Source organism: Alcanivorax sp. VBW004 (assembly GCF_009718865.1).
Lineage (GTDB): Bacteria > Pseudomonadota > Gammaproteobacteria > Pseudomonadales > Alcanivoracaceae > Alcanivorax.
In genome coordinates this window covers 844643-902313 of record NZ_WNHC01000001.1, presented here as the reverse complement: position 1 = coordinate 902313, position 57671 = coordinate 844643, and the positions used below count along the sequence as shown (strand labels likewise).

The 57671-nt window shown below is 59.2% G+C and carries 55 protein-coding genes and 1 tRNA gene (1 of these 56 cut by a window edge); 21 read left to right on the top strand and 35 right to left on the bottom strand.

Annotation, left to right across the window (positions count from 1 at the left end):
- Window positions 1–117: 117 nt before the first annotated feature.
- Complete coding sequence (locus F1529_RS04120) at window positions 118–768, top strand: response regulator transcription factor (protein ID WP_155132329.1); 651 nt, start codon at window positions 118–120, stop codon at window positions 766–768.
- 242 nt (window positions 769–1010) lie between these two features.
- Here the strand turns inward: F1529_RS04120 and F1529_RS04115 are convergent, their stop codons facing one another.
- The 6 genes from F1529_RS04115 to F1529_RS04090 all read right to left on the bottom strand — a co-directional run bounded on the left by F1529_RS04115 (window position 1011) and on the right by F1529_RS04090 (window position 9730).
- Entirely contained in the window at window positions 1011–4478 is a 3468-nt protein-coding gene (locus F1529_RS04115) for a PAS-domain containing protein (RefSeq protein ID WP_370456949.1), read from the bottom strand.
- Between the two features lie 94 nt (window positions 4479–4572).
- Window positions 4573–4788 carry a hypothetical protein gene (locus F1529_RS04110; protein ID WP_155132325.1) on the bottom strand — a complete coding sequence of 72 codons (216 nt, stop codon included), beginning with the start codon at window positions 4786–4788 and terminating at the stop codon, window positions 4573–4575.
- A gap of 291 nt (window positions 4789–5079) precedes the next feature.
- Window positions 5080–5739, bottom strand: a complete 660-nt coding sequence (locus F1529_RS04105; protein WP_155132323.1) for a 3'-5' exonuclease — start codon at window positions 5737–5739, stop codon at window positions 5080–5082.
- Window positions 5740–5741: 2 nt separating this feature from the next.
- On the bottom strand, window positions 5742–7553 hold the full coding sequence (locus F1529_RS04100; RefSeq protein ID WP_155132321.1) for a DUF294 nucleotidyltransferase-like domain-containing protein: 1812 nt from the start codon (window positions 7551–7553) through the stop codon (window positions 5742–5744).
- A gap of 94 nt (window positions 7554–7647) precedes the next feature.
- Window positions 7648–9444 carry a sodium:solute symporter family protein gene (locus tag F1529_RS04095; protein ID WP_007148907.1) on the bottom strand — a complete coding sequence of 599 codons (1797 nt, stop codon included), beginning with the start codon at window positions 9442–9444 and terminating at the stop codon, window positions 7648–7650.
- A gap of 28 nt (window positions 9445–9472) precedes the next feature.
- A complete protein-coding gene (locus tag F1529_RS04090; protein ID WP_007150358.1) occupies window positions 9473–9730 on the bottom strand; it encodes a DUF4212 domain-containing protein in 258 nt (85 codons plus the stop codon).
- A gap of 292 nt (window positions 9731–10022) precedes the next feature.
- Here F1529_RS04090 and F1529_RS04085 point away from each other — a divergent pair, with 292 nt between their 5' ends.
- Window positions 10023–11021 carry an MBL fold metallo-hydrolase gene (locus F1529_RS04085; RefSeq protein ID WP_155132319.1) on the top strand — a complete coding sequence of 333 codons (999 nt, stop codon included), beginning with the start codon at window positions 10023–10025 and terminating at the stop codon, window positions 11019–11021.
- Here the strand turns inward: F1529_RS04085 and F1529_RS04080 are convergent.
- Window positions 10981–11928 carry a tRNA-dihydrouridine synthase gene (locus tag F1529_RS04080; protein ID WP_230457702.1) on the bottom strand — a complete coding sequence of 316 codons (948 nt, stop codon included), beginning with the start codon at window positions 11926–11928 and terminating at the stop codon, window positions 10981–10983. The genes F1529_RS04085 and F1529_RS04080 overlap by 41 nt on opposite strands.
- A gap of 575 nt (window positions 11929–12503) precedes the next feature.
- Between F1529_RS04080 and F1529_RS04075 the strand changes: the two genes are divergently transcribed.
- The 4 genes from F1529_RS04075 to dxs all read left to right on the top strand — a co-directional run bounded on the left by F1529_RS04075 (window position 12504) and on the right by dxs (window position 17326).
- Complete coding sequence (locus F1529_RS04075; RefSeq protein ID WP_155132315.1) at window positions 12504–13565, top strand: porin; 1062 nt, start codon at window positions 12504–12506, stop codon at window positions 13563–13565.
- Between the two features lie 547 nt (window positions 13566–14112).
- On the top strand, window positions 14113–14355 hold the full coding sequence (locus tag F1529_RS04070) for an exodeoxyribonuclease VII small subunit (RefSeq protein ID WP_155132313.1): 243 nt from the start codon (window positions 14113–14115) through the stop codon (window positions 14353–14355).
- Window positions 14345–15268: a polyprenyl synthetase family protein gene (locus F1529_RS04065; protein ID WP_155132311.1), complete on the top strand. Its 924-nt coding sequence runs from the start codon at window positions 14345–14347 to the stop codon at window positions 15266–15268. The genes F1529_RS04070 and F1529_RS04065 overlap by 11 nt, the downstream gene beginning before the upstream one ends.
- A 135-nt stretch (window positions 15269–15403) precedes the next feature.
- A complete protein-coding gene (gene dxs, locus F1529_RS04060; RefSeq protein WP_155132309.1) occupies window positions 15404–17326 on the top strand; it encodes a 1-deoxy-D-xylulose-5-phosphate synthase in 1923 nt (640 codons plus the stop codon).
- A 32-nt stretch (window positions 17327–17358) separates the two neighbouring features.
- Here dxs and F1529_RS04055 read toward each other — a convergent pair whose 3' ends face one another.
- From F1529_RS04055 to glyA, 11 genes are all read right to left on the bottom strand, one after another.
- Window positions 17359–18597: a diguanylate cyclase gene (locus F1529_RS04055; protein WP_155132306.1), complete on the bottom strand. Its 1239-nt coding sequence runs from the start codon at window positions 18595–18597 to the stop codon at window positions 17359–17361.
- Window positions 18598–18690: 93 nt separating this feature from the next.
- Complete coding sequence (locus tag F1529_RS04050) at window positions 18691–19176, bottom strand: phosphatidylglycerophosphatase A (RefSeq protein WP_007148510.1); 486 nt, start codon at window positions 19174–19176, stop codon at window positions 18691–18693.
- A 93-nt stretch (window positions 19177–19269) separates the two neighbouring features.
- The gene (thiL, locus tag F1529_RS04045) at window positions 19270–20235 is read right to left on the bottom strand and encodes a thiamine-phosphate kinase (RefSeq protein ID WP_155132304.1); all 966 of its coding nucleotides are present in this window, start codon (window positions 20233–20235) and stop codon (window positions 19270–19272) included.
- A 61-nt stretch (window positions 20236–20296) separates the two neighbouring features.
- Window positions 20297–20746 carry a transcription antitermination factor NusB gene (gene nusB / locus F1529_RS04040; RefSeq protein WP_007148791.1) on the bottom strand — a complete coding sequence of 150 codons (450 nt, stop codon included), beginning with the start codon at window positions 20744–20746 and terminating at the stop codon, window positions 20297–20299.
- Between the two features lie 162 nt (window positions 20747–20908).
- Complete coding sequence (gene ribE, locus F1529_RS04035; RefSeq protein ID WP_007150362.1) at window positions 20909–21379, bottom strand: 6,7-dimethyl-8-ribityllumazine synthase; 471 nt, start codon at window positions 21377–21379, stop codon at window positions 20909–20911.
- 139 nt (window positions 21380–21518) lie between these two features.
- Window positions 21519–22628, bottom strand: a complete 1110-nt coding sequence (gene ribBA, locus F1529_RS04030) for a bifunctional 3,4-dihydroxy-2-butanone-4-phosphate synthase/GTP cyclohydrolase II (protein ID WP_155132302.1) — start codon at window positions 22626–22628, stop codon at window positions 21519–21521.
- Between the two features lie 72 nt (window positions 22629–22700).
- On the bottom strand, window positions 22701–23360 hold the full coding sequence (locus tag F1529_RS04025; RefSeq protein ID WP_007150097.1) for a riboflavin synthase: 660 nt from the start codon (window positions 23358–23360) through the stop codon (window positions 22701–22703).
- A 38-nt stretch (window positions 23361–23398) separates the two neighbouring features.
- Window positions 23399–24547, bottom strand: a complete 1149-nt coding sequence (gene ribD, locus F1529_RS04020) for a bifunctional diaminohydroxyphosphoribosylaminopyrimidine deaminase/5-amino-6-(5-phosphoribosylamino)uracil reductase RibD (protein ID WP_155132300.1) — start codon at window positions 24545–24547, stop codon at window positions 23399–23401.
- The gene (gene nrdR / locus F1529_RS04015; RefSeq protein ID WP_155132298.1) at window positions 24544–25038 is read right to left on the bottom strand and encodes a transcriptional regulator NrdR; all 495 of its coding nucleotides are present in this window, start codon (window positions 25036–25038) and stop codon (window positions 24544–24546) included. The genes ribD and nrdR overlap by 4 nt, the downstream gene beginning before the upstream one ends.
- 49 nt (window positions 25039–25087) lie before the next feature.
- Window positions 25088–25444 carry a four helix bundle protein gene (locus tag F1529_RS04010; RefSeq protein ID WP_155132296.1) on the bottom strand — a complete coding sequence of 119 codons (357 nt, stop codon included), beginning with the start codon at window positions 25442–25444 and terminating at the stop codon, window positions 25088–25090.
- A gap of 42 nt (window positions 25445–25486) precedes the next feature.
- Window positions 25487–26743, bottom strand: coding sequence for a serine hydroxymethyltransferase (gene glyA, locus F1529_RS04005; protein WP_155132294.1), 1257 nt, complete (start codon window positions 26741–26743; stop codon window positions 25487–25489).
- A 287-nt stretch (window positions 26744–27030) separates the two neighbouring features.
- On the opposite strand from glyA, the gene ettA reads away from it, so the two are divergent.
- The 5 genes from ettA (at window position 27031) to F1529_RS03980 (ending at window position 30436) form a co-directional block, all read left to right on the top strand.
- A complete protein-coding gene (gene ettA, locus F1529_RS04000) occupies window positions 27031–28698 on the top strand; it encodes an energy-dependent translational throttle protein EttA (protein ID WP_007150582.1) in 1668 nt (555 codons plus the stop codon).
- A 65-nt stretch (window positions 28699–28763) separates the two neighbouring features.
- Window positions 28764–29123, top strand: a complete 360-nt coding sequence (locus F1529_RS03995) for a PilZ domain-containing protein (protein ID WP_039926391.1) — start codon at window positions 28764–28766, stop codon at window positions 29121–29123.
- 4 nt (window positions 29124–29127) lie between these two features.
- Entirely contained in the window at window positions 29128–29736 is a 609-nt protein-coding gene (locus tag F1529_RS03990; protein ID WP_155132292.1) for an RNA polymerase sigma factor, read from the top strand.
- Complete coding sequence (locus F1529_RS03985; protein ID WP_155132290.1) at window positions 29730–29963, top strand: zf-HC2 domain-containing protein; 234 nt, start codon at window positions 29730–29732, stop codon at window positions 29961–29963. The genes F1529_RS03990 and F1529_RS03985 overlap by 7 nt, the downstream gene beginning before the upstream one ends.
- A gap of 65 nt (window positions 29964–30028) precedes the next feature.
- Window positions 30029–30436, top strand: a complete 408-nt coding sequence (locus F1529_RS03980) for a hypothetical protein (RefSeq protein WP_039926394.1) — start codon at window positions 30029–30031, stop codon at window positions 30434–30436.
- Window positions 30437–30516: 80 nt separating this feature from the next.
- On the opposite strand, the gene F1529_RS03975 is transcribed toward F1529_RS03980, so the two are convergent.
- Genes F1529_RS03975 through F1529_RS03960 form a run of 4 tightly spaced genes read right to left on the bottom strand, consistent with a single transcriptional unit; the run spans window position 30517 to window position 33729 of the window.
- Window positions 30517–31299 (bottom strand): phosphate ABC transporter ATP-binding protein, encoded by a 783-nt coding sequence (locus F1529_RS03975; protein WP_155132288.1) that lies wholly within the window; start codon window positions 31297–31299, stop codon window positions 30517–30519.
- 10 nt (window positions 31300–31309) lie between these two features.
- Window positions 31310–32137: a phosphate ABC transporter permease PstA gene (pstA, locus tag F1529_RS03970; RefSeq protein WP_155132286.1), complete on the bottom strand. Its 828-nt coding sequence runs from the start codon at window positions 32135–32137 to the stop codon at window positions 31310–31312.
- Window positions 32130–32984 (bottom strand): phosphate ABC transporter permease subunit PstC, encoded by an 855-nt coding sequence (gene pstC, locus F1529_RS03965; protein WP_155132284.1) that lies wholly within the window; start codon window positions 32982–32984, stop codon window positions 32130–32132. Before pstC ends, pstA begins: the two co-directional genes overlap by 8 nt.
- On the bottom strand, window positions 32953–33729 hold the full coding sequence (locus F1529_RS03960) for a phosphate ABC transporter substrate-binding protein (protein WP_370456948.1): 777 nt from the start codon (window positions 33727–33729) through the stop codon (window positions 32953–32955). Before F1529_RS03960 ends, pstC begins: the two co-directional genes overlap by 32 nt.
- Window positions 33730–34181: 452 nt before the next feature.
- Here F1529_RS03960 and F1529_RS03955 point away from each other — a divergent pair, with 452 nt between their 5' ends.
- From F1529_RS03955 to F1529_RS03930, 6 genes are all read left to right on the top strand, one after another.
- The gene (locus F1529_RS03955; RefSeq protein ID WP_155132280.1) at window positions 34182–35222 is read left to right on the top strand and encodes a methyltransferase domain-containing protein; all 1041 of its coding nucleotides are present in this window, start codon (window positions 34182–34184) and stop codon (window positions 35220–35222) included.
- Window positions 35223–35404: 182 nt separating this feature from the next.
- Complete coding sequence (locus F1529_RS03950; protein ID WP_155132278.1) at window positions 35405–37549, top strand: FAD-dependent oxidoreductase; 2145 nt, start codon at window positions 35405–35407, stop codon at window positions 37547–37549.
- An 81-nt stretch (window positions 37550–37630) separates the two neighbouring features.
- A complete protein-coding gene (locus tag F1529_RS03945) occupies window positions 37631–39748 on the top strand; it encodes a TonB-dependent receptor (protein ID WP_370456947.1) in 2118 nt (705 codons plus the stop codon).
- Window positions 39749–39813: 65 nt separating this feature from the next.
- Window positions 39814–40944 carry a PepSY domain-containing protein gene (locus F1529_RS03940; protein ID WP_155132276.1) on the top strand — a complete coding sequence of 377 codons (1131 nt, stop codon included), beginning with the start codon at window positions 39814–39816 and terminating at the stop codon, window positions 40942–40944.
- Window positions 40945–41002: 58 nt separating this feature from the next.
- Window positions 41003–41788, top strand: coding sequence for a DUF547 domain-containing protein (locus tag F1529_RS03935; protein WP_155132274.1), 786 nt, complete (start codon window positions 41003–41005; stop codon window positions 41786–41788).
- A gap of 27 nt (window positions 41789–41815) precedes the next feature.
- Complete coding sequence (locus tag F1529_RS03930; RefSeq protein WP_155132272.1) at window positions 41816–42262, top strand: hypothetical protein; 447 nt, start codon at window positions 41816–41818, stop codon at window positions 42260–42262.
- Between the two features lie 139 nt (window positions 42263–42401).
- On the opposite strand, the gene radA is transcribed toward F1529_RS03930, so the two are convergent.
- The 7 genes from radA to rpsF all read right to left on the bottom strand — a co-directional run bounded on the left by radA (window position 42402) and on the right by rpsF (window position 48313).
- Complete coding sequence (radA, locus tag F1529_RS03925; RefSeq protein WP_039926396.1) at window positions 42402–43769, bottom strand: DNA repair protein RadA; 1368 nt, start codon at window positions 43767–43769, stop codon at window positions 42402–42404.
- Between the two features lie 273 nt (window positions 43770–44042).
- The gene (gene alr / locus F1529_RS03920) at window positions 44043–45104 is read right to left on the bottom strand and encodes an alanine racemase (RefSeq protein WP_155132270.1); all 1062 of its coding nucleotides are present in this window, start codon (window positions 45102–45104) and stop codon (window positions 44043–44045) included.
- A gap of 149 nt (window positions 45105–45253) precedes the next feature.
- Entirely contained in the window at window positions 45254–46648 is a 1395-nt protein-coding gene (dnaB, locus tag F1529_RS03915) for a replicative DNA helicase (protein WP_007150454.1), read from the bottom strand.
- Window positions 46649–46939: 291 nt separating this feature from the next.
- On the bottom strand, window positions 46940–47392 hold the full coding sequence (rplI, locus tag F1529_RS03910) for a 50S ribosomal protein L9 (RefSeq protein ID WP_007148535.1): 453 nt from the start codon (window positions 47390–47392) through the stop codon (window positions 46940–46942).
- 15 nt (window positions 47393–47407) lie between these two features.
- Window positions 47408–47638 carry a 30S ribosomal protein S18 gene (gene rpsR / locus F1529_RS03905; RefSeq protein WP_007148676.1) on the bottom strand — a complete coding sequence of 77 codons (231 nt, stop codon included), beginning with the start codon at window positions 47636–47638 and terminating at the stop codon, window positions 47408–47410.
- Between the two features lie 22 nt (window positions 47639–47660).
- On the bottom strand, window positions 47661–47969 hold the full coding sequence (gene priB / locus F1529_RS03900) for a primosomal replication protein N (protein WP_039926398.1): 309 nt from the start codon (window positions 47967–47969) through the stop codon (window positions 47661–47663).
- Between the two features lie 2 nt (window positions 47970–47971).
- Window positions 47972–48313, bottom strand: a complete 342-nt coding sequence (gene rpsF / locus F1529_RS03895) for a 30S ribosomal protein S6 (RefSeq protein ID WP_007151551.1) — start codon at window positions 48311–48313, stop codon at window positions 47972–47974.
- Between the two features lie 296 nt (window positions 48314–48609).
- On the opposite strand from rpsF, the gene F1529_RS03890 reads away from it, so the two are divergent.
- Together F1529_RS03890 and F1529_RS03885 are read left to right on the top strand one after the other, a co-directional pair.
- Window positions 48610–49314 carry a hypothetical protein gene (locus tag F1529_RS03890; protein ID WP_007149655.1) on the top strand — a complete coding sequence of 235 codons (705 nt, stop codon included), beginning with the start codon at window positions 48610–48612 and terminating at the stop codon, window positions 49312–49314.
- A 2-nt stretch (window positions 49315–49316) separates the two neighbouring features.
- Window positions 49317–49913 (top strand): hypothetical protein, encoded by a 597-nt coding sequence (locus F1529_RS03885; RefSeq protein WP_155132268.1) that lies wholly within the window; start codon window positions 49317–49319, stop codon window positions 49911–49913.
- Here the strand turns inward: F1529_RS03885 and rlmB are convergent.
- Window positions 49901–50650, bottom strand: a complete 750-nt coding sequence (rlmB, locus tag F1529_RS03880) for a 23S rRNA (guanosine(2251)-2'-O)-methyltransferase RlmB (protein ID WP_155132266.1) — start codon at window positions 50648–50650, stop codon at window positions 49901–49903. The genes F1529_RS03885 and rlmB overlap by 13 nt on opposite strands.
- 140 nt (window positions 50651–50790) lie before the next feature.
- The gene (rnr, locus tag F1529_RS03875) at window positions 50791–53244 is read right to left on the bottom strand and encodes a ribonuclease R (protein ID WP_007148487.1); all 2454 of its coding nucleotides are present in this window, start codon (window positions 53242–53244) and stop codon (window positions 50791–50793) included.
- 102 nt (window positions 53245–53346) lie between these two features.
- Here rnr and F1529_RS03870 point away from each other — a divergent pair.
- A tRNA-Leu gene (locus tag F1529_RS03870) sits at window positions 53347–53433 on the top strand.
- A gap of 83 nt (window positions 53434–53516) precedes the next feature.
- Entirely contained in the window at window positions 53517–53759 is a 243-nt protein-coding gene (locus F1529_RS03865; RefSeq protein ID WP_155132262.1) for a hypothetical protein, read from the top strand.
- A gap of 581 nt (window positions 53760–54340) precedes the next feature.
- Here F1529_RS03865 and tatC read toward each other — a convergent pair.
- The 4 genes from tatC to F1529_RS03845 form a co-directional block, all read right to left on the bottom strand.
- The gene (gene tatC, locus F1529_RS03860) at window positions 54341–55075 is read right to left on the bottom strand and encodes a twin-arginine translocase subunit TatC (RefSeq protein ID WP_155132260.1); all 735 of its coding nucleotides are present in this window, start codon (window positions 55073–55075) and stop codon (window positions 54341–54343) included.
- Window positions 55072–55359: a Sec-independent protein translocase protein TatB gene (gene tatB / locus F1529_RS03855; protein WP_155132258.1), complete on the bottom strand. Its 288-nt coding sequence runs from the start codon at window positions 55357–55359 to the stop codon at window positions 55072–55074. The genes tatC and tatB overlap by 4 nt, the downstream gene beginning before the upstream one ends.
- A gap of 5 nt (window positions 55360–55364) precedes the next feature.
- Complete coding sequence (locus F1529_RS03850; RefSeq protein ID WP_155132256.1) at window positions 55365–55592, bottom strand: Sec-independent protein translocase subunit TatA; 228 nt, start codon at window positions 55590–55592, stop codon at window positions 55365–55367.
- 176 nt (window positions 55593–55768) lie between these two features.
- On the bottom strand, window positions 55769–57671 hold the 3' portion of the coding sequence (locus tag F1529_RS03845) for a PhoX family phosphatase (RefSeq protein WP_155132254.1). 254 nt of this gene lie beyond the right edge of the window; only the last 1903 of its 2157 coding nucleotides appear in the window; its start codon lies off the right edge, out of view; it ends in the stop codon at window positions 55769–55771.

Below are 57671 nucleotides of genomic sequence, written 5' to 3'. Positions count from 1 at the left end.
TGAAACATGGATGTTTTCTGTGTTTCCTTTCCCCATGCTGCCCTCCCCGGGCAGCATCTTTTTTTCATTCCCATCTTTTTTTGGGCTCTTCGCACGCAACATGCTTAAATCAGAGCCATGACAACCATACTGATTGCCGATGATCACCCCCTGTTCCGTGCGGCCCTGATACAGGCCGTAGAGGCCAGCTTTGCCGGTGCCACCATCCATGAAGCCGACTCGCTCGCCACTCTGGAAGTGCTGGGCCAGCAAGCAATCCCCTTCGATGTCATTCTTCTGGATTTACACATGCCCGGCACCCACGGCTTTTCCGGCCTGGTGTACCTGCGTGAGCAATACCGCAAGGTGCCGGTGGTGGTAATTTCAGCCACCGAGGACGTGGACGTGATCCAGCGCGCCATTCACTTTGGTGCCGACGGCTTTATTCCCAAATCCGCTTCCGTGGACACCATGACTGATGCCATGCGCAAGATCATGGACGGCGAACGCTGGCTACCGGAAAAAGCCCGCCGAGCCATGCCCCCAACGCTGCCAGACCACTCCGCCATGAGCGAGCGAATCACCAGCCTGACCCCGCAGCAGTTTCGGGTCATGGGCATGCTCATGGAAGGCATGCAGAACAAGGTGATTGCCTACGAGCTGGACGTATCGGAAGCCACCGTGAAAGCCCATATGACCGCCATTTTTCGCAAGCTGGGTGTGCGCAATCGCACCCAGGCGGTACTGGCCCTCAAAGACCTGGCCATCGAGCCTCCCGGCCTGGACTAAGCGCTAAAGGTTGAGTCGCGGTAGGAGCGTCGCTGGCGGCGCGATTGAGGCCAGCTTCAAAAGCCTTTCACCACAGAGGTCACTGAGAAAGCCCCCCTTCTTTTCCTCCGTGAACCCTGTGTTCTCTGTGGCAAACCTGTCTTTTCATACCTGGGTTATCGCGCCGCCAGCGACGCTCCTACAACCACGGCGTAGATACCAGGGGCCGGAATTTTCCCATTCCATCAAGCGCTGCACGCAGCTTACAAAAGCCCTTCCAGCGTTCGTTGCAATATGGCTTCGGAAATCGGTTTTTGCAGGAAGCCTACCCCTTGCTCTTCTGCTCTGGCGCGGACTTCCGGGCGCCGGTCTGCGGTCATTAGCACCGCTGGGATGACGTCCTCCCAGCAATGATCCAGCGCTTCGATCACGTCAAACCCGTCTTCATGATCCAACTGGAAATCCACCAACAATACATCCGGCACCCAGCTTTGCGCTGCCTTCTCCTGTGCTTCCTTCAGGCCGCTGGCCGCGACCACCTCGCAACCCAGGGTTTGCAGGGCCGCCACCAGGCTCGCCAGCAGCGCGGAATCATTATCCACACAGAAAACACGTACGCCCTGGATATCCCGGCGCCCGAGCAACGGTTCATCCTGCAGCAATGGCGGCACATCCCCTGTCGACAGCGGCAGCGTTACGCTAAAAACGGTGCCTTTATCCGGCCAGGAACGGACGGTTAAAGCATGGCCCAGCAAACGACAAATCCGGTCGGCGATGGCCAGCCCCAACCCCAGACCTTTTACCTCACGATTATGCAGCTGAGGCAGACGATGAAACTCCCGGAAGATTTGTTCATGCTGATCACCGGGAATCCCCGGCCCGGTATCCCACACATCAATGCGCACGGCATTGTGCAGCCGGCGCGCACCGAACAGGATGCGCCCGGAATCCGTATACCGAACCGCATTGGACAACAGGTTCTGCAATACCCGTCGCAACAATACTTCATCGCTGTCCACCACCGCACTGCATGACACCGCTCGCAACGTCAGCCCTTGCGCGCTGGCCAGCGCAGCAAACTCCTGACCCAGCGGCGTCATCAATGACGACAAACGCAAGGGATGGATGTGCGTCGCCATGGTGCCGGTATCCAGTTTGCTGATTTCCAGCAACGCAGAAATAATCTGTTCCGCCGCTTGCAGGGAACTGTCGATATGCCCGAGTACCTGCACCTCATGGTCGAACTGGCCCTTTTCCTGGTTACGCAACTGCTGACGCAACGATGAAGCAAACAACTGCGCGGCATTCAAAGGCTGCATCAGGTCATGGCCAGCGGCCGCCAGGAAGCGGGTTTTCCCTTCATTGGCCTGTGCCAGTTTGGCATTCAGCTCCGACAGTTTGCGGGTGCGCTCCGATACCATCTGCTCCAGATTCTCATTGATCTGGCGCAGTGCTTTTTCATCGTGTTTGCGTTCGGTGATGTCCATATAGGTGCTGACAAAACCACCGCCCACCATGGGTGTACCGCGTACTTCCACTACGATGCCGTTGGGCAGCTCCCGTTCGAACTGATGGGCATACCCTTCGCGTAATAATTGCACCCGCCGCGTCACGTTTTCTTCCATATTTTCGCCGTCGTAATAACCCCGTTCAGCGTTATAGCGATACACATCGGCGATGGAGCGCCCTAACCGAATCAACCCGTCCGGATAATCAAACAGCTTTACGTAGGCCTGATTCCAGGCCACCACCTGCATATCCCGGTCCACCACGCAGATGCCCTGGCTAATGGTTTCAATGGTGGTGCGCAGCAGCTGATGGTTGAACTGGATCAGCTCGGAGGCTTCGTCCATCATCCGCACCACATCATCGTGGCGGCCATTCTGTTTACGCAGCAACGAGCTCATCACAATGCGTGCGGTGGAGGCCCCCATGGTGCCCGCCAGCAACCGTTCCACATATCGCACCAGATGCAGTGGCGCCGGCAATTCCAATTCTTCCGACACCCCACGCCGGCGCATGTAATCGAAGAACAAAGGTTCCGCCCGTGGATGCCCCAACCCGCGCTTGCAGACTTCCAGCAATTCGATGGTGGTAATGGAGGGGTGCCCCATACCTTCGCGCCACCAGTCCGTGGGCATATCCACAAACCGGGCCGCCTGGGCTTCATCCAGGGCATCATGGTTGGCTCGGCGGGAATAGTAGATAAACGCGGCCAGATTCACGGACACCGACCAGAACACACCATGGGTCAGAGGCTCCAGCCCTTCGATGCCGAACATGGCATGGGGGCGTAACAGGCCCAGGCCGAACAGCCCCTGGGTGTTGAGCACGGCCACCCACTCCACGGGCAGAATCACCGGCGCCAGCAGGCAGTAAAACCACACCACAAACCCCAGCGCCAGGCCGATAAACGCGCCCTGCTTATGACCATTGCGCCAGTACAGGGCACCAATCAGTGATGGCGCGAACTGGGCCACTGCGGCAAACGACAGCAGCCCGATACTGGCAAGGCCGTCGAACCGGTCGATCAGCGTATGGAAGGCAAACGCCAGCCCCAGCAGCACCAGAATGCTGGCCCGGCGCAGAAAGCGCAGTTGCGTGCTGAGATCCGACAGCTGATCCTTTTCATTGAGCCGCGACTGCAGCCACATGGGCAACAGCACTTCATTGGTCAGCATGATCGCCAACGCCATGGTGGAGACGATCACCATACCGGTGGCCGCTGCGATTCCGCCGATGAATGACAACATCAACATGCCGTGGCTGCCCTGGGCCATGGGCAACGACAACATGTAGGTATCTGCATGACCGATCAGGTAGGGCTGGGTAATCACGCCGGCAATCACAATCGGCAGAACAAAAATCGCAAACAGCGCCAGATACAACGGAAACAGCCAGCGCGTGGTGCGCAAATGGCGCAGGTCATTATTTTCTACCACGCCGGCATGGAACTGACGGGGCAGGCAGAGAATCGCCACCATGGAGAGCAATAATGAAGTGACGAAACTTTGCGAAAACAGGGTCGGCTCAAAGCTCTGCATGACATCGCTGCGCTCGCTCAGCTGCTGCCACATATCCACCGGGCCATCAAAAATGGCATACAGGCAATACAAGCCCAGCCCGACAAACGCCACAACCTTGATAAAGGATTCAAAGCTCACCGCCAGCATCAGACCGGATTGGTGTTCGGTGGTATCGATATGCCGGGTACCGAACAGCAAGGTAAAGATAGCCATCAGCGCAGCTACCACCAGCGCCGTATCCACCTGGCCCGGCGCAGATTCCTCCAGCACATAATCAAACGACAGGGTGACGGCTTTTAGCTGTAAGGCGATGTAGGGCAGCACCCCGACAATGGCCACCAGGGTGACCAGCACAGCAAGACGGCGGGATTTGCCGTAGCGGGCGGCCAGAAAATCGGCAATGGAGGTAATATGCTGCTGCTGGGCCACCGACACCATCTTGTAGATCAGTGAGCCGCCCAGCAATACGGTAATGATCGGCCCCAGATAAATCGGCAGATAGTTCCAGCCGTTCTGGGCGGCTTCACCAACGGCGCCGTAGAAAGTCCAGGAGGTGCAATAGACCCCCAACCCCAGGCTGTACACCCAGGCATTGTGAAAGGTCTTGCGGCCCTGTCGGGCAGCCCGATCGCCCCACCAGGCGATAACGAACAACACCAACACATAAGCCAGTGCCAACGCACCCAATTGCCACAGTGAAAACACCGCCTCTCCCCGTTGGTTAAAGAAAATCAGGAATCGCTTATCGTGCGTTTACCTGTTGCATGGAGCATGCTGCCTGTTGCGACTCTTGTTGAGCTTATAGCAGCGCCTGGGCAAAGCGTAGCACCACGGCCACCAGTAGCAGCGCAATGCCACCGCGTTGCAGTTTGAACTCCACCACACTGAGTGCCATGGCCCGGCGCCAGAACATCACCAGCCCCTGACCATCGCCGGTACGGCGCCAGTAGCGAAAATAGGCGTACAGAACCAGGCAGAGGCCCACTATCAGCGCTACTTTTTCTGCATAGAACATCAGCACTTCCTTCCTTTTTATCGGCCGTCGTTAATTTGAGGAGCCTCTGAAAAACTCCTTACGTGCTCAGCGTGGCCTGAAGCGTGCAGCTGTTGTGTCTTGTCTCGACGGACAGGGTGGTTCCCTTTCCTAGAGGCAAGGCGCAGCAGATGTGCGCTTCAGGCCGTGCCCTTCGGGTCTTTCAGGCTGGCCCGCACTCGTTGTTGCGCTTTTTTGATGGATGGACATACACCTTCAAAAGCGCGCCTAGATTGCGAACCAGCCTGAAAGACTGAGCACGCAAGGAGTTTTTCAGAGGCTCCTTAATATCGATTTCTGCAGTTGCAAGTACATCAGCGCACTGGTCACCGCATCTCCCCGGGCGGTGTGCCGTTCCATCACCGGCACCTGCAAGGCGCTGGCCATGGCATCAAAGCGCAGGTCGGGAGTCACGTCCGGCTGCCAGTAGCGCATTTTCTTTTGATACAGCGCAGATAACTCGATGATGTCATTGGGTAAATCAAACCCCATTAGCGGGCGCAAATACCGATTGATCATGGCCACATCAAAAGCCACACACCAGCCCACCAACGGGCGGTTACCCACCAGTGCCAGCAAGGCATCCAGCGCGTCGCGCACACTTTCACCGCCTTCCAGATCCACCGGCCGTAGCCGGTGAATGCGAATAGTGTCCTCCTTGAGGCTGTCCGGTGGCATCAGCTTCACATCCAGACCCTGGCTACTCAGTACCCGCCCATCTTTTATAACTACCGCCGCAATGGACACCAGTTCTGCGGTGCGACTGTCCAGGCCCGTGGTCTCACAATCAATGGCAACGACCTGATCCCCATCATAGGGAGCAAAGAGGTGCGCATAGGGGCCCTGCCCATGGCGGCACCGGTCACGGAACCGGCGCCATTTGGAACCGGGCCACTGCGGCAACATGCTTTTCCAGCGCCAGTCACGGTTCATGTTCAATATTCCAGATGGAAACGGCGCGACAAACGTTGCTTGAACTCGCTGACCAGATGCAACGCATCCCGCAGCAAATCCCTTTCCAGCGAAGATAGCTGCTGCACCACGATATGATTGTCCTCCACTGTTTCGTCTTCGCCCTGCAATTTGGCCAGCTGCCGGGACAGCCGCAGCTCACTGAACAATTCCATGGCCTCACCCAGGTCTTCAGCAAAGCCGGGCTCCATGGCACCGGCGGCCACCAGTTTATCCAGCCGCGCCAGGGTCGAGGTTTCCCGAATCCGGCACTGCAACGCCATGGCCCGCACGCCATGCACCAGCGGGAACAGGGCGCCTTTCTTGATATCGATGCCATGCTGGGGCTTCTTCAGCGAGCCGAACAAATTCAGCGGCGTGGCAAACTGCAGGACCGGGCGGGCAAAATGGGCCATCAGCAACTGATCATCACTGCATCGGGAAAACAGGGTATCGCGCACACTTTCCAGCAGCCCGGGATCACCGGCCACTGCGTGTGCATCGGTGAGGATTGTCAGGTTCAACAGGCCTTTTCCGCCCGGATCCCCGGCCCAGTTCTGCACGCGCTGCTGCCAACGCGACACCGGCCCGGTCCACTGCGGATTGGAGACCATTACGTTCCCCGGGCAAGGGGGGTAACCCAACGACAGCAGGGTGCGGGTAAAGCGCTGCATATCCTGATCACAGCCTGACCACTGCTGGTGCTCGCCCAGAATCAGGCCGTTATCCTGGTCCGTTTTCAGTATCTGCTCACCACGCCCTTCGCTGCCCATCACCATCAGGCAGGCCCGCTGCTGGTCGGCGGGCACCACCATTTCATAGGCCTTGCTCATCAAGCGGCCGTTGAGGGCGGCCAGCAAATCCATGGCGAACCGCATTTTTACCCCCTGGGCCATCAGCGTATCCACCAGATCGGGCAGGCGGGCGCTGGCCAGTTGCAACGTTTCCAGCGTATCCGCTTTCTCAATTTCCAGCCCCACCACATAGGAGCGACTGGAAAAGAAGCTGAGCACATCGGTGAGCTCCACCACCCCCACAGCAACGCCCCTTTCCATGACCACCACCCGCGCCACCTTGTGCCGAGTCATCCGGGTCAAGGCCGCGAACAGGTAATCGCCCGGACGGGCGGTAACCAGCTCCGTTTCCGCCACCTCAGCCAAACGGGTATCCGGCGATTGATTGCTCATCACCAGCGCGGTCAGCAGATCGGTCTTGGTGACAATGGCGTAATGCTGTTGATGCTGAATCAACACGCTGTCCACGCCGTGCTGTTTCAGCGCGGTCACGGCATCCCGTACGGTGGCCTGTTCCGGCATGATCAGGGGCTCACGCATACACGCATCCACCCGCGCCAGCATAAAACCCGCCAGGGTTACGCCCCCTTCCCGGCGTTCTGCCAGGCGCTGGTTTTTCTCCGCCAGCCGCTGGCTGAAATAACGGCCGAACTCCACTTCGCTTTCACACAGCTCGCGAAACAGTCCTGCCGGGATCAGGTAGCACAGTGTCTGCTGCTCGGCACGAAACCGGTAACGGCTTTGCCCATTCAATACACTAATCGCCCCGAATAAATCGCCGGCGGCATAAACCCCCACCTGGCGACGGCCATCCGGCGCGTTCACGTCCAGCTCTGCCACGCTGCCCTTGTGCACGAGAAAGACAGAATCGCTGGTACTGGCCGCGTCGAGAATAATGTCATCCGGTTCGTAATAGGCCAGATCGGTTCCTTCCTGCAAACGGCGGCGACCGGCTTCGCCAAGCTGGCTGAACGGATACTGATTCAGTTCCTGATCAATCATTCGGTTAACTCCGCCATTGCGTCTTTGCTGTCATTATTAAACGCAAAAACCGGTGCGGAGGAAGCCCCCGCACCGGTTCCTGTGTTACCCGTGCTCAGTGTGCAGACGCTTCACCGGCACCTCGCGGAATACGGATGTCTTCCACAATGTGCTGGATATGCTCAGGAGGCGGCGCCGTCACTCGCGATACCGCGAAGGCCACAGCAAAGTTGAGCATCATCCCAAAGGTGCCGATGCCTTCAGGCGACACGCCCAGCAACCAGTGTTCCGCATTGTTCAGCTCTGGCGAGACGAACTTGAAGAACACAATGTAGCTGAAGGTGAAGATCAGGCCGACCAGCATGCCGGCAATCGCCCCTTCCTTGTTCATGCGCTTGTAGAAGATGCCCATGAGGATCACCGGGAAGAAGCTGGCCGCGGCGAGACCGAAGGCAAAAGCCACCACCTGGGCCACAAAGCCGGGCGGGTTGATCCCGAAGTAACCGGCAATGACGATGGCCACAACGGCAGCCCCCCGGGCAGCCAACAACTCCTGTTTCTCATTGATACCCGGCATCAGGGTTTTCTTTAGCAGGTCATGGGAGATGGCACTGGATATCACCAGCAACAGCCCCGCGGCCGTGGACAGTGCTGCCGCCACCCCACCGGCCGCCACCAGCGCAATCACCCAGGCAGGCAGATTGCCGATTTCCGGGTTAGCCAACACGATGATGTCGCGGTCGATATACACTTCCGAGGAGTTATCCGTGGGGGCATTGGTCAGCACACGCTCCCCGTAGCTGCCTTTGGTTTCTTCACGGCTGCCGGCATAGGTCGGCTTGCCTTCGAAGGGGGCCCCGGCGCGCATCTGCACTGCACCATCACCGTTCTTGTCCACCCAGCCGATCAACCCGGAGTTTTCCCAGTTATAAAACCATTCCGGCAGTTCGGTGTATTGGGTTTCGTTCACGGTGTCGATCAGGTTGAGCCGTGCGAACGCGCCCACCGCCGGTGCAGAGGTGTACAGCAAGGCGATAAAGAACAACGCCCAGCCGGCACTGATACGGGCATCTTTCACCCGTGGCACCGTGAAGAAACGCACGATCACGTGGGGCAGGCCCGCGGTACCGCACATCAATGCCGCAGCAATAAAGAACACATCAATGGTGGACTTTGAGCCTTCTGTGTATTCGGTAAAGCCCAGATCGGTGACCACCTGATCCAGCTTGTGCAACAGATACACCCCACTGTCATTCCCGGCAGCATCCAGCACCGTGCCACCGAAACCGGTCTGCGGAAGGACGTGGCCGGTCATCATGATGGACAGGAAAACCGCCGGCACCAGGAAGGCAAAAATCAGCACACAGTACTGCGCGACCTGGGTATAGGTGATCCCTTTCATACCGCCCAGCACGGCGTAGAAGAACACGATGGCCATACCGATCACTACACCGGTATTCACATTCACTTCCAGGAAGCGGGCGAACACGATACCGGTACCGCGCATCTGGCCCGCCACATAGGTAAAGGACACGAAGATCACGCAGATCACCGCTACGGTTCTGGCCACGTTGGAGTAGTAACGGTCACCGATAAAGTCCGGCACGGTAAATTTACCGAACTTGCGCAGGTAAGGTGCCAGCAGCATGGCCAGCAGCACATACCCCCCGGTCCACCCCATCAGGTATACCGATGCATCGTAGCCGGAGTAGGCAATAATCCCGGCCATGGAAATAAATGACGCCGCTGACATCCAGTCAGCCGCGGTTGCTGCCCCATTGGCGATCGGGGAAACCCCGCCACCGGCCACGTAAAAATCTTTGGTCGACCCGGCCCGTGACCAGATCGCAATCCCGATGTAGAGCGCAAACGAACCGCCTACAAAGAGATAAGTGAGTGTCTGAATATCCATAGGATGTCTCTCTTTATCTGTTCAGCGGTTAGTCTTCGTGGACGTCAAATTTGCGGTCCAGCTTGTTCATGGAGTGCGCGTATTTAATGATCAGCACCAGGAACACGTAGATCGCTCCCTGTTGCGCAAACCAGAAGCCCAGCTTGAAACCAAAGAATTGGATTTGATTGAGTTCATCTACCAGCAATATGCCGCAGCCATAGGAGACAACGAACCAGATAGCCACGTAGGTAAAAATCAATCGCAGGTTAGCGGCCCAGTAGGCGCGGGCGTTTTCTTCTTTCATTACTCGTCCCTCTGCGTCATCAGGAAATCAGGCCACCCCCTTTTCAGGCAGACAAGGGATAGGCTCGATACCCAGACTAGCCAAAGGGCCATGGCAGCACAGTATGACTTTAGTCGAAGTCGGACAGGGCACAGCAGGCTCCCGGAGCGCATGGAAAAAGCGAGCCACCCGGAAAAAGGCATCCCCGGCCTGCGATATCGGCGGTTTTCCGTTAAACTCGCGGGTCTGTTCGTTGAGCCCCATGGCTCAGACAGGGAATTTTCGAGTCGATAAAAACAATCATGGATAGATAATGAAAATAGCGCGATGGCTGTTGGCCGCGTTTCTGCTTGTGATTCTCGGCGGCTCATTGCTGCTGACGCTTTCGCCCGACCTGACACGTTGGCCTGTGGCGCCCACGCAACCCGCTCCGGAAAAGGGCTCGGTCACGCTCACCTACCTGGGCACCAGCACCATCCTGATCAGCGACGGCCACACCCACCTGCTCACCGATGGGTACTTCTCCCGGGTTTCCATTCCGCGATTGTTGTTCACCCGGATAGCACCGAATACACAGCGCATTGAGCACGCCCTCGCACAGGCCGGCATTACCTCACTGGACGCCCAGCTGGTGCTGCACTCTCATTTCGATCACGCCATGGATGTGGCGGAAGTCGCAAAACGCACCGGCGCACAATTGCTGGGCTCCTCGTCTACGGCCATGGTGGGCAAGGGCGGTGGCCTGCCGGATTCCCGCATCACCACCATCGTCCCCCATCAGCCGTATTCGTTTGGGCAATTTACCGTGCACTTTGTCCCGGCCAGCCATGTGCCACTGCCCGCGCCCGTGGAAGCCATGACCGGCAAGGGTGACATCGCCGCACCGGTCACCCCACCCGCACGAGTGGGAGCCTGGGAGGAAGGACAAAGCTACGCCGTGGTCATTACCCATCCCGCCGGATCGCTGCTGATTCAGGGAAGTTCCGGAGCGGTCCCCGGGGCGCTGACGGGTTACCAGGCTGACTATGCCCTGCTGGCCAGCGCCAGCCTGGGCAAACAAACGGATCATTATCAGCAGATGTTCATGGAGGAAACCGCCAACGCGGTAGGTGCCCACACGGTGATACCGGTGCACTGGGATGATTTTTTCAGTGAACTGACCGCAGATGTGAAACCGCTCCCCTGGGGCCTGGACAACATGCATGCGTCTTTCCAGGCGTTGGCAGGCCGGCACAACGGCGACTTCCTGGTCCTGCCGCCCTTTCAGCCCTTTACGTTACAGGCACGAAGTCCGACAGTATCCGGGCAATAACCTCCGGCCGGGTTTCGCGTTTCAGCTGCTCCAGCAATTGCACCGCCTGGGGCCAGCGCCGGCGCAGGTAACTCAACCACTGTTTTATGCGCCCGGCCAATTGCGCATCAGTGCCGGTACCCGCCACGTCCACCCAGAACTGTTGCAGGATCGGCAAGATCGCATCCCAGCCAGGCTCCCCACCGTGCCGCAACACGGAGACCAGACGCGGGTTGGCCACCGCGCCGCGCCCGAGCATAAGATCATCACAACCGCTTTCCTGGCGAGCCCGAGCCGCATCGTCCGCAGTCCAGATCTCGCCATTGGCAATCACCGGAATCGACACCACCTCACGGATGTGGCCGATACGATCCCAGAATGCCGGAGGTTTATAGCCCTGGCGCTTGGTGCGCCCGTGTACCGTCAACCAGGCAGCTCCGGCCTCCACCACCGCCCGGGCGTTGTCCAGCGCCCGGGCATCGTCTTCATTACCCAGACGCATTTTCACGGACACGGGCACATTGGCCGGCACAGCGTCACGCACCGCCGCCGTCACCGCATGCACCACCTCTGGCTCATCAAGCAACACGGCACCGCCACGATGACGGTTCACGGTTTTCGCCGGGCAACCAAAATTCAAATCAATCGCTGGCGCCCCAAGCGCCACTGCACGCACCGCATTTTCCGCCATGCAGTCAGGTTCGGAGCCCAGTAACTGAAGATGCACAGGCGTGCCCGCCCGGGTGCGCGCGCCAAGTTTTAACTCGGGGCACCAGCGATAAAACACCCTGGGCGGCAACAGCAGCCCGCTGACACGGACAAACTCACTGACACACCAGTCGTAGTCGCCCACATCCGTTAATGCCTGGCGAACCCAAAAATCCGCCAGGCCTTCCATGGGGGCCAGAATCAATTTCATGGCGCGCATTCTAGGCTACTGCAGCGTTGCCGAATACGCGTAATTGCGGACGAAAGTGCATTCAACCTTCTTCCTTCTCCACCACGAACCACACCACAAAACATCCGGCTTTTCTTGCAATAACGGTGTTCATTTGCCACGGTAAATAACAATTTGCGCAAGAATGGACGCTACTCGGGGACACTGGCACGCCGGAAAAGCGGTAGCAGGCGCCCCTGGCAACGTGAGGGAACGCAATGAAAAAAGCATCATTCGCGAGCGCCATCGACACGGTATCACCATGTTTTTTCCTGCATGGTTAACGCCGCCAACGCCTTATCGGGAAGGCGCAAGAGGGTACACTGCCGAGAAAGTCTGCCACCTTTTCTCCGGGTTACCGAGTGTTCCATCTCCACGCATCCACCGTCTTTTGCGTGCGTTTTTCTTTCCCTTATTGCGTCGTGTGCGCTGCGCGACACGCTGCCGACACCCAAACGCGAATACGCAATATTTCGCCTTACACCACCCCACAACTCATAGGCCTGTCGCCTCCCCCGCGCCAGGCCGCACGTTTTTTTGCGATAAAAAATGAGGGAGAGAAACTGATGAAACAGCAACGTATTTTGCCATTATCGACAGCCCTGCTGGCTGGCTTTGCCGCCCTGCCTGCCCAGGCGGATCTGGAGGTTACCCCCTACGGTTCCCTGCGCATCCAGACAGAAGCCGTTTCTGTCGACCAGGCGCAACCCGGCGAAGACGATTCCTACACCGGGCTTCGAGATGCGTACTCCCGACTGGGTGTCACCGCCAAATATGATGACTTCGAGCATTTCAATATTACCGGCACGGTGGAATTCCCGATTAATTCCGCACGCCTGCAAGCGGAAGACCCGACCTTCTTCCAGGAAAGTTACAAAGGCAACAACAAGCCGCGGGTCGCCGACATTACCGTTGCCCACGACCGCTTTGGTAGCGTGCGCGTCGGTACCCAGTGGCTGGCGTACTACAACAGCGTGGCTTACCCGCTGGATTTCTTCAGCTCCTTCTATTCTGGCTACGCCACCCAGGCCACCTTTCGCCGCGATGCGCTCACCTACACCACCCCCAGCATGGGCGGCTTCACGGCCACCGTTTCTGGTGTCGACCTGACTGATCAACAGGGCACCAGCTATCTGGATACCATGCAGTACGCGCTGTCCTATGCGGTAACCGACTCGCTGGCCTTTGGTATCGGTTACCAGGACAGTGAGCAGGAATCCGCCAAGCATGCCGATCAGGCGGGGATCTCCGCAGCCTGGTCCCCGGGTAACTGGCGCTTCGCCGCCAAGGTGGAACAGCTGCTGACCAACGACGACACCGTGCAGGACGATGACCCGGTGACCTACAACCTGTTGGGTTCCTACAGCTGGAACAAGTACACCCTGCGCGCCATGGTCGCCCATGGTGAAGAAACCGATGAAGGCGATGCCTTCTTCCAGGGGGATTCTGCCCAGGTCGGGCTGGACTACCGTCACACCGAAAACCTGAAGTTCTTTGCGGAATACTTCTACGAAGAGCTGGGCTATGCCATCTACACCCCCAACTCCGAAAGCTTTAATCCGCTGGCGGGTTACCAGGTGGAAAGCGATGGTCAGGTCTTCACGGTGGGTATGCGGTTTGATTTTTAAGAGCCGCTGGCACGCATCACGCTGGACACAACAACGCGTTGTAGTGTGATGCGCACCGGAAACCAAACAGGCCGCGCTCAAAATCTGGGCGCGGCCTGTTTGTTCTTATCCGGAAAATATTCGCATGGCTCTACAACATGATGCGTGATGCGCGCAGCATGAGGGGTGCTCAATCAGAATCCCCCGCCGGTTGACGCAAGCGAAACGCCATAGCTTAGGAGATCAGAGGAAGAAGCAGCCTGCGAGCTCCGGCGGGCCTTTCAATATAATCAGCCGCAGCAACCGGGCGGAAGCCCCTGGTTAGAACCATTTGGAATCAATCCTCCCTGCCTCTTTTCCCTTCCCGCCTTACCCTTTTTATATCAATCACTTAGAATAGATCAAATCAGTTGAACGGTTGCCCTGACCCGGTTCCATCCCCCCTGCCGGCTCACAACCCGGAATTGATTCACCACAGCCGCTGCATTACTGTTGCCGCCAGCACAGCCCGCAGCAGGGGCAGACACAGCAAAGACGGGGTCCCGGTGACGGATCCGAGGAGACGCTCATGGCAAAAAACGCAGCCCCCGCGCTGGAAACCTCGCTGGACAGTCTGGAAGCCCTGGTGGGACGGATGGAATCCGGTGAGCTGACCCTGGAAGATTCCCTCAAAGCCTTTGAGGAAGGAGTGCGCCTGTCCCGGGAATGCCAACAGGCCCTGCAACAGGCTGAACAGAAGGTACGCATTCTGCTGGAGCAGAACGACCGCGCCGAGCCTGCCCCCTTCACCGGTGGTGACAATGAGCAATGATACAACCCGCAAGGCCGCGCCCGGCGATTTCGTCGCGCTGAACCAGCTGACCGAGACAGCCAAGGCCCGCCTGGAACAGGCCCTGGACCACTACCTGCCCGCCCAGAGTGCCGCTTCCCGACTCAGCCAGGCCATGCGCTATGCCGCGCTCAGCGGCGGCAAACGCATTCGCCCGCTACTGGTCTACGGCGCCGCCCAGCTGGCAGGCGCGAGCGCGGCCCAGGCCGATGTGCCTGCGGTGGCGGTGGAATTGATCCATGCCTATTCCCTGGTTCACGACGATCTGCCCGCCATGGACGACGACGACCTGCGCCGGGGCCAGGCCACCTGCCACAAGGCCTTCGACGAAGCCACCGCCATTCTGGCCGGCGACACCCTGCACACCCGCGCTTTCGAGCTGCTTGCCTGCCATGGTGATTACAGCAGCGACAGCCGCATTGTCCTGATTCAACACCTGTGCCAGGCAGCAGGCGTGGACGGCATGGCCGCCGGCCAGATGCAGGACATGCTCGCCCAGGGCCAGCAACAGACCGTGGCGGCACTGGAAGAAATGCATTATCTGAAAACCGGCCGCCTGATCACTGCCAGCCTGCAGCTGGGATACTTTGCAGCAGAAAACGACGATCCCGCCCTGCTCAGCAACCTGACCGACTTTGGCGATGCCATTGGCCTGGCATTCCAGATCCAGGACGACATCCTCGATATCACCGCCGCCACCGAACAGCTCGGCAAGCCTTCCGGCTCCGATGAAAAGCTGCAAAAGAGCACCTTTCCCTCCCTGCTCGGCCTGGAGCAAAGCCAGCAACGCGCCCGGCAACTGTGTGACCAGGCGCAACAAGCCCTGGCCGGCTATGGCCCACGCGCCCTGCCGCTGCAACAATTAGCGCAATACATCATTACCCGGAATCACTGATCCACCACTGACGACCACCCCTCCAGACAGTTATACTAGCGGTTCAGGCGGAAGGCGGTACGCCCTGATTACTCCGCTTTCCACTGACGACCACTGGCCATTATCTGGCCTGCACTCATCAGGCTGCATGACCCTATGCCCAAGACGTTTACTCAAATTCCGCTGACGCGACCCGATACCCCGCTGCTGGACACCCTGAGCAGCCCTGCGGACCTGCGGCAGCTGCCCGCCTCCCAGCTGGAGCGCGTGGTCGATGAATTACGTGAATATCTGCTCTACGCGGTAGGTCAGTGTGGCGGGCATTTCGGCGCAGGCCTCGGGGTGGTAGAGCTGACTGTCGCCCTGCATTACCTGTATCACACGCCGGACGACAAACTGGTCTGGGATGTGGGCCACCAGTGCTACCCCCACAAGATTCTTACCGGGCGCCGGGAATCGCTCACCAGCATCCGCCAGGCAGGCGGCCTGTCCGGCTTCCCCAAACGCAGCGAATCCGAATACGACACCTTCGGCGTGGGCCACTCGTCCACCTCCATCAGCGCCGCGCTGGGCATGGCGCTGGGCGCGGAAATGGCCGGCAGTGACCGCCGTGCCGTGGCCATTATTGGTGACGGTGCCATGACCGCTGGCCAGGCGTTCGAAGCCATGAGCCACGCAGCGCATACGCGCTCCAACCTGCTGGTCATTCTTAACGACAACAACATGTCGATTTCCCACAATGTGGGCGGACTTTCCAACTACTTCGCCCGCATCTGGGCCAGCAAGAGTTACATCGCCCTGCGTGAAGGCGGCAAGAAGGTGCTTTCCACCATGCCGGCGGCCTGGGATTTCATCCGCCGCACGGAAGAAAGCATGAAGAACATGGTCAGCCCGGACATGTTGTTCGAGGCCATCGGTTTCAACTATATCGGCCCCATTGACGGCCACAATGTAGACGAACTGGTCCGCACCCTGGGCAACCTGCGCGACCTGGAAGGGCCACAGCTGCTGCATATCTACACCACCAAGGGCAAAGGTTTTGCGCCGGCGGAAGCCGACCCGGTGGGCTACCACGCCATCAACAAGATCGAACCCAAGCCCAAGGTACAGGTGGCTGTTCCCAGCAAACCCAAGCTGCCCAAGTACCAGGATATCTTCGGCCAGTGGCTGTGCGACATGGCCGAGCAGGACCCGCGCCTGGTGGGCATCACGCCTGCCATGTGTGAAGGCTCCGGCATGGTGGAATTCAGCCGCCGCTTCCCGGATCGCTACCATGATGTGGCCATTTGTGAGCAACACGCGGTCACTCTGGCCGGCGGCCTGGCCTGTGAGAATCAAAAACCGGTGGTGGCCATTTATTCCACCTTCCTGCAGCGCGGCTATGATCAGCTGATCCACGATGTAGCGTTGCAGGAACTGGACGTGACCTTCGGTCTGGACCGGGCCGGCCTGGTGGGCGAAGACGGCGCCACCCATGGGGGCGTGTTCGATCTTGCCTACCTGCGCACCGTCCCGAACATGATCATCGCGGCCCCTTCAGATGAAAACGAATGCCGCCAGCTGCTCTATTCAGCCTACCTGCACGAAGGGCCGGCAGCCGTGCGCTACCCGCGGGGCACCGGCACCGGTGCCACCATCGAAGAAACCATGACCGCACTGCCCATCGGCCAGGCCCGTACCCTGCGCAACGGCCAGCAAGTTGCCATCCTGGCCTTTGGGGCACTGGTACCGGCCGCGCTTGAAGCGGCCAACGCACTCAATGCCACCGTGCTGGACATGCGCTGGGTGAAACCCCTGGACCGGGACGCCATTCTCAAGGCCACCGCCGGGCACGCACTGCTGGTCACCGCAGAAGACCATCAGCAAATGGGGGGTGCCGGCTCCGCCGTGAATGAACTGTTGCACGCGGAAGGTGTGGTGGCGGATGTGCTCAACCTGGCGCTGCCGGATCACTTCATTCATCACGGCAAGCGGGACGTGTTACTGGCCGAAGGTGGGCTGGATGCTGACGGCATTGAACGCCAGATCCGCGAGCGCCTGAGCCGCCAGCAGACCCTGCGCGAAGCCCGGGAGCGCTAGCAAATCTCTAGGCACAACCCAAAGGGGAGCGGTCATCGCTCCCCTTCGTCGTTTTTGGACTCCTTGACCAACCGCACCGGCGGCGGCGCCTCATACATCCGCCAGTCGTCCCGGCCCCCTTGTTTGGCCAGATACAAGGCGCGATCCGCCGCTTCCAGCAAATCCCCCGCGCTGTGGCGGTCACCGGGGATCATCATCGCGGCCCCAACACTGACGGTCACCTCCTGCATCTCCGGATTGTCCGCATGGGGAATGGCCAGTGAACGCACCGACCGACAGAGCCGGGAGGCTAGCTGCTGCGCTTCCACCTCATCGGTTTCCGGGTACAACAACACGAATTCCTCCCCGCCAAAGCGCGCCACCAGGTCCCCTCCGCGGCGGCTGTAGCGGCGAAACTCCGCCGCCAACTTCTGCAGGCAGAGATCCCCTTGCAGGTGCCCGTAATGGTCGTTGTAGGCCTTGAACCGGTCCACATCCACCAACATCACGGTCAGTGGCTGCCGGCTGCGTTTACAGCGGCGCCACTCCCTGTCGAAGGCCTCATCAAAAAAACGCCGGTTGGCCAGGCCCGTGAGACTGTCTTCCCGGCTCAACCGGTGCAGGCGCTCTGCCAGTGCCTGGGTACGACGCTGCTGGCGCAGTAGCTGGCGTTGGTTGAAAAAAAGCAGTCGGTCGCGTACTTCCGTGGAATAACACAAGAACATGCCCAGCAAGCTGATCCCGGTATAAGTACGGTGCAGCACCTGCCAGTCCAGCCCCTGACCCAGCTTTTCCGCGATCAGCGCGCCCACCAACCCGCCGCCCCAACCGGCCAGCGACGCCACGGTAAAGCGCAGGCCAACCATGGCGTAGACAATAACGAGGGCATAAATCACCGAGACATGGGCCAGCTGGACGGAACCGCTGTCGCGTATAAAACCGGGAATAGCCACGGATACCGCCACAGCAAGGAAGCTGCCGAGGCCGGCATAGAGAGGGAAATAACGGTCCAGTGCCCGCACCTGGGCAAGCAGACCGGCCACCAGCACGATGATCCCCACCCAGATATAGGTGGACAACCACCAGCCACGGACCTGCTCCGGCGCCAGCGCGTAAATGCCGGTGATCAACAGCATGTAGAGCAGCAGGATATAGAAGGCATTAACCCGGAAGCTTTCCACCGCTTCCTGGCACTGATACTCCCGGTATTCGCCTTCAAGGCGTCGCGGGAAGCGCAACCAGCGCACCCCGGGCACCACCACCCGTCGTGAACGCGGGTCCGTATCTGACATTGCAAATCCTTTGCGAATGAATCTTCCTGCAGGTTAAAAGTTAACCTTCAGAAGCGCCATCCCTTTGGCGCCAGCGGTAGTGACAAAACGATATCAGGTAAAGATGGCAGGAAATTGCCAGAGCAGTAATTGCACCACGGCCGCGGCATAGACCCCTGCCAGCAAGTCATCGACCATGATCCCCAGACCTCCGGCCACCCGTCGATCCAGCCAGCCGATCGGCCAGGGCTTGATGATATCGAACACCCGGAACGCCACAAAGCCGGCCAGCGCCCCCCAGGGAGTGATCGGCACAGCAATCATGGTAATCAGCAGGCCGGCGATCTCGTCCCAGACAATCCCCGGGTGGTCGTGCACGTGCATATCGTCAGAGGTCTTGCCGCACAGATAGGGCCCCACGGCGATCACCGCAGCGGTCACCGCCAGATACCCCCACAAAGGCAGCTGGGCACACAGCCACCAGATCGGCATGGCCGCCACCGTGCCAAAGGTGCCCGGCGCGATCGGTGCCAGCCCGGAGCCGAAGCCGAAGGCCAGGAAATGCACCGGGTTACGCATACTGGGGCGTTGAAATTCCATGTTATTCCTCGCGGGCTCTGTCTCGGCAATTGCTTTGAATTTTGTATGGTTTAGCGTGTGGCCATGCTGCCTGTTGCTTGCATGCGGCTCTTGTCAAAAGTGCTGCCAGCCGGCCACCGTCAGGGCGCCCACCGCCCCGTTTCTCTGACGCAAACGAATACCCGGCTGGGCGTCCACCTGCCCCAGGCAATAGCACCCTCGGGGAACCGGTTGCGCCGCCGGCAGGGTAAACAATAGCAGATAGTCATCGCCGCCCTGCAGCTGCAAGGCCCGCTGCTTATCAGCACTGCAACCGGCCAGCACGGGAGGATCCTCTGGCAGGGCCGCTTCATCAAGGCACGCTCCCAGCCCCCCCGATGCCTGCAGGATATGGCTCAGATCCGCCAGCACCCCATCGGAAATATCAATACAGGCGCTGGCCTGGCCGCGCAACGCCATGCCCAGCTCCCACTGCGGACGAGGGCGCCGGAAATGGCCGATGGCAGGTCCATGACGCTGGCCGGCCTGCCACTGCTCCAACCCCAGCAGCCCTGCCCCGGTGATGCCTCCCAGGCAAATCTGATCCCCCGCCCGGGCCCTGTCGCGCCGCAACGCCAGCCCCGGCGGCACGGAGCCGGTGGCCTGAATGGAGACCGCCAACGGGCCACGGGTAATATCGCCGCCTACCAGGCTGATTCCCGCCTGATCCGCCAGTTCAAACATTCCCCGGGAAAACTCGGCCAGCCAGTCTTCATCCACCTCCGGCAGGGTCAGCGAAAGCAGGAACCAGAGCGGATTTGCGCCCATGGCGGCCAGGTCTGAGAGATTCACCGCCAGACAGCGGTACCCCACATCCGCCGGCGCCATATCTGCTGGAAAGTGACGGTCAACCAGGCTGGTATCCTGGGTCATCACCAGCTGTTGCCCGGCAGGGGGTACCAGCAAGGCACCATCATCCCCGGGGCCCAACACCACGGTGTCGCCCTGACGATGATGAAAATAACGCCGGATCAGGGAAAATTCGTCCAGAGGAGCCGCCTCTTGCGGAGGCGATTGGGAGAAATCGGCGGGATCAGTCATGACAGAAGCATAACGCGGCTTGCCGGCAGAACGCACGGCAAGCCAGCGCCATCAGTGGAGATCAGTCACGGGGGCGACGTTCCGAGGCTTCCGCGTAACGCAACTGGCGCGCCAGCTTGTCGAGCACCCCGTTGACGTATTTGAAGGAATCTTCCGCGCCAAACACCTTGGCCAGCTCGATGCCTTCGTTGATCACTACCCGGTAGGGGACATCCTGACGTTCTTTCAGCTCGAAAGCGCCCAGTCGCAGAATCGCTTTTTCCACCTGGGACAGCTCCTCCACCCGCCGATCCAGGTACGGGGTAAGCAGCTCATCCAGGGTTTTCACCTGCCCCAGCACCCCATGCAGCAGATCATGAAAATACTCACGGTCCACCTTGGCGAAATCCTGGTTCGCCAGGAACTGGGCTTCGATGTCGCTCACTGCCGCACCGGCCAGCTGCCATTGGTACAGGGCCTGAAGAGTGAAACGCCGCGCCTTGCGACGGGCACTGGGGCTGGTTTGGCTCATAGTGTTCTCTACAAAATAAAGGCTGCCCTTTCCCCGTCTTTCCCCATACGGGGAGAAAACAACCTCCAGAAAACTCAGGAGGCGCCCCTTCTCTCGATGGTGAAAGAAGGGCTGGGGAGAAGGGCCGTATCCGGCGTCAGGCGTGCTGCTGCAAGCCTGTTCTTACAAGGCTTTAAACAGCGATACCATTTCCAGTGCGCACAGGGCGGCTTCCGCCCCCTTGTTGCCGGCCTTGGTGCCGGAGCGTTCGATGGCTTGCTCGATGGTGTCCACGGTCAGCACGCCGAACGCCACCGGGGTACCAGTGCTGTTCTGAACCGAGGCAATACCTTTGGCCGCTTCACCGGCGACGAATTCGAAATGGGCGGTACCGCCACGGATTACCGCGCCCAATGCGATCACGGCATCGTAGCTGCGCTTCTCGATGACCTTTTTCACGGCCACCGGCATTTCCCAGGCACCGGGTACGCGGATGATTTCGATATCGTCACGGCTCACTCCGTGACGCACCAGCGCATCCACGGCACCGTCCAGCAAGGCTTCCACCACAAAGCTGTTAAAGCGCGCCACCACAATACCGTAACGGCCGCCCACGTTGCTCAGAGTACCTTCGAGAGTCTTGATGTTTTGCATGCGTCTTGTCCTGATCGCTGGTTGCGCCTGGCAAGGCAGGAGCGTCCAGTGGTTTCGATTTGCTGCCTGACGCCGGACGCCTAGAGCCCAACGCTGAAATCGGAAGCGTCAGGCCTAAGGCGTCGGGCATCCGGCGTCCTTAACTATCCGCGTCCACGTACTCGGTGATTTCCAGGTCGAAACCACTCAACGCGTTGAATTTCATGGGGGAGCTGAGCAAGCGCATTTTGCGCACGCCCAGCGCCTTCAGAATCTGGGAGCCGGTGCCAATATTGCGGTACGCACGGGACTCGCCCTTGGGCTTGCCTGCAGTGCCGCCGAAGAAGGCATCCAGGCGCTCGACGATATCGTTGGAGGCATAATCCTGACCCAGGATAATTACCACCCCGGCATCCGACTGGGAGACGGTTTCCAGCACCCGATGCATGTTCCAGCCGGTGCGGCCATTCATCTTGGCGCTCATCAGATCACGCAACGGGTCCACCTGGTGCACCCGTACCGTCACCTCTTCGTCTTCACTGATCTCGCCTTTCACCAGCGCCACGTGGGTCAGCCCGTCCACGGTGTCGCGGAACGCCACCAGGCGAAAATCGCCGTACCAGGTATCCAGCTCGTGGTCAGACACCTGCTCGATGGTCTGTTCGTTCAGGGCGCGATACTGGATCAGGTCGGCGATGGTGCCGATCTTCAAGTCGTGCTCTGCAGCAAACACTTCCAGGTCTTCCCGGCGTGCCATGGAGCCATCTTCATTCATGACTTCACAGATCACCCCGGACGGCTCACAACCGGCCAGCGCCGCCAGATCGCAGGACGCTTCGGTGTGACCGGCACGGCGCAGCACGCCACCCGGCTCGGCCATCAGCGGAAAAATATGCCCCGGCTGAACAATGTCATAGGCGCGGGCATTGCGGGCCACGGCGGCCTGCACGGTGCGCGCACGGTCGGCGGCAGAAATCCCGGTGGTCACTCCTTCACGGGCTTCGATGGACACCGTGAACTTGGTGCCAAAGCCGCTGCCATTGCTCTGCACCATCAACGGCAGATCCAGCAACTCACAGCGCTCGCGGGACATGGGCATGCAGATCAGGCCACGGCCGTACTTGGCCATGAAGTTGATGGCTTCTGCAGTCACGTGCTCTGCCGCCATCACCAGGTCGCCTTCGTTCTCCCTGTCCTCATCGTCCATCAGGATAACCATCTTTCCCTGACGGATATCTTCGATCAGTTCTTCAATACTGTTGAGTTGCATAAAACCGCCTTCAGGCTGGCACGCAACACGCGACACGCCTGCATGATGCGTGTCTGCGTAATGCCTGCAGCGTTATTTCAAAAACCCGTTTTCCGCCAGGAACGCCATGGAAATCCCCTCGGAAGTGGGCTCGGCGGCCTTCTCTCCCAGGAGCAGGCGTTCCAGATAGCGGGCTATGATATCAACTTCCAGGTTCACTGGCGTCCCCACCTGCCATTGGCCGATGGTGGTTACCTCCTGGGTGTGCGGGATAATGTTCAGGGAAAACACCGCCCCGACCACACTGTTCACCGTCAGGCTGATGCCATCGACGGTGATTGAGCCCTTGTGGGCAATGTACTTGGCCAGCTCCGCCGGTGCCTCGATATCGATACGCACCGAACGGGCATCCTGCTTCATCTCGACAATCTTGCCCAGGCCATCCACATGACCGCTGACCAGGTGGCCACCCAGGCGGGAGGACGGTGTCAGGGCTTTTTCCAGGTTTACCGTGCTGCCCACGCTGATTTGCGCCAGCGAGGTCAGCGACAGGGTTTCCCCGGACACATCCGCCTCAAAGGCGCTACCAGGCAACGCGGTGGCGGTAAGACATACGCCGTTCACCGCAATGGAGTCGCCCAGCTGCACATCGGAAAAGTCCAGCCCGTCGCTCTTGATCAGCAAGGTCACATCGCCGCCTTTCGGGGTCATGGCAGCCACCTTGCCCATGGATTCGATAATGCCGGTAAACATGAAAACCTCTTGAATTCGGGCGTTAGCCGCGGCGTTAATCAGGCAGGCACCAGCGTCAAACGCAGGTCATCGCCAATCTGGCGCACATCCTGCCAACGCAACGCCACCTTCTCGCTCATGCTGGCCAGCTGCGGCAGGCCCAGTAACGGTCGGGCTGACGAGCCCAACAGGGCCGGTGCCATATAGACGAGAATTTCGTCGAACAGGCCCTCACGGACAAAAGCACCGGCCAGCGTGGCGCCACATTCTACCAGTACTTCATTACATTCGCGCCGGTTCAATTCGATTAGCAACTGCTGCAGGTCGATCCCGGAGCCAGAGGCCGGCAAATGCATGACCTCAGCCCCGGCGGATTCCAGCGCATTCTGGCGCCCCGGATGCTGTTCTCCGGCCACCAGCAGGCAATGCCCCGGTGCACTGACCACCGGCACATCCGGGGGCGTGCGCAGGGTTCTGTCCAGAATTACCCGCAACGGCTGGCGCACCCAGTCGCGGCCCGCCTGATTGTGGTCTCCCGGGCTGCCGTGATAGTCCGCCAGGGTCCATTGCGCCGGGCGCACCGTATAGGAAGGCCGGTCCGCCAGCACCGTCCCCACCCCGGTGATCACCGCCGAACTGCGTGCCCGCAGGCGCTGCACATCTTCCCGCGCCGCCGGGCCGGTGATCCACTGGGACTCGCCGCTGGCCATGGCCGTGCGGCCATCCACACTGGCAGCAATCTTGATACGAATATAAGGCCGCTGCCGGGTCATCCGGGCAATAAACCCCGGGTTCAGGTCCCGGGCCTGGGTTTCCAGCAATCCCGACGCCACCGCGATACCGGCATCCGCCAGCCGTTGCAGTCCCTGCCCCGCTACCTGCGGATTCGGGTCTTCCATGGCAACCACCACCCGCGCCACCCCGGCTTCCACCAGCGCATCAGCGCAAGGACCAGTCCGGCCGGTATGGGAGCAAGGCTCCAAGGTGACATAGGCCGTGGCTCCCTGAGCCCGATCGCCAGCCGCCGCCAGCGCATGGCGCTCGGCATGGGGCTCACCGGCCCGGGCATGGAAGCCCTCGCCCACCACCGCGCCATCACGCACCAACACACAGCCCACCCGCGGATTCGGGTCCGTGGTGTACAGCCCATGGCGCGCCAGTTGCAGCGCCCGGCTCATAAACTGATGGTCGGCGGCAGAAAAGCTCATGACTCTTTCGGCTCGTCCAACGTGTCTCCCAACTTGCCGCCGGCTTTTTTCAGGCGATCCACTTCAGCGGAAAAATCGGAAATATCCTGGAAACTGCGGTACACCGACGCAAAGCGCACATAGGCCACATCGTCCAGCTGTTGCAGCTCTTCCATCACAAATTCACCCAGCTCCCGGGCCGGCAACTCCCGCTCGCCGGTGGCTCGCAGACGGTGACAAATGCGGCTGATCGCCGCTTCCAGGTCTTCCATGCTCACCGGCCGCTTCTCCAGCGCCCGCAGCATGCCCGCGCGCAGCTTGGCCTCATCAAACGGCTGACGGGTGCCATCGGTTTTCACCAGGCGCGGCATCACCAACTCGGCGGTTTCAAAGGTGGTAAAGCGCTCGGTACAGCTCAAACATTCCCGGCGGCGACGGATCTGCACCCCATCCGCAACCAGACGAGAGTCGATCACCTTGGTGTCCTGGGCGGAGCAAAACGGGCAGTACATGGAAACCCCAATTAATAGTTAATAATTAATAGTTAATAGCTAAAAACCATTAACTGCGTGTTTTGGTGGTTTTGATGATGGCAGTCAAAAGCCTGATCAACTCTTCCGCATCAGCCTGCAATGAAGCCCTTGCTTCAGGGTTGAAGTAACCTGAGTCACACAGCAAATCTATCCAGTAGTCTGTCTCACTGGCTTCTTTCAACGCAATATGCAGCTTATGGACAAAGTCTGCTCTGCTTTCAGCATATTCCGCCTCCCTGATCAGGGCACCAATGGCCGTTCCACTGCGCAATAGCTGTTTGCTAAGTACATATTCCTTTCTTTCACTTTGCAGAAAACGGGAACTTTTCACCACCCGCAAAGCAAAAGCGCGGGATTTCTCCCGCGCTGCACTTCTGGTCGTCATCCATGACTCCCGTTATTAATTATTCATTATTAACTGTTAATTTTATCTCTCATATACCGGCAACCGCGCACAGATTTCCTTCACCTTGCCTTTGACGGTTTCGATCACGGACTCGTCACCCATGTTGTCGAGGATGTCGCAGATCCAGCCGGCCAGAGCCTTGGCATCCGCTTCATCAAAACCACGGCGGGTGATGGACGGGGAGCCGATGCGCAGGCCGGAGGTGACGAACGGGGAACGCGGGTCGTTGGGCACGGCGTTCTTGTTCACGGTGATGTTAGCGCGGCCCAGGGCGGCGTCGGCATCTTTACCGGTGATGTCCTGCTTGATCAGGCTGAGCAGGAACAGGTGGTTTTCGGTGCCGTTGGATACCACGTCGAAACCACGCTCGATGAATACGCCGGCCATGGCCTGGGCGTTCTTCACTACCTGCTGCTGGTAGCCCTTGAAATCCCCTTGCATGGCTTCCTTGAAGCAGATTGCCTTGGCGGCAATCACGTGCTCCAGCGGGCCACCCTGGCCACCGGGGAACACGGCAGAGTTGATCTTCTTCTGAATCTCTTCGTTGGCCTTGCCCATGATCAGGCCGCCACGGGGACCACCCAGGGTTTTGTGGGTCGTAGTGGTGGTGATGTCGGCAATACCCACCGGGCTGGGGTAGACGCCTGCGGCAACCAGACCGGCCACGTGGGCCATGTCTACCAGCAGGATCGCGCCCACTTCGTCGGCGATGTCACGGAAACGCTGCCAGTCCACAATCTGGGAGTAGGCAGAGAAACCCGCCACGATCATTTTCGGCTTGTGCTCACGGGCCAGGGAGGCCACCTGCTCGTAATCAATCAGGCCGGTCTCGTTGTCCAGGCCGTACTGGATAGCATTGTAGGTCTTGCCGGAGAAGTTCGGCTTGGCACCGTGGGTCAGGTGACCACCCGCGTCCAGGCTCATGCCCAGCACGGTGTCGCCCGCTTTCAGCATGGCCATGTAGACCGCGCCATTGGCCTGGGAACCGGAATGCGGCTGCACGTTGGCCCAGTCTGCGCCAAACAGTTCACAGGCACGATCAATGGCCAGCTGCTCGACCACATCCACATTCTCGCAACCGCCATAGTAACGCTTGCCCGGGTAGCCTTCGGCGTACTTGTTGGTCAGTACGGAGCCCTGGGCTTCCATGACCCTTGGCGAGGCATAGTTTTCAGAGGCAATCAGCTCGATGTGCTCTTCCTGGCGGACTTCCTCAGCCTTGATAGCGGCCTGGATTTCAGGATCAAACTCGGCGATGGACATGGATTTCGGGAACATGGGCTACCCTACGGAGTCATTGGTGGATTCAGGGGCGCGTATTCTAACCAAATCCGGGGCCAATGGCACTTGAAGTCCGCTCATGGAAACCGGCCAGTCGTCTCATGGCGTCAGGCACCGGTTTTCTGGCGCCAATCCGGCCTTACGTCGCCCTATCAGGGGGCCCGCACTTTCACTCACGGCCGCTTTCCGTTAGCTTAGGCGCCAATCAAAGTACCCTCTGCCGGGGCCTGCAGCCAACCTGCACCGCGCGCCCCGCACATTAATACAGACTGCGGTCGGAGTTTATGAGCCAGTACATCTTCACCATGGACAAGGTGGGCAAGGTTGTCCCGCCCAAGAAACACATTCTGAAGAACATCTCCCTGTCGTTCTTTCCTGGCGCCAAGATCGGCGTACTGGGCCTGAACGGCTCCGGTAAATCCACACTGCTGCGCATCATGGCCGGCGTGGACAAGGACTATCTGGGTGAAGCACGGCCGCAGCCGGGCACCAACATCGGTTACCTGCCCCAGGAGCCGGAGCTGGACCCGGAAAAGAATGTCCGCGAGATCGTCGAAGAAGCCGTGGCGGATATCCGTAACGCCCAGCAGCGTCTGGAAGAAGTCTACGAAGCCTATGCAGCGGAAGACGCGGATTTCGACAAGCTGGCCGCCGAACAGGCCAAGCTGGAAGACATCATCGAAGCCAGCGATGCGCACAACCTTGAGCGCAAACTGGAAATCGCCGCCGACGCCCTGCGCCTGCCACCCTGGGAAGCCAGCGTAAAAACCCTGTCCGGTGGTGAACGCCGCCGGGTCGCCCTGTGCCGGCTGGTGATGAGCGCCCCGGACATGCTGCTGCTGGATGAGCCCACCAACCACCTGGACGCAGAGTCCGTGGCCTGGCTGGAGCGCTTCCTGCACGAATTCCCCGGCACCGTGGTGGCGGTAACCCACGATCGCTACTTCCTGGATAATTCCTGTGAGTGGATCCTGGAACTGGATCGCGGCGAAGGCATTCCCTGGCAAGGCAACTATTCCTCCTGGCTGGAGCAGAAAGAACAGCGTCTGGAACAGGAAGCGAAGAGCGAGTCAGCCCACCGCAAAACGGTGGAAAAAGAACTGGAATGGGTACGCCAGAACCCGAAAGGCCGCCGCGCCAAGAACAAGGCCCGTGTGTCTGCGTTCGAAGAGCTGGCCAGCCAGGAATTCCAGAAACGCAACGAAACCCAGGAATTGTACATCCCGCCGGGTGAGCGCCTGGGCGAGCAGGTTTTCGAAATCAAGAATGTGGCCAAGCAATTCGACCACAAGCTGCTCTACGAAGATCTGGATTTCCAGATTCCCCGTGGTGCTATCGTCGGCATCATCGGCCCCAACGGTGCCGGTAAAACCACCCTGTTCCGCATGCTGGCCGGCCAGGAAACCCCGGACAGCGGCGAGATCGTCACCGGCGACACCGTACAGATGGCCTACGTGGACCAGAGCCGTGAAGACCTGGACAGCAACAAGACGGTCTGGGAAGAAGTGTCTGACGGCAACGACATTCTGCGCATCGGCAACTATGAAGTCCCCAGCCGCGCCTATCTGGGCCGGTTCAACTTCAAGGGTGGTGATCAGCAGAAACGTGTCGGCGACCTGTCCGGCGGTGAACGCAACCGTTTGCACCTGGCCAAGCTGCTCAAGCAGGGCGCCAACGTCCTGCTGCTCGATGAGCCCACCAACGATCTGGACGTGGAAACCCTGCGGGCACTGGAAGAGGCCCTGCTGGCGTTCCCCGGCTGCGCCATCGTGATTTCGCACGATCGCTGGTTCCTGGACCGCGTCGCCACCCACATTCTCTCTTTCGAGGGCGATGCCCGGGTAGAATGGTTCGAAGGCTCCTACACCGAGTACGAAGAATACAAACGCAAGCAGCTGGGCGATGCAGCCCTGCAGCCCAAGCGCATGAAGTACAAGCGAATCGAAGTCTGATTCGCACAGGATAATGCCGGCACAGGAAAGGCGTGCCGGCACGGGGACGCAACAGGGACGACAGCATGAACGAAAGACGGCGGGCCAACCGGGTGGACTTCGACGGGGAAGCCACCCTGGTTTTCCAGCAGGATAACCACCCCGTGTCACTGGACGACATTTCCGTCATGGGCGCACGACTCAACAGCAGCACCCCGCTCACGCTGCCCGCGGCGTCCCCGGTCATCCTGACCATTACACTGGAAGATTCCGATATCACACTGACCCTCCCGGCAAAAGTGCAGCGCCAGCAGGGCCGGGATATCGGCATCATGTTCGATCGCCCTTCCGTGGATGATATGCAGCATTTACGCCGCATTGTCATGCTGCATCAGGGCGACGACGGCGAAGATGACCCCGCCACCCTGCTGACCCCGGAGAGCTGACACCTTGGACCCGACCCTGGAAAGCCCGGAATTCATTGAACGCCTGCGCCAGGGAGACCGAGCGGCCTTTGGCCAACTCGTCAAAGCCCACCACAACATGCTGCTGGCCACGGCCCGCACCATGCTGTCATCCGCCGATGCGGAAGAAGCGGTGCAGGATGGCTGGATCGCCGCGCACCGCGCCATCAGTAAATTCGAAGGCCGCAGCCTGCTACGCACCTGGCTCACCCGCATCGTGATCAACCAGGCACGCATGATGCTGCGCAAGGGCGGTCGCGAGATACAGTTTGATCCCACCGATGAGCAGGATGCCCTGGCCCACCGTTTTCGTGACGGCGGGCACTGGGACCACCCGCCACAGCACTGGGACCTGAGCGGCCCGGATGCCCTTCTCACCCGCGACGAACTGCGCCACTGCATGGAAAAGACCCTGGGAAAAATGCCGGACAATCAGCGCCTGGTGCTGGAATTGCGGGACCTGCAAGGCATGGATTTCGATGATATCTGTAACATGCTGGACGTGAGTGCATCCAACGTCCGTGTGCTGTTACACCGGGCCCGCGCAAGGTTGTTTGAATTGGTGGACCATTTTCAGGAGACAGGCGAATGTTGAAGTGCAAGCACGTCGTCGCAAAAGCCGATGCCCTCGTGGACGGCGCCCCGATGACCAGACGGGAGCGCTTTGCCCTGCGCCTGCACCTGCTCATGTGCCACCACTGTCGCCGCTATATACGCCAGTTACGCGCACTGCTGAGCACTCTGCCCCGCGAGACGGATGCCCTCGATGATGCCCGTACCCAGGAAGTCCTGAACAGACTCAACATCCCCCAGGACCGCTGAGGCCCGGTAACCGCGCCTGAAATCGCCATTACGGCTTCTTACCCCTCCCAACGCCAAGGCAGACCATGGAACGCAAACTCGCTCTCTCATTGCTCTTGCTACGACTCGGTGTCTTCATCGTGATGCTGATGTGGACTCTGGACAAGTTCATCAACCCCGGCCACACCAGCAAGGTTTTCGCCAAATTTTATGGGCTGGAAGGGCTCGGAGGCACCGTCCTCACCGTACTGGCCTGTCTGCAGCTTATCGTCGTATTAGCCTTTGCTGCCGGCGCCCTGCGCCGCTACAGCTACGGCATCATCCTGCTCATGCATGCCGGCTCCACCTTCTCGTCCTGGCAGCAATACCTGGACCCGTTCAATCACCTGCTGTTCTTCGCCGCCTGGCCCATGCTGGCCGCCTGCGTTGCCCTCTATGTGCTGCGCGATCAGGACACCCTGCTCAGCATTGATGGCCGCAAAAGCAAAGCATAAAGGCACGCCCCTCTGCGCAGGATAATACTGCGCAGAGGCAAAATGCAGCGAAAGCCTTTACCGCAAGCGAGGCTCAGAGGCTAGCCTGCCTCCCCCGCACAATAAGCCGCGGTGAGCGGGTGCGCGGGATTCTCGAAGACCTGCTCGCAGCCGTTGGACTCCACCACACAACCACACTGCCCCTCCAGCCAACAGACCGTCACGCTATCCGCCAGGCGCCGTGCCTGTGCCAGGTTATGGGTCACCATCAGAATCGTATAACGCCCTTTCAGCGAGCGGATCAGCGCCTCGACCACCCTGGAAGAGACCGGGTCCAGTGCGGAACAAGGCTCATCCAGCAGCAACACCCGTGGCTCTAACACCAGGGCCCGAGCAATGCATAACCGCTGTTGCTGCCCACCGGACAACCCCAGCGCCGGCCGGGAAAGGCGCTCCTTCACCTCCTCCCACAGCCCCACATCGCGCAGCGCCTGTTCGGCACGGGCACGCCGCTGCCCCCGGGGAACGCGGTGCTCGGCCAGCGGGAACAGCAAGTTGTCGATGATGGATAACGGAAAGGGATTGGGCTGCTGAAACACCATACCCACCTGCCGACGCAACACCGTCAGGTCGTGGCGTTGCCGGACATCTTCCCCATCAAGCCATATTCGGCCACCCACCCGACAGCCGCTGACCCCATCGCTCATGCGATTAATGGCCCCCAGAAGGCTGCTTTTGCCGCAGCCACTGGGGCCCACCAGCGCCATCAACTCACCCGGTTCCACCTGCAAGGACGCATCACTGATCGCCACTTGCTCCCCATAAGTGACAGACACGGATTCCAGCACCAGTGACGGCGCCCGATGCGTTCGTTGCTCACTCATAGTTGCTCACTCATACCAGAGCCTCTGTCATGGGCTGGCGCAGCACACGCCGCACCAGCAAATTCAGCACCACCAACAAGGCCACCAGCACCACCGCCGTGGCCGCTGCCCGCGGCATGCCACCGGGCACATTCATGGCCAGATCGTAAATATGCACACTCAGGGTACGCCCGGAATCGAACAGGGAGTCAGGACGGCGCAGCACGTAGCCGGCGGTAAACAACAGCACCGCCGTTTCCGCCAGCGCCCGCCCGGCACTGAGAATAATGCCCACCGCAATACCCGGCGCCGCGCAGGGCAGCAGAATCCGGCGCACCCAGCCCCAACGGCTCAGCGCCAATGCATCCCGGGCCTGGCGATACCCCATCGGCACCGCACGCATGGCCTGCTCGGCACTGCGGATCATCAGCGGCAAGACCATCAGCGACAGGGCCAAGGCGCCACTGAGAATGGAAAACCCCAACCCCAGCGTAATGGCAAAAAACTGGTAACCGAACAGCCCGTAGACAATCGATGGCACCGCCGCCAACATATCCAGCACCCCACCCAGCCATTGGGCGCGGCGGCTATCCGCCGGCAACGATTCGCTCAAATACAGCGCGCAACCAAGGCCCACCGGCACGGCCACCAGCAGACACAAGGCCAGAATCCACCCGGTGCTGATCAACAACGCAGCAATACCGCCACTGCGACCGGCCCGCCCCGGGTCCTCCAACAGAAACCCCACACTCAGCACATCGGCACTTTGCTGCCAGAGCGCCGTCACCATCAACGCCACCGGCACCATCACCAGTGCAAGTAACACCCAACCGGCCAGCCAGGCCACACGATCAGCCATGGGACACTCCTCGCAACCGCCAACTGGCCATCAACAACAGCCCGGTCACGGCAATCAGCAGCAAGCCACTGGCAAACAGCGCCACGCGGTGGTCACCCGTGGCGTAAGCCATCTCCAGAGCAATATTCGCGGTCAGCGTGCGCACCGGGGCAAACACCGAATCCGGCCATTGCACCACATTGCCACACACCATCAGCACGGCCATGGTTTCCCCCAACGCCCGCCCGAACTGCAACACCACACCACCCACTATCCCGGGCGCCGCGCGGGGCAACAGCACCCGCCGCAGCATGCCCACCCGGGACAAAGCCAGCGCCTCACCGGCGCGTTGATAACGCAGCGGTAACTGCCCGAGCGCGGCGTCCGTCACCAGCAGCGCCAACGGCACAATCATCAGCGCCAGCACCAGTGACCCGGCCAGCCAGGAGGCGCCCGGCGGCACCCATTGATTGATCCCGGGCACCAGCACCAGCATGCCCCACAGGCCATACACCACCGACGGAATACCCGCCATCAGCTCCACGCCGGCCAATACCGGACGCCGCAATCGTGGCGCAAAGTAACGCAGCCAGGCGGCCAGCAAGACCGCCACCGGAGCCGCCAGCACCAATGCCAACACACTGACGAAGAGCGATCCGGCAATCATCGGCGCCATTCCGTATTCGCCCTGCCCCGGCTGCCAGGTGCTTTGCCAGATCCCCGCGCCTTCATTGATCAAAAACGGCAATGCCTGCACCAGCAGCACCACCACAATACCGCCGAGCACCAGTGCCGCCAGCCCCCCACACAGGCGCAGCACCAGCGTCAGCAGGCGATCACTCAGCGGCAGGGAGGAAGTAGTAATCATGGTAGACATCCGCCATGTCTGTACGGGTTACAAAGGCCAGAAAGTCGGCCACCGGTTGCGACATCTCACCACGGGTCACCAGGTTCAACTCGCGGGCCAGGGGGTAACCCCCCTGCGCCAGTACGGCCAACGACGCAGGCTTGCCTTCCAGAGGCAGCAACCGGATAGCCGTGCCATTGTCAGCTTCATAAATCGCGGTGCCGATGGACACATAGCCAATGGCAAAAGGATCTCCCGCCACCGCCTTGATGCCCTGCTGGTTTTCACCAATCACCCGATCCGGCTGGACCTGGCTGTTTTCCAGTTGAAAGTAGGCAAGGAAAAGCTCCTGGGTGGATCGGCCCTGCGCCTTGTGAACAACGGTAATGGGCCTGCCTTCGGTTGATCCAGCGTCCCAGCGCTGCATCTTGCCGGTATAGATGGCACGAACCTGGTCATCATTGAGCGCCCGTACCGGATTGTCGCGATGAACGATAATCGCAATACCATCGCGCCCGATCAGGTGCCCATCCAGATCCTGTTCATCCGCTTTCAGCGCGCGGCTCACCATGCCCAGATCCGCCAACCCCTGACGCACATCACCCATGCCTCGCCCGGACCCACCACTCTGCACATCCACCTGTATTCCGGTTTCTGTTTCATAGCGTTCCGCCAACTCCGCCATCAGCGGCGCAATCGTGCTGGAACCGGTGACGGTTAACGTACTGCCAGACTCTCCGCACCCCACCAGAAAAAGCACAATCACAGCCCCTCCCAGCCACCTCAATCCAAACTGCACTGCCCTCTCCTTCCTGGCTGCCCGCATTCTTCACGTTATCTGCAGCACTTTGATGCAACACTGATGCAACTATTACATTGATGAGCGTCTTATTCGCCTCATTACTCACAAGCGCAGGAAACATTCCATCAGCACTGTAACCTGCAGCGATTTGCTGCATCCTATTAGGGAACCTCTGAATAACTCCTTGCGTACTCAGTCTTTCAGGCTGGTTCGCAATCTATACCCCATTCGGGGCACAGAGGGCGCGCTTTTGAAGGTGTCCCCTAACTGGGATCGAGATATGTCGATCCATCGAAAAAGTGCAACAACGAGTGCGGGCCAGCCTGGAAGGCCCGAAGGGCGTGGCCTGAAGCGTGCAAGGAGTTATTCAGAGGTTCCTTAGTACCCAGACAGCTTGATACTCAGGAGAGTCAGCAATGCGTGAAGACGTGCAGGATTATTACGGCAAACAACTGCATTCCAGTGCAGACCTGCAGACTAATGCCTGCTGTGATCAGGCGCCGCCGGAACACCTGAAGCCCCTGCTGGCACAACTCCATGATGAAGTGGTCAGCCGCTACTATGGCTGCGGGCTGGTAGCCCCGGAGCAACTGGAAGGCATGCGCATTCTGGATCTGGGCTCCGGCTCCGGACGCGATGCTTATCTTCTATCGGCGCTGGTCGGTGAGCACGGCGAAGTAGTTGGCGTGGACATGACCGACGAGCAACTAGCGGTAGCCAATCGCCACCTCGACTATCACCGTGACGCTTTTGGTTACGCCAACAGCAATGTGCGTTTTCTGAAAGGCTATATTGAAGAGCTCGACCAGCTGGACTTGCAGGACGGCTACTTCGACATCGTCATTTCCAACTGCGTCATCAACCTGAGCACCGACAAGGCCAAGGTCATCAGCGACGTAAAACGCCTGCTGAAACCCGGCGGCGAGTTCTTTTTTTCCGATGTTTATGCAGACCGTCGCATACCTGCCTCACTGGCCAAAGACCCGGTGCTGTACGGAGAGTGCCTGTCCGGCGCCCTGTACTGGAATGATTTCATCAACCTTGGCAAGCGCTGCGGCTTTGCCGATCCAAGACTGGTGGAATCCCGCCCGCTGACCATTGAAAACCCGACTATCGAAAAAACGCTGGGCAATATCCGCTTTTATTCAGCCACCTACCGGCTGTTCAATATCGATTCGCTGGAGCCAGCCTGTGAAGATTATGGCCAGGCGGTGGTCTACAAAGGCACACTGACAAACAGCCCTCACCGCTTTGCTCTGGACGACCACCACTGGATCGAAACCGGTAAAGTTTTCCCGGTGTGCGGCAACACCTGGTTGATGCTGGAGAAAAGCCGCTTTGCGGCACACTTTGATTTCATCGGCAACTTCGACACCCATTACGGTATCTTCGAAGGCTGCGGGCTGAATGTGCCTTTCGAAGACAACCAGGAAGGTAGTGCAGCAAGTTGTTGCTGAAGCCGCAGTCGTTTTCTTGCAAACCAAGAAGAAAGTCGCGAGAAGCGAGTAACGAAGATCAAAAGCGTGATCACCCTTCCGGGTTTTGCCTTTCGAAACTCGTTACTCGCAACTCAAACGCCCGACGAGCATGAACTCTGGCCAAGATCCTCCAGCACCGTAACACTGATCAAGGAAGCCAAATGAACATCAAAAAAGCGCTATTACTTGTTATCATCGCCGCGCTGATTGCCAGCTACTTTGTGTTTGATCTGGGCCAGTATTTCAGCCTCGGTTATATCAAGGAGCAGCAAAGCGCTTTTGATGCGTTGTACCAAGACAACCCTGCGCTGATCCTCGGTGGCTTTTTCGCGCTCTATGTTATTGTCACGGCACTCAGCCTGCCCGGCGCTGCCATCATGACGCTGGCCGCCGGCGCCCTGTTCGGCTTCTGGATTGCCCTGGCACTGGTCTCCTTTGCATCCTCAGCGGGCGCTACCCTGGCGTTTCTCGCCTCCCGTTTTCTGTTTCATGACACGGTGCAGAATCGCTTTGGCGAACGGCTGAAAAAACTCAATGAGGGTGTCAAAAAAGAAGGCGCGTTTTACCTTTTCACATTGCGTCTGGTGCCTGTTGTACCGTTTTTCATTATCAATCTGGTTATGGGCCTCACCCCCATCAAAGCGCGCACCTTTTACTGGGTCAGCCAGGTGGGCATGCTGGCCGGCACCGCCGTCTACGTGAATGCGGGCACCCAACTTGGCCAGATCGACAGCCTGGGTGGTTTACTGTCGCCCGAGTTACTGGGCGCCTTTGTGCTGCTGGGTATTTTCCCGTGGATAGCCAAGGCGATCATGGCCCGCTTGCAGGCGCGAAAAGTGTACAAGGGCTGGAAAAAACCCAAACAGTTTGACCGCAACCTGATTGTTATCGGCGCAGGCTCGGGCGGGCTGGTCAGCGCCTACATTGCCGCCACCGTCAAAGCGAAAGTGACCCTGATCGAGAAACACAAAATGGGTGGCGACTGCCTGAATACCGGGTGCGTGCCGTCCAAGGCACTGATCAAGAGTGCCCGCGTGGCCTTCTATGAAAAACAGGCGGAAAAATTCGGCTTCGACAGCATTCGCAATGACTTCCGTTTCCGTACATTGATGGAACGTGTCCACACCATCATCAAGAAAATCGAACCCCATGACTCTGTAGAACGATACAGCGAACTGGGCGTGGATTGCCGTTACGGTGAAGCCACCTTTATCTCGCCATGGGAAGTGGAGATCCGTAACGGTGATCACCGCGAACGCCTGACCGCCCGCAGCATTATTATCGCCACCGGCGCCCAACCGTTTATTCCACCGGTTCCCGGTATCGAGGACATGGATGCCCTCACCTCCGACACGCTGTGGAACATTGAAGAACAACCCCAGCGCCTTGTGGTCCTGGGTGGCGGCCCCATCGGCTGTGAGCTGTCGCAAACGTTTGCCCGTCTGGGCAGCCAGGTGACGCAGATACAGAAAGGCCCGCGCCTGATGCCCCGCGAGGATGAAGACGCCGCAGCACTGGTCACCGCCGCCCTGGAAGAGAGCGGCGTCACGGTACTGGTCGATCACACCACCGTGCGCTTTGCCCGGGAAGAAGGTGAAAAGGTGTTGTATGTCACGGGGGACGGACAGGAAAAGCGGATCGTATTCGATACGCTATTGCTGGCCGTGGGGCGCAAAGCCAACACCACAGGGCTGGGACTGGAAACGCTGAAGCTGCCCACCGATGACAACGGCACCATCACCGTCAACGACCATCTGCAAAGCCGCTTCCCGAATATTTATGCCTGCGGCGATGTGGCCGGCCCCTACCAGTTTACCCATACCGCCTCTCACCAGGCATGGTATGCCTCGGTCAATGCCCTGTTTGGTTTCGCGAAAAAATTCAAAGTGGACTATCGGGTGATCCCCTGGTGCACCTTTACCGACCCGGAAGTCGCCCGGGTCGGACTGAATGAACAGGAAGCCAACGAGCAAGGCATCGATTACGAGGTGACCCGCTACGGCATTGACGATCTGGACCGGGCTATCGCCGAAAGTGCGGACCTGGGTTTTGTGAAAGTACTGACCGCCACAGGCAGCGACCGGATTCTCGGCGTTACCATTGTCGGCCAGCACGCCGGGGAGCTGATTGCCGAGTACGTACTGGCCATGAAACACAAGCTGGGCCTGAACAAGATCCTCGGCACCATCCACATTTACCCGACCATGGCCGAAGCCAACAAGTTTGCTGCCGGGGAGTGGAAAAAAGCCCGCAAGCCAGAGGGACTGTTACGCTGGGTAGAGCGGCTTCACAACATTCGGCGCTAACCACAAAAGCATAATTGACAATTATTCTCATTATCATTACGGTGCACGGCCGTCCTACCTTGAAAGAAAAAGGAGAGCGCCGTGCTCCGCTTTTGCCGTTATGGCTTGCCCGTATCGTTATTGTCCCTTTCGTGTTCCCCATTGGCCCTGGCCGAAGAAGCCGCTGGCGCCCATGAGCTGGGCCAGATTACCGTGTCGGCCACCCGTGCTCACTCCACCGTTGATGAGACTCCGCAGAAAGTTCTCATCATCAGCCGCGAAGAAATTGAAGAACAACTGGCCATCAGCAATGACCCCGGCCAGGTACTCAGCAACCTGATTCCCTCTTATTCGCCCAGCCGCCAGAAGCTCTCCAATGCCGGCGAAAGCTTCCGTGGTCGTTCGCCGCTATTCATGATTGACGGCGTCCCCCAGAGCAACCCGCTACGCGATAGCGCACGGGACAGCTATACCATTGACCTGTCCATGGTGGAGCGCATCGAAGTGATTTATGGTGCCAGTGCCGAGCACGGGCTGGGCGCCACCGGCGGTATCATCAATTACATTACCCGCCGCGCCGACACCGGCACCATCAATCAGGAAGCCTCCGTCAGCCTGACTTCCGACGATGATTTTGATTCCGATGGCCAGGGCCACAAGGTGGACTACAGCATCAGTGGCCAGAAAGGCGACTGGGATTACCTCGGCGCCATCAGCCAGCAAAAGCGTGGCGTTTTTTATGATGGTGACGACCAGCTTGTCGGCATCGCCTACCCCGGCGAACTGCAGAACTCTACCAGCTATGACGTAATGGGCCGGGTCGGCTACTGGATCGACGATAACCAGAACATCGAACTGATGCTCAACCACTTCGAACTGGAAGGTGAAGGGGATTATGTTCCGGTGCCGGGTGACCGGGATGAAGGCATCCCCACCCGCGCCCGCCCGGGCGACCCGGTAGGCGACCCGGGCTTCAACAAGGTCACCACCGCCAGCTTCTCCTACAGCCATGCAGACTGGTTCGGCAACAAGGCGGACGTGCAAGTGTACGGCCAGCAATTCCGGGCCCAGTTTGCCACCACCCCGTTCTTCCCCTACGTGGACAGTGCCGGTAATAGTCAGCTCGACCAGACCCGTAACGAATCCGACAAGGTCGGTGCCAAATTTACCCTGACCCGTAACGGCCTGCTCAACAATCGCCTGGGGATTACCACCGGCCTGGATCTGCTGCAGGATGAAACCAATCAGGATCTGGTGCACACCGGTCGCACCTACGTACCGGAAACCCAGTACCGCAACTACGCCCCCTTCCTGCAAGGCCGCTTCAAGCTCACCGACAAGCTCAACCTGAATGCCGGTGCCCGCTATGAAAAAGCCAAACTGAAAGTGGACACTTACTCCACCATCGATCGGGCCAACGTGGTCAATGACAACGTGGTTGTGGAAGGCGGCAGCCCGGACTTCAGCGAAACGCTCTACAACGCCGGGCTGGTATACCAGCTCACCAACTGGGCGCAGCTCTACGGCAGCTACTCGGAAGGGTTTGGTATGCCCGATGTGGGCCGGGTCTTGCGCGGCATCAACACCCCCGGCCAGGACGTAGACACTCTCCTGCAGCTGCAGCCCATCGTCACCGACAACCGGGAAATCGGCGGGCGTTTCAACTGGGCACGCTACGGCTTTGAAGTGAGCTACTACGAGTCCAACTCGGATCTGGGCGAGCGCCTCACGTTCAACAGTGCCACGGGCACCTTCGAAGGCAGCCGGGAGAAAACCGAGATCCAGGGCGTGGAACTGTCCGGACACATGCAGATTAACGACGCCCACCGCGTCAAACTGTCCTACTCCCACGAGGACGGCGAATCCGACACCGATGGCAACGGCGTTGTCGATACCGAACTGAGCGGCCTGACCATTGCGCCCGACACGGTACAGATGAGCTGGAATGCCAGCTGGAGCCGCACCGTCTCATCCTACCTGCAAGTCAGCCACTTCTTCAGCCGCGGCTTTGATGACCCGGACCTGGACTTTGACGGCTACAGCCTGGTCGACGCCATGGTCAGCTACAAGCTACCCGCGGGTAAACTGGATCTGGGCATTGAGAACCTGACGGATGAAGACTACTTCACCTACTACTCCCAGGCCGCCCGCGTGAGTGACGAGTACAACTTCAAGGGCCGTGGTCGCACCTACACTCTGGGATATAGTCTGGACTTCTGAACGTCACCGCCGTTTCATTACGGGCAGCCTATGGCTGCCCGTTTTGTATAAGGATCCACACCTGCATGCGCAACACCCTGTTCACCCTGCACAAATACACAGGCCTGATCACCGGGCTGCTGCTGGTGGTTATCGGCCTTAGCGGCAGTTTGCTGGTCTTCCACGAGGGCCTGGATGAGTCGCTCAATCCGCAACTGATGACCGAGGGCAGCGAGACGCTTCCCTTCAACGATATCGTTGCCAGCGCCGAGGCGGAGCTGGGCCGAAAGGCCTTGCGTCTCGAACCGGCGCAGGATTCAGGCAGCCCGCACACCCTACGTTTCTTTGCCCCGCCGGGAGAACCCGGCCCGATTCAGGTCAGCGTCTCTCCCTATACCGGCGAGGTCCTTGCTATTCGCACCTGGGGCGACTACCTGATGACCTGGATCTACAGCCTGCATTACACCCTGTTGTCCGGCGAAATTGGCGAGATTGTGGTTGGCGTGCTTGGCCTGTGCTTGCTCGGTTTCTGTCTGACCGGCGTTTACCTGTGGTGGCCCACCGGCAAACGCAAGGGAAAGTGGCGTCGCAACCTGACCATTAAACGGGGCGGCGGCACCTACCGATTACACTTTGACCTGCACCAGGTCATCGGCATCTATTTTCTCCCGGTACTGCTGGTGGTCGCCTTTTCCGGGGTCACCCTGATATTCCCGACCCAGGTGGCGGCACTGGTGGATGCCGTGCTCCCGCTGGAAAAACGCCCCTCGCCTTCGTCAACGCTACCGGACAGCCCGGGCACGCCCTCTATTACCCCGCAGCAATCACTGGATATTGCCCGCACCGTTTTCCCTCAGGCACCGCTGATTCGCCTCGATTTCCCCCGCAGTGAAACCGGCAGTTATTCGCTGGCGTTCAACCGGGACGGAGAACCCTGGCAGCATTACGGCGCCAGCCGTATCTGGGTAGACCAGTACAGCGGCGAGGTACTGGCGGTATGGGACGCCCCCAATGTGGCCGCCGGAAGCCAGTTCATGACCTGGCAATTCCCGCTCCACAATGGTGATGCCCTGGGCATGCCGGGGCGCATCATCGTCCTGATCAGCGGCCTGACGCCCCTGCTGTTCTTTATCACCGGCACCTACATGTGGTGGCAAAAACGCCAGCTTCGCCTGCAGGCACAACGCCGCAAGCTGGCACGGCAACAGGCACATTGACGCCCTGTTGCCACCCTTCCATGCTTAACTGAACGCTGAAGACCACAAGGAGCCTCACATGCGTCAATGGATATCCGCACTGGTGATCAGCCTGCTTCTGCTAAGCAGCCAGGTCATGGCGTTTGACCACAGCCGCTGGAACACATTGCTTCAGCAACATGTGCAACCGCAGCGCGGCGGCGTTGCCACGGCAGTGGATTATGACGGGATTGCCGAGAACCATGAGGCCCTGCAGTCGTATCTGGACAGCCTAACGGCGGTCACTCAAGGTGAGTTCAACGCCTTCAGCCGCGATGAAAAACTGGCATTTCTGATCAACGCCTACAACGCCTTTACCGTTGAACTGATCCTTCGTGAAAATCAGCCTGATTCCATTCGCGATATTGGCAGTCTCTTTTCCGGCCCCTGGGACAAGGCATTCTTTTCCTTATTGGGAGAGCCCCGGACGCTGGATGAACTGGAACATGAAATGATTCGTGACAATCCAGACCTGATGGACCCGCGTATTCATTTCGCTGTGAACTGCGCCTCCATCGGCTGCCCTGCCCTGCGCGCCACCGCCTACACCGGTGAGCAGCTGGAGGCCCAGCTGGAGGAAAGCACGACGCAATTTCTCAGCGATAAACAACGTAACCGCTACAACAGCGAACAGGATGCCCTGGAAGTCTCGAAGATTTTCGACTGGTATGAAGACGATTTTGAAGGCGCCGCCGGCAGCCTGTCCCATTACCTTCTGCAATACTCGGACACGCTGGGCATACCCGCCAATCGCCAAAAGGCACTGGACGACGGGGACCTGGAGGTGCAGTTTTTACCCTATGACTGGTCACTGAACTCCCAGTAACCCAACCAACGCCAGGAGGGACAAGGCATGGACGCCTATCACGCAATCACCACACACCGCCTGCACAGCATCTGGCTGTCGTTTCGCAACCTGCCACGCTGGCTGCAGGGCTGGGTCGCCCTGATTCTGATGCCCCTCAACGGGGCCAGTCTGCTGTTGCTGGATACCTTCTCTGGCCAGGCCATCGCGCTGGCCCTGCTGCTGGTTCTCGCCGTGAACCTGCCCCTGATGTGGCACCACCGTGGCATGAACAAGGACATGTCACTGGTGCATCTGCTGGCCTGGATTCCACTGGAAATCGCTTTGCTGGGGCAACTGGCGGGGCGCTGGGGCGAGGATCATCTGACACCGGCACTGTGGGGTTTTACCCTTGCGGTATTCATGGTCAACGCCATCAGCCTGTTCTTCGACGTGGTCGATGCCTGGTGCTGGGCCCAGGGCGATCGCCTGACCCTCCACCCGGATCACAGTTGACAGTGGACAGCGGCGCGGGTGTAGCGCCGTCATTTCATCAGGTGTTTAATCCCGCGCCGAGACTCTGGACGCGGCCTCAACCATCTAAAACAACGACAACGCTCAGTTCGCGAGCTGCCAACTGTCCACTATCAACTGATTACAGGTACTCCAGCGCCTCAGCCACATTGCTCACGCCGATAATTTCCACCCCATCGGGCAGTTTTCTTGGCAGGTTCGCCTTGGGAACGATGGCTTTTTTGAAGCCGTGCTTCACCGCTTCATAGAGCCGCTCCTGCCCTTGAGGGACGGGACGTATTTCACCGGATAGCCCCACCTCACCGAACACCACCAGCTCACGCTCCAGCGCCCGGTCCCGGAAGCTGGACACAATAGCCAGCACCTGGGCTAGGTCCGCGGCGGTTTCGGTGACTTTCACCCCGCCGACCACGTTCATGAACACATCCTGGTCGCCCACCTGGATACCACCATGACGGTGCAGCACCGCCAGCAGCATGGCCAGCCGATTCCCTTCCAGGCCCACACAGATACGCCTGGGGTTACCAAAATGGGAGGCATCCACCAATGCCTGCAACTCCACCAGCAACGGCCTTGTGCCTTCCCAGACCACGGTAACCAGCGAGCCCGAGGCAATCTCATCAGCCCGATTCAGGAAAATGGCAGACGGGTTCTTCACTTCTTTCAGGCCCTCGCCAGTCATGGCGAACACTCCCAGCTCATTCACCGCCCCGAAACGGTTTTTCAGGCCGCGCAGGGTGCGAAAACGGGAATCCGTGGAGCCTTCCAGCATCAATGAGCAATCGATCATATGCTCGAGCACCTTGGGGCCTGCCAGGGTGCCATCCTTGGTAACGTGCCCCACCAGCAGCAGCACGGTGCCGGTCTGTTTGGCAAAGCGGGTCAGGGCTGCCGCACATTCGCGCACCTGAGCCACACTGCCCGGCGCTGACTGCAACGCCGCGAGAAACATCACCTGAATGGAATCCACCACCAACACGCGCGGCATTTCCTTGCGTGCCAGTTCCAGAATCTGCTCCACATCCGTTTCCGCCGCCAGGCGCAGTTTTTCCTTGGGAAGCTTCAAACGATCGGCGCGCATGGCCACCTGGGACAGGGATTCCTCACCGGTGATATACAGGCAGCTTTGGCTGTCCGAGAGTTTGCACAGTGTCTGCAATAACAAGGTAGATTTGCCCGCGCCGGGGTGCCCACCGATCAGAATGGCCGAGCCGGGCACCAGCCCACCCCCCAGCACGCGATCCAGCTCGCCCATGCCGGAACTGATGCGTGGCGTTTCTTCCAGCACAATATCGTTGAGGTTCTGCACTTCTGACAGTTGCCCGGAAAAACCGCCGCGGCTGCCCGCCCCTTTGGACGATGGCGTGGCGGGGTCGTGGACAAATTCCTGCAGGGTATTCCAGGCATTGCATGCCGGGCACTGCCCTTGCCATTTGGGAAAATCCGCTCCGCAATCCGTGCATACAAACGCGATTTTTTTCTTGGCCACAAACAATTCCTTCTTGTGAAGACGTAGCTACGGAGCCGCTGTAGGAACGTAGCGCAGCGGAGTAACGCACGGAGCGCGGCCCCAAAGGGGTGAGCGCAGCGAATAACACCTCATGAGGTGCGAATACGAGCGTTAACGAGTAACGAGTTTCGAGTAGCGAAAAGCACAACCGGAACCTGCCGGGCCTGATAGGTTTGGTTTTCGAAACTCGCTTCTCGCAACTCGTAACTGTTTTGTTCGCGCCTCAAGTGGCGCTCCTACAGCGACGTCGAATCAGACGATGACGCGTTCCGGTCGACCGGTGATCTGGCAGAATAATTCATAACTGATAGTGCCGCAGGCACGGGCCACGTCATCCACATCCACCACGTCGCCCCACAGCTCCACTTCGTCGCCCACACTGGCATCCAGCCCCGTCACGTCAACGGTAAGCATATCCATGGAAACGCGGCCCACCAATTCCGTGATATTCCCGTTCACGGCCACCGGTGTGCCACTGGGGGCATGGCGCGGGTAACCATCGCCATAGCCCACGGCCACCACACCGACCTGACAGGGTTCAGCTGCGGTCCAGGTTGCGCCGTAGCCTACACTTTCACCTGCCTCCACCGCATTAATGGCAATTACACGGGCGGTAAACCGGTGGCTGACCGCCAGGCCCAGCTCGCTAGCCGTTTGCCAGTCGAAAGGAGACGAGCCGTACAGCATGATGCCGGGGCGCACTCGCTGCGCGCGGGTCTGAGGGTAACGCAACAGCGCTGCCGAGTTGGCCGCCGACAACGGCAACATCAGCTGCTCCGCTATCTGCCCGGCGATCAGCAACTGTTTCTCGGAATAACGATCCTGGCTCACATCCGCACAGGCAAAATGGCTCATGACCCCCACCGGTGCCATCCCCCCTGCCCGCAATTGCGCCGCTGCCTGCAGGGCCGCGTCCGGGCGAAAACCAAGACGGTTCATGCCCGTGTTCACTTTCAACCAGATGCGAACCGGGCAGGGGCTAGCCAGCAGCAATTCCACCTGCCACTGCGAGTGCACGACCACTTCAAGGGATAGCCGCTCCGCCTCCTTCAGCTCTTCGGCATCGAAGAAGCCTTCTGCGACAAGAATCGGCAAGGTCATGCCGTGTTCTCGCAGCGCACGCGCCTCTTCCACCAGCGCCACCCCCAGGCCCGACACGTTGTCGTGCATGGCCTGCGCCGCCCGCAACAGGCCATGCCCGTAGCCGTTGGCCTTGACCATGGCAAACACCTCAGCCCCATCAGCCAGGTGCCGGGCCAGACGCGCATTATGAGCCAGCGCAGAAGGGCGAATTTCGACTCGGGTGCCTCGCATTAGAGCAGGCTCCCACGCTTGCACGTATCACGCAGCCACGCAAAAAATAAAGCAGGCTGCGTTAACGAAAATACCTGGATACCCATGCTCGGCTTTTACCTATTCAGGTGCGCTTGCGTGTTGCATGTTGCGTGAAGCGTGCTGCATCACTATTCATCCCCTGCCGCCAGCTGGGCATAGTATTCCGGCGCCAGGTCATCGAAGCGGGTGAACTCGCCGCGGAAGGCCAGCCGCACGGTGCCGATAGGACCATTACGTTGCTTGCCGATAATGATTTCGGCCACACCGCGCTCATTGCTGTCCTTGTTGTACACCTCGTCCCGGTACAGGAAGACGATCAAATCCGCATCCTGCTCAATCGCCCCGGATTCACGCAGATCCGACATCACCGGGCGCTTGTTGGGCCGTTGTTCCAGGGAACGGTTCAACTGCGACAGGGCCAGCACCGGACAATTCAGCTCCTTGGCGATCCCTTTCAGGGAGCGGGAAATTTCCGAGATTTCGTTGACCCGGTTTTCCACCCCCGGCACCTGCATCAGCTGCAGGTAATCGACCATGATCAGCCCCAGTTCGCCGCCACATTCGCGGGCCACCCGGCGGGCACGGGCACGCATTTCCAGCGGGCTTAATGCCGGCGTGTCGTCGATAAAGAAGCGCTGCTCACTAAGCATGTGAATGGCAGAGGTGATACGCGGCCAGTCATCCTTTTCCAGGTTACCGGAACGGATGGCGCCCTGATTGATGCGCCCCAGCGAGGAGAGCATCCGCATGACGATGGATTCCGCCGGCATCTCCATGGAGAACACCAGCACTGGCTTGTTGCTCTTGATCGCCACGTTTTCGCACAGGTTCATGGCGAAGGTGGTCTTACCCATGGAGGGACGGCCGGCGACCACGATCATGTCGGCGGGCTGCAAGCCACCGGTCATTTTGTCCAGCTCTTCAAAGCCGGAGGTCAGGCCGGTAAGCGAGCTCTTGGTTTTGTACAGCTCATCAATGCGGTCCACCGCCTTTTTCAACACCGACTTGATGTTCTGGGGGCCATCGCCTTTCTTCTGCTGCTCGGCAATCTCGAAGATGGAGGACTCGGCCTCATCGAGAATTTCCAGGGATTTACGCCCTTCGGTATTAAAAGCGCTATCCGCCACCTTGTGCGACACATTGATCAACTGCCGCAGGATGCTGCGCTCACGGACGATATCCGAATAGGCGGTAATGTTGGCCGCACTGGGGGTATTTCGGGCCAGCTCCGACAGATAGGTCATACCGCCGATGGATTCGAGCTGCCCCAGGTTATTGAGCGCCTGGGAGACGGTGACCAAGTCACTGGGGTTTTCCTCTTCCACCAGTTGGGCAATCACGTCGAAAATCAGGCGGTGCTCCTTGCGGTAGAAATCCCGCGCGCCCACTCGCTCGGCCACATCATCCCAGGCGCTGTTATTGAGTAGCAAACCGCCCAGTACCGCCTGCTCCGCCTCCACCGAATTGGGAGGAATACGCAGGTTCTCAGGCAGGTGTTTGTCCAGCGACATGGGTTCATTCATGGATAAGCCAACGTGTTGGGAAAATAGAGTTGAAAGACCAAAGTTTAACGTTGAAACGCGATCCAGGCATGTACCCATCGCTAGATTCTATAAGCCGCGACAACGCTGTAGTCGCGGCCTTGTACCGCCAAGAACACACCGGCTCCACTCGCGTTTCAACTTTAAACTTTCAACTTTGCACTGCCCTTCAACAAAAAAGGGCACTGCCCCCACCTGAAAACAGGTTTCGGACAATGCCCTGATTCTGTCACCGCGCCCCCGCAGGGGCAAACCGGTTGTCAGTTCTGTCGATTACTCGGCAGGAACCACAGCCAGTTTGATGGTCACAGTTACCTCGGCGTGCAACGCCAGGTCGATTTCGAACTCACCGGTGGTGCGCAGTGCACCGTGGGGCAGCTTCACTTCTGCTTTTTCCACGTCCACGCCAGTGGAAGAGGAAATGGCTTCCGCGATGTCGCGGGTACCCACAGAACCGAACAGCTTGCCTTCGTCGCCCGCTTTGGCGGCGATGGAAACTGCGGCTTCGTTCAGCTTCTCGGCACGTTCCTGGGCAGCACCCAGCTGCTCTGCAGCGTGCTTTTCCAGCTCGGCACGACGCTGTTCCACTTCCGCCAGGTTGGCTTTGGTGGCAGGCAGCGCTTTGCCTTGCGGGATCAGGAAGTTACGGCCGTAACCGGAACGTACGTCTACAACTGCGCCCAAATCGCCCAGGTTCTTGATCGTTTCCAGCAGGATCACTTGCATGATGGTCCCCTCGGCTTAATTGTCGTGGCTGTCAGAGTACGGCAGCAGCGCCAGGAAGCGAGCCTGCTTGATAGCAGAGGCCAGCTGACGCTGGTAGCGTGCCTTGGTGCCGGTAATACGGCTGGGCACGATCTTGCCAGTCTCGGTGATGTAGGCTTTCAGGGTGTCGAGATCCTTGTAATCGATGTACTCAACACCTTCCGCGGTAAAGCGGCAGAACTTGCGGCGGCGATAAAAACGGGCCATTGGATAATCTCCTGTCGAATCCTTAGTTAAGGCTTTGCAGCGTTTGGGCAAGCAATTGCAAACGGTCCCGGGCGTCTCCCTTGTAACCGGCGCGACTGAGGCATCCGGTTACCTTGATTCGCTGACCCTCTTTCAGGCCCTGGGCCTGTTGGGTCATCCCACCCGCCAGAATCACGGCGATGCGGGCCTGGACTTCACGGGGATGTCCGTCTTCCAGTTGCCGGGAGCGATGTTCCAGCCAGACTCGCTGACGGGGCACTCCGGCTGGAGTCAGGGCCACCTTTTCCAAGGTGACGATCACACCAGTGAGTTCACAGTGGTTGCTTTCCAAAATTAGCTGGCAGCCCCTTCCTTCTCGTCGTGTTTCGCCAGCGGCGACGGCTCGGTTACGGCGTTGTCGCGACGAATTACGAGGTGACGGATTACGGCATCGTTAAAGCGGAAAGTGTTTTCCAGCTCGCCCAGGGTCTCGCCGTCACATTCGATGTTCAGCATCACATAGTGAGCTTTGTGGATCTTGTTGATCGGGTAAGCCAGCTGACGACGGCCCCAATCTTCAACACGGTGGATAGTGCCTTTGCCATCGGTCACGATCGCGCTGTAGCGCTCGACCATGGCAGAGACCTGTTCGCTCTGGTCCGGGTGAACCAGGAACACAACTTCGTAATGACGCATGTTAGCTCCTTACGGTTGCGACGCCTCACGACGCCAATTCAGCTTCCCGCCGTGATCATGATCAACGCACGGTGAAGCAAGGAGACCTGCATCCCCGCCCCGAAAAACCGGGGGAGACGCAGGAAGCGCGCGATTCTATCCCATTGCAGGGGGCAACCTCAAGGCATATCCATTGCCATCTGCCGGCGACGGACGTATGCTCAAATAAAACAAAACGCTACAAACGCTTACAAAAAGCGTCGTTAACCCCAAGCCCCTGAAAAGACAGGGGAAAACAACAACAATGGGATACGACAATGTACATCCGAGCCCTGGCCACCGGCCTGTGCGGTTTTTTATTGCTGACTCCAGTTCACGCCCAGGAGCCACCGTCCCCCTGTGGCAGCCCGGTGGCGGTGCCGGACAAACCGCTACTGGAAGACTACCCGGATTACAGCAATTTCCTGCTGCAGATCATGAAATACAAGCAGGCCCAGCGAGACCAGGCGGCCCACCGCAACGCCTGCCCCGACGACTACCTGCCCCAGCCCATGGCCAGCAGCGACCCGACCGTCATTGACGAACCGGAGACCCTGTCCAGCGCCCTGGCACGCACCGGTAAATTTGAGCAGATCGATTACCAGCGCAATCGCACCTGGTATAACCGATCCACCTCGAAAAGCTTTGTGCTGCCCCCTCTCGGCGGCGACTCCCTGGCCAGCGAACGCATCCGTACCCTGCTGGCGAACGCAGGCTCTGACACACCACTGTTCCTGCCCATGACCATTGTCGGCATGCAGCTCGACGGCATCAACGATGGCGGCGAAGCACAGCAGCAAGAGGTCCAGTTCAGTTATGAGCTGCTTCCCAAGCAGGAGCGCCAGGCCAGCCGCGCGGCGTTTATTGCCAACACCCAGCAGCAGTTCAGCGGCGTGTATCGCAGCGGCAATCTGCTCCTGTATCTGGATAACACCGGCGAAGCCTTCCTTATAGAGGGCACCGTGGAGGGGAGGTTGAGGTAGCCATGACCGGGCGCGTGCTGCATACCCCCATTATGCTGATCAGTGTCATGATGCTGGCCCTGAACGGGCAAGCGCTGGGCGCCCAGGAGGTGGAGTCGCCGCAGGAGGCGCTGGCCCGCGCGCTGGGGCCGAGGCCGGAAATTCGCGACTACACGCGCCAGGACCGGTTCGTGACCGACCTGCTCGCCTGGCAACGCCACAAAAGCGAACTGGAGGCCAAACTGGCTCGGGGGGAGTCCATTGCCCCTCCTGCACCAGCGCCACAGCCAAACTGGCACCATGTTACCGGCCCGGAAGACCTGGATACCGCCCTGCACAATGCGCAGGGCTACAAACAACCGAACTACCAGGAACCCATTCGCTACGACCGCACCACCCACCTGAGTTTTCCGCTGCCGCCATTGCCGCAACAACAGCTGTCAGAAAAGGTATTGACCGGCGAACGCCCCGTGCCGGCAGACCCGGCCAAAGAAGAGATTCCTGAGGAACTACTGGAGGAGAATACCCGGCTACAACGGGAAATGGCCGCCAGCCGGGCAAACCTGCCGCCCCCGGAACTCAACCGGCAGCATTTCGTCAGCCATTCTCAGCTACGCTGAGCCCTGACCTGAAACAACATCACACCCGTGGCCACCGACACATTGAGGCTCTGCACCTCACCGGCCATGGGGATTTCCAGCAGCTGGTCGCACTTGTCACGGGTCAGACGTTTCAGCCCACTCCCCTCGGCCCCCATTACAATTGCCAGTGATTCCGGTGGCTGAAAGGTAAACAAGGACTCACTTCGCTCTTCCAGTGCCGTGCCCACCACCCACACGCCGCGATCACGCAACTGATCCAGCAAACTGGCCAGATTACCGATTTCGTAATAGGCCAGGCTCTCCGCCGCGCCCACCGCGGTGCGACACGCCACCGGGGTCAGCCCTGCCGCATTGCGGCGCGGCACGATCACCGCCTGAACCCCGGCTGCATCCGCACTACGCAGGCAGGCACCCAGGTTATGCGGGTCGGTGACATTTTCCAGAATCAGCAACAGCGGGCTGGCCGGCTTGCCGTCCAGCCACTGCAGCAGCGCACTCTCGTCCGCCGGCCGGCGCGGGCGCGCCCGCGCTACAATGCCCTGGTGCTGTGGCCCGGCATGCTTTTCCAGCACCTCGCGGCGAGCCCGTTGCACGGCAATCCCAAAGTCCTTTGCCGCCTGGATCATGGCGGCAAGGCGCGGGTCATCCCGGTCCACCCGGGTGTCTTGCACAAACAGTTCCAGCACCGCCTCCGGGCGATGCCGCAACAAGGCCTCCACCGCGTGAAAGCCGGAATACATCAGGGGTTTATTCATAACGACGCCTGCACGCTGGACGCATCACGCAAACACGCAATGCGCAGTGGAGGTGGAATCAAAACACAGGAACGGCGCTTAAGCGGCGAATCATTGCCATCAAGACAACCCATTCGCGGCTCAAGCGCCGTTCCTGCGGGCTAGCTTTTTTTGCTACGGCGCGCGGCTTTCTTGCCGCGGGGCGGCCCCTTGCGCTTGGCCTTGGGTTTGGGAATATCACCCTTGGCCAGCTTTTCCCGCTCGGACGTGCCCGAGTCTGCCTTTGCGGCACTCCCCGAGCGCCCGCCCCGGCCTCTGCCAGACGGCTTTTTCTTGCTGCCGGCTTTGGGGCGACCTTTACCGCTGGGGGTAAACGATTCCAGCTGCAGGTCAATCTTGCGGTCTTCGGTGTGCACCGCCGCCACGCAGACCGTGACAGCATCACCCAAACCAAACTGACGACCACTGCTTTCACCGGTCAGGGTCAGGCTTACTTCATCAAAGTGGTAGTAATCGCTGTCCAGATTGGCCACATGCACCAGGCCATCGATGTGCAGGTCATTGAGCTGTACAAACAACCCGAAACTGGCCACGCCACTGATGGTGCCCTCAAACACCTGCCCCAGATGCGCCTCCATGAACTGACATTTGAGCCAGGACACCACATCGCGGGTCGCTTCATCCGCGCGGCGCTCGGTCATGGAGCACTGCTCACCAATCGCCACCATGTCCGCCTGGCTGTAAGGCAGGATTTTCTGGCGTGGAATCTCCGGCAAATCCCCCGGATTATCCACGTGATTCGGCTCGCCGTTACTGCGGATCAGGAACCGGATAGCCCGGTGCACCAGCAAATCGGGATAACGACGGATCGGCGAGGTGAAATGGGTGTACGCCTTGTAGGCCAGACCAAAGTGGCCTTTGTTCTCGGCCTCGTACTTGGCCTGGCTCATGGTGCGCAACATCATTGTCTGGATCACGTTGCGATCCGGGCGCTCCAGAATCTCTTCGCGCAAGTCCTGGAAGACATAAGGCTTTGGCGCCGCCCCTTCCGACCAGGCGATACTCAAGCCCAGCCCACCCAGGAACTGCTGCAACTTGCTCAGGCGCTCTTCCTTGGGCGGCTCGTGGTTCCGGTAAAGCGCCGGCACACCGGCTTTTTCCAGCAATTTGGCAGAACAGATGTTGGCGGCCAGCATGGCCTCCTCGATCATGATATGCGCCACATTGCGCTGTACCGGCACGATGGCTTCGATCTTCTTGTTCTCGTCGTAAATAATACGGGTGTCATCGCTATCGAAATCGATGGCACCGCGCTCTGCACGACGACGGCGCAGGGCCAGGAACATTTCGTGGAACGACCAGATCATGTCCAGGGACTCATCGTCCAGGCTGGCCACGGTGTCCTGGGCCAGTTCGGACTCCGGCTCTTCGATGATCGCGCCGACCTTGTTGTAGGTCAGACGGTGCCGCGAGCGCATCACCCCTTCACGGAAAATAAACCGGGTGAGGCGACCGTTGGCGGAAATCTTCATGTCACAGTACAGGCACAGGCGGTCCACATGGGGGTTCAGGGAACATAACCCGTTGGACAGCGCCTCCGGCAGCATCGGGATCACCCGATTGGGGAAATACACGGAATTGCCGCGCTTGGCCGCCTCCTGGTCCAGCTCGGTGCCAGGCTGCACATAATGGCTCACATCGGCGATGGCCACGATCAAACGCCAGCCACCGCGGGGGCGACGCTCTACATAGACCGCATCGTCGAAATCACGAGCGGTTTCATCATCGATGGTAACCAACGGCAGATCACGCAGATCCACCCGGTGGGCCTTGGGCTTATGGGGCACCTTGTCACCGAATTTTTCGGCGGCGGCTTCGACGCCTTCCGGCCAGACATGGGGAATCTCGAAGCGGCGCAGCGCCACCTCCACTTCCATCCCGGCTTCATCCGGGGTGGCAATAATCTCTTCCAGACGCACCAGTACATGGTGGTCGCGGCTGGGGTACTGGGTAATAGTGGCACGGACATGATCGCCCGGGTTGGGCTTGATGCCGTTCTTGTCCTCGATCAGGACTTCTTTGGTGATCCGGCGGTTTTCCGGCTCGATAAAGCTGATCCCGGCTTCGCGGGAATAGCGACCCACCACTTCCGTGGCCACGCGCTCGGTGATTTCGACGATGCGGGCCTCTTTCTTGCCGAAGCGGTTATAGCCGGCATTGCTGACCAGCACCCGGTCGCCGTCCATGACGTTTTCCATCTGCCGGGGGGCGAGAAACAGGTCACCCTGGGTCTTGTCGTCCGGAATAAGGAAGCCAAAGCCATCTTTATGGCCCTGCACCCGGCCAGCGATCAGGTCCATCTTGGACACCACGCCAACCTTGCCGTTGCGGTTCTGAACCAGCTGGGCATCACGGAGCATGGCCTTGATACGGCGATCAAGCCCGACTTCCCCCTCTTCATCCACTTCCAGCAGCTGAGCCAGCAGCTCAAACGACAGGGGTTTACCCTGATCATTGAGCACATCCAGAATCAGCTCCCGGCTGGGAACAGGGTTCTCGTATTTTTCCGCCTCTCGGTCGGCATGGGGATCGCTATAGCGTTTTTTTGAGGTCATCGAAGATTTTTTCGAAAAGGAATTTGACATTGGCCCATCATATACTAGAATGCACCCGCTTTCGCGATGAACGGCTAATAAATTTAGCCCACGCATAGCGAAGCCGAGGTGGTGAAATTGGTAGACACGCTAGCTTCAGGTGCTAGTGCTCGCAAGGGCGTGGAGGTTCAAGTCCTCTCCTCGGCACCAATTAAGAAAGAGGGCTCCCAGACGGGGGCCCTTTTTCGTTTCGGGCCCGGCCCAACCCCCAATCACTGATAGCGCAGGTCCATATGACACTCCTTCGCCCCGTGATCGCTGCACTTGTGCTGGCCTGTGGCCTCGCCCTGGCCCCCGTGGCCACCTACGCCAAACCGGACAATACGGTGCAAGCCACCGAATCCGTCCACCCGACCATTCAGCAGGCCGATGCTCACCGGGAGAAAGAAGCCCGCCGCAAACGCTACCTGCTGTTTTTCCCCATCGCCGTGGTCGGCGTCACCGTGGCACTGATTGTGATTACCCGCCGCAAATAACCCCCGCAAGCCAGACTGCCTGCTATCTTCAGCCGCTCCTCACCGTGGGGAGCGGCGCTCAAGATACGATAGCTGCCACTGAACATCCCCGCCTCCGGCTCTCCCGGTCGACACTCGCACCGGCAGACTCACCGCTGGCACCCACAACACATCCTCCCCTGAAGCGTGGACAAAGACTTGCACCGGGCAGCCCAACACAACGCCAGCAGCACCGTCTTTGAGCTGGAAACCGGCCCGTTCAAGCATCTCTCTGCCCCGTCCCTGCCCCCTTGCTTCCAATAACTGAGCGAACAGCACAGGTGCCTGCGGCACTGCTTGTTGAGGATATACCACCATAGGAGGCGCCACGGTCTCTTCACTCCCCAGCAACGGCACCAACCAATCCGGGCGCGCTGAGGGCAATACCATCTGCACCAGATAGCGCCCATCCCCGGCACTAACCTGATATCGGGCATGCACCACCGAACCATCACCGGGTAGACAATTCGCCTGAAGGGATGCAGCAACCCCCAGCAAGCCCCACGTTAGCAAAACCCATCCACCACGCATGGCTCTCGCAACCCTTGCTGCGCCGACAAACATCAGGATAGCGCCTCGCCATCACTGGCCATTGGCTGCACCCAGCGAGAACAGAGCAGGCCCACTTCAAAAAGGAACCACATGGGAAGAGCCAACAAGCTCTGCGAGATAATATCCGGTGGCGTAAGCAGCATGCCGGCAACAAAGCAGCCCACCACAATGTAGGACCGAGCCCCTGACAACGCAGCGGGCGTAGTGATACCGGATGCCACAAGCAGCACGACAACAACCGGCAACTCAAACGCCATCCCGAACGCCATCACAAAAGTCATGGTGAATCCAAGCCAAGCGCCTATGTCCGTCATCACGGCAACCCCCTCCGGGGCAACCGAAACAAAGAAAGCGAACAACAAAGGCATTACCACGAACCAGGCAAAGAATGCGCCGAGATAGAACAACAACACACTGGAAAAAAATAACGGTCGCGCAAACTTTTTTTCGCGACGATAGAGCCCCGGCGACACGAAACTCCAGCACTGGTGCAACAGAAACGGCATCGCCAGCAACATGCTCAGGTATAACGCCAACTTGAATGGCACCAAAAACGGCCCGGTCACATCGGTGGCAATCATGCTGCCACCCTCAGGCAGCGCCTGCATCAGGGGCTGCGCCAGGCTGGTGTAAACCTCCCCGGCAAACATGAACAAGGGAATAAAAACCAGCACGATGGCAACCACTGAACGCAGTAGTCGCTGGCGCAACTCCAGCAAGTGCCGAGTCAACGGCATGGTGCTCATGCGGATTCCACTTTTTTCGCCGGTAGCCGTTTCGCTCTGTCATCCTGCCCGGCAGACTCGTGTTGCAATAATGCAAGCTCACGCTGGATTTTTTCACGGCGTTCTTTCATATCAAGATTGCGCGCTTCGCTCTCCAGCTGCTGCTGCATTTTTTTTACCATTCCACGGCCTCGCCCCACCCATTGCCCCAGGGTTCGCACCAATCTCGGCAGCTTTTCCGGCCCCAGCACGACCAGCGCGATCACACAGATCAGCAGTATCTCCATGAAACCGAAGTCGAGCATGACTGTTAGCTCCGCACCGCGTCTTTTTGTTTTTCCATATCACTGGATACCAGTGCCGCCTGATCATCCTGCTCAGTTTTCAAGTTTTTTTCGCCATCCTTTACCGCATCACGGAAGCCCTTGAAAGCGCCCCCCAGATCAGAACCAAGGCTGCGGATACGCTTGGTACCAAACAGCATAATAACGATGGCCAGAACGATAAGAAGTTGCCAGATACCAATACCGGAAAGCATGAATTTTACCTGCGTTTTTCTGATGGGATATGACTTGCATTGTCATGGTTTTCCATGACTTCGGGATGACAACATAACGCTATCTTGGTGACACCTTTTGCCTTTCAGAAAGCAGGCGCCACAACAAGAAAAGCCGTCCACAAGGGTGTGGACGGCTTTAGTCTCGCGGTTGCAACCTACAAAGCGATTTCACCATTGTCTTCACGGGTGATCACGATCGTAGCGGAGCGGGGCCGACTGGCACCATTACCCAGCGCCAAGGCATTGCCATTCGGGTTTGGCCAGGTGCTCACATCCGTATTGAAGTTGCCTGCAGAGCCCCCTTCTCCTGGGTGCTGGACGTTAATGAACAAGCTGCGAGCATCGGGAGTCATAGTGATACCGGTAATCTCACAGCCTTTCGGGCCGACCAGAAAACGGCGAAGGTTCACCGCCGACGCGTCTTTACCAACAAACGTCGTATTTTCCTCGTCACCGAAGTCATTGGTGAACGTCAGCATGCCGCCGTCACCCACTTCACCCGGTATAGCCACCAGCATCTGGTTGTTCACCGTATCGCGGTAGGCACCGTCATCGGTCTGAATCCACAGCAGGCCACGTTGATCGAAGTACAAACCATCCGGGCTGGAGAAATCATTGTCTGCGGTCAAGCCGGACAGGTTGATACTCTGAGCATCCTTGTCGGCAGGAGCGCCGAACAGAAACACATCCCAATCGAAGCTGGTGGCACTATGATCGCCGCCCTCTTCGCGCCAGCGGATAATATGACCGTTGGGATTACCGCCTGAGCCGCCATAGGTGCGCGGGTTGGCGCCATCAACGGTATCAGGGGTGCGGTTGCTACCACTATTGTTGGTTAGCGTCAGGTAGCATTCTCCATTCATTGGGTTGACCGCAGCCCACTCCGGGCGGTCCATTTTGGTCGCACCAACGTGGTCCGCGGCAAGACGAGTCGCCAGGATCACATCCCCCTGGCTGGAGAAGGGGTAAAGCGGATTCATTGCATCCAGCCCATTCACCCCAAAGCTCAGCTCTTTCCATTCGCCGGTGCCATCATTGTTGAAGACCGCCACGTACAGCTTGCCATCATCCAGATACTTGTTGCCGGCAGTCGTACCCATGCCCACATCAGCCGGGTCCCAGTTGGTGGCACTGACAAACTTGTAGAGATATTCGTTGCGGGAATCATCGCCCATGTAATACACCAGCGGCTTGCCGGCTTCGGCGGGAGCGAAGATCGCGCCTTCATGGGCAAAGCGGCCCATGGCGGTCCGCTTGACCGGTTTGCTGGCGGTGTCAAAAGGGTCAACTTCCACGATATAGCCAAAGGTGTTCGGCTCATTGCGGAAATCATCGGTGGCCGCCGCCCCCGTTGCGCTGATATTAAAGCGCTGGTACATGTCGCCGGCGACGGTGTCCCATTCCCGGTACGAGAACCCTTTGCTCACCAACCCCATGCCATAGCGTGCAAACAGGTCATTCTCGGTGGCACTGCGTGCATCCGCCGCGTCGTTGCGATTGAAATATGAAAACCAGTTTTCTTCACAGGTCAGGTAGGTGCCCCAAGGGGTACGACCGCTGGCACAGTTATTAAGGGTACCGAATCCCTTGTCACCGGCGGGGCTCAGCTTGGTTTTCAGTGCATCCAGCCCCGCGCAAGGCCCCGAAATGACCGCTTCCGTGGCGCCGGTAACTCGACGATTGAACACCGAGTCTTTTACGTAACTCCACTGACCGTCCTGCTTGATAACTTCCAGGCACGCCACACCGTGGGCGAGAATTTCCCGGTCAATTTCAACTTGCGGACGGGCACCACCGTTATCGGCAGCCTCTGTCACTCCATTCTCGTGCAGCGTGCTATCTTCCAGGTTCTCGTGGTTCATGCACAGCACACCACGCTCTGACGCATTCGGATCCCAGGTGCCGTCGGCGCCCAAACCGAAGAACTCCATGCCGTCATGCTCATCACCAGAACGCTTGTCGAAATCTTCACCGCTGCCATCGTTCTGATAATCCGTAATACCTGAAAACAATGCATCGCCCTTCGCGATCAGAACACTGGCTTGATAGCCATCAGGC

What these genes read in the sequence shown, in the direction of transcription:
- F1529_RS04120 (WP_155132329.1), top strand. Translation starts at nt 118, where the DNA reads ATGACAACCATACTGATTGCCGATGATCACCCCCTGTTCCGTGCGGCC.
- F1529_RS04110 (WP_155132325.1), bottom strand. Translation starts at nt 4,788, where the DNA reads ATGTTCTATGCAGAAAAAGTAGCGCTGATAGTGGGCCTCTGCCTGGTT.
- F1529_RS04105 (WP_155132323.1), bottom strand. Translation starts at nt 5,739, where the DNA reads ATGAACCGTGACTGGCGCTGGAAAAGCATGTTGCCGCAGTGGCCCGGT.
- F1529_RS04100 (WP_155132321.1), bottom strand. Translation starts at nt 7,553, where the DNA reads ATGATTGATCAGGAACTGAATCAGTATCCGTTCAGCCAGCTTGGCGAA.
- F1529_RS04095 (WP_007148907.1), bottom strand. Translation starts at nt 9,444, where the DNA reads ATGGATATTCAGACACTCACTTATCTCTTTGTAGGCGGTTCGTTTGCG.
- F1529_RS04090 (WP_007150358.1), bottom strand. Translation starts at nt 9,730, where the DNA reads ATGAAAGAAGAAAACGCCCGCGCCTACTGGGCCGCTAACCTGCGATTG.
- F1529_RS04085 (WP_155132319.1), top strand. Translation starts at nt 10,023, where the DNA reads ATGAAAATAGCGCGATGGCTGTTGGCCGCGTTTCTGCTTGTGATTCTC.
- F1529_RS04080 (WP_230457702.1), bottom strand. Translation starts at nt 11,928, where the DNA reads ATGCGCGCCATGAAATTGATTCTGGCCCCCATGGAAGGCCTGGCGGAT.
- F1529_RS04075 (WP_155132315.1), top strand. Translation starts at nt 12,504, where the DNA reads ATGAAACAGCAACGTATTTTGCCATTATCGACAGCCCTGCTGGCTGGC.
- F1529_RS04070 (WP_155132313.1), top strand. Translation starts at nt 14,113, where the DNA reads ATGGCAAAAAACGCAGCCCCCGCGCTGGAAACCTCGCTGGACAGTCTG.
- F1529_RS04065 (WP_155132311.1), top strand. Translation starts at nt 14,345, where the DNA reads ATGAGCAATGATACAACCCGCAAGGCCGCGCCCGGCGATTTCGTCGCG.
- dxs (WP_155132309.1), top strand. Translation starts at nt 15,404, where the DNA reads ATGCCCAAGACGTTTACTCAAATTCCGCTGACGCGACCCGATACCCCG.
- F1529_RS04055 (WP_155132306.1), bottom strand. Translation starts at nt 18,597, where the DNA reads ATGTCAGATACGGACCCGCGTTCACGACGGGTGGTGGTGCCCGGGGTG.
- F1529_RS04050 (WP_007148510.1), bottom strand. Translation starts at nt 19,176, where the DNA reads ATGGAATTTCAACGCCCCAGTATGCGTAACCCGGTGCATTTCCTGGCC.
- thiL (WP_155132304.1), bottom strand. Translation starts at nt 20,235, where the DNA reads ATGACTGATCCCGCCGATTTCTCCCAATCGCCTCCGCAAGAGGCGGCT.
- nusB (WP_007148791.1), bottom strand. Translation starts at nt 20,746, where the DNA reads ATGAGCCAAACCAGCCCCAGTGCCCGTCGCAAGGCGCGGCGTTTCACT.
- ribE (WP_007150362.1), bottom strand. Translation starts at nt 21,379, where the DNA reads ATGCAAAACATCAAGACTCTCGAAGGTACTCTGAGCAACGTGGGCGGC.
- ribBA (WP_155132302.1), bottom strand. Translation starts at nt 22,628, where the DNA reads ATGCAACTCAACAGTATTGAAGAACTGATCGAAGATATCCGTCAGGGA.
- F1529_RS04025 (WP_007150097.1), bottom strand. Translation starts at nt 23,360, where the DNA reads ATGTTTACCGGCATTATCGAATCCATGGGCAAGGTGGCTGCCATGACC.
- ribD (WP_155132300.1), bottom strand. Translation starts at nt 24,547, where the DNA reads ATGAGCTTTTCTGCCGCCGACCATCAGTTTATGAGCCGGGCGCTGCAA.
- nrdR (WP_155132298.1), bottom strand. Translation starts at nt 25,038, where the DNA reads ATGTACTGCCCGTTTTGCTCCGCCCAGGACACCAAGGTGATCGACTCT.
- F1529_RS04010 (WP_155132296.1), bottom strand. Translation starts at nt 25,444, where the DNA reads ATGACGACCAGAAGTGCAGCGCGGGAGAAATCCCGCGCTTTTGCTTTG.
- glyA (WP_155132294.1), bottom strand. Translation starts at nt 26,743, where the DNA reads ATGTTCCCGAAATCCATGTCCATCGCCGAGTTTGATCCTGAAATCCAG.
- ettA (WP_007150582.1), top strand. Translation starts at nt 27,031, where the DNA reads ATGAGCCAGTACATCTTCACCATGGACAAGGTGGGCAAGGTTGTCCCG.
- F1529_RS03995 (WP_039926391.1), top strand. Translation starts at nt 28,764, where the DNA reads ATGAACGAAAGACGGCGGGCCAACCGGGTGGACTTCGACGGGGAAGCC.
- F1529_RS03985 (WP_155132290.1), top strand. Translation starts at nt 29,730, where the DNA reads ATGTTGAAGTGCAAGCACGTCGTCGCAAAAGCCGATGCCCTCGTGGAC.
- F1529_RS03980 (WP_039926394.1), top strand. Translation starts at nt 30,029, where the DNA reads ATGGAACGCAAACTCGCTCTCTCATTGCTCTTGCTACGACTCGGTGTC.
- F1529_RS03975 (WP_155132288.1), bottom strand. Translation starts at nt 31,299, where the DNA reads ATGAGTGAGCAACGAACGCATCGGGCGCCGTCACTGGTGCTGGAATCC.
- pstA (WP_155132286.1), bottom strand. Translation starts at nt 32,137, where the DNA reads ATGGCTGATCGTGTGGCCTGGCTGGCCGGTTGGGTGTTACTTGCACTG.
- pstC (WP_155132284.1), bottom strand. Translation starts at nt 32,984, where the DNA reads ATGATTACTACTTCCTCCCTGCCGCTGAGTGATCGCCTGCTGACGCTG.
- F1529_RS03955 (WP_155132280.1), top strand. Translation starts at nt 34,182, where the DNA reads ATGCGTGAAGACGTGCAGGATTATTACGGCAAACAACTGCATTCCAGT.
- F1529_RS03950 (WP_155132278.1), top strand. Translation starts at nt 35,405, where the DNA reads ATGAACATCAAAAAAGCGCTATTACTTGTTATCATCGCCGCGCTGATT.
- F1529_RS03940 (WP_155132276.1), top strand. Translation starts at nt 39,814, where the DNA reads ATGCGCAACACCCTGTTCACCCTGCACAAATACACAGGCCTGATCACC.
- F1529_RS03935 (WP_155132274.1), top strand. Translation starts at nt 41,003, where the DNA reads ATGCGTCAATGGATATCCGCACTGGTGATCAGCCTGCTTCTGCTAAGC.
- F1529_RS03930 (WP_155132272.1), top strand. Translation starts at nt 41,816, where the DNA reads ATGGACGCCTATCACGCAATCACCACACACCGCCTGCACAGCATCTGG.
- alr (WP_155132270.1), bottom strand. Translation starts at nt 45,104, where the DNA reads ATGCGAGGCACCCGAGTCGAAATTCGCCCTTCTGCGCTGGCTCATAAT.
- dnaB (WP_007150454.1), bottom strand. Translation starts at nt 46,648, where the DNA reads ATGAATGAACCCATGTCGCTGGACAAACACCTGCCTGAGAACCTGCGT.
- rplI (WP_007148535.1), bottom strand. Translation starts at nt 47,392, where the DNA reads ATGCAAGTGATCCTGCTGGAAACGATCAAGAACCTGGGCGATTTGGGC.
- rpsR (WP_007148676.1), bottom strand. Translation starts at nt 47,638, where the DNA reads ATGGCCCGTTTTTATCGCCGCCGCAAGTTCTGCCGCTTTACCGCGGAA.
- rpsF (WP_007151551.1), bottom strand. Translation starts at nt 48,313, where the DNA reads ATGCGTCATTACGAAGTTGTGTTCCTGGTTCACCCGGACCAGAGCGAA.
- F1529_RS03890 (WP_007149655.1), top strand. Translation starts at nt 48,610, where the DNA reads ATGTACATCCGAGCCCTGGCCACCGGCCTGTGCGGTTTTTTATTGCTG.
- F1529_RS03885 (WP_155132268.1), top strand. Translation starts at nt 49,317, where the DNA reads ATGACCGGGCGCGTGCTGCATACCCCCATTATGCTGATCAGTGTCATG.
- rlmB (WP_155132266.1), bottom strand. Translation starts at nt 50,650, where the DNA reads ATGAATAAACCCCTGATGTATTCCGGCTTTCACGCGGTGGAGGCCTTG.
- rnr (WP_007148487.1), bottom strand. Translation starts at nt 53,244, where the DNA reads ATGACCTCAAAAAAACGCTATAGCGATCCCCATGCCGACCGAGAGGCG.
- F1529_RS03865 (WP_155132262.1), top strand. Translation starts at nt 53,517, where the DNA reads ATGACACTCCTTCGCCCCGTGATCGCTGCACTTGTGCTGGCCTGTGGC.
- tatC (WP_155132260.1), bottom strand. Translation starts at nt 55,075, where the DNA reads ATGAGCACCATGCCGTTGACTCGGCACTTGCTGGAGTTGCGCCAGCGA.
- tatB (WP_155132258.1), bottom strand. Translation starts at nt 55,359, where the DNA reads ATGCTCGACTTCGGTTTCATGGAGATACTGCTGATCTGTGTGATCGCG.
- F1529_RS03850 (WP_155132256.1), bottom strand. Translation starts at nt 55,592, where the DNA reads ATGCTTTCCGGTATTGGTATCTGGCAACTTCTTATCGTTCTGGCCATC.